We start from the raw sequence: 57,671 nt of genomic DNA on the forward strand, positions 1-57,671 counted from the left end.
CGCGTGCCGCTAAAGAGCGTTGTGATGCTGGTTATGGAGTAAATGAAACAGGTGAGGCAGTATACCTTGACTTTGCTTCGGCTATTGAGCGTTATGGTAAAGAACAATGTAAGATTCACGGTGTTGAAAATCCTACTAAAGAGGAAATTATCAAACGCGGTGAGAAGATAGTAGAGGCTAAGTATGGTAACCTTTTCCAAATGTACGAAAAAATCGTAGCTGAAAACCCATATAAAACGCCAATGATGATTTATCCTGCAACCCACTATACTATGGGGGGTATTTGGGTAGATTACAACTTGATGACTACTATCCCTGGTTGCTATGCTATCGGTGAGGCTAACTTCTCAGACCACGGAGCTAACCGCTTAGGGGCTTCTGCTTTGATGCAAGGTTTGGCTGATGGTTACTTTGTGTTACCTTATACTATTGGTGACTACTTAGCTGCTGATATTCGTACTGGTAAAATACCTACTGATACCCCTGAGTTTGACGAAGCTGAGCGCATCGTAAAAGAGCGTTTGGCTTACTTCATCAACAATAAAGGTACGCACTCTGTTGACTACTTCCACAAAAAACTTGGTAAGGTGATGTGGGATAAAGTAGGTATGGCGCGTAATGCTGAGGGCTTGAAAGAGGCTATTAAAGAAATACGCGAAATACGTGAAGATTTTTGGAAGAACGTGAAAGTACCTGGAGAACTAACCGGTATGAACGTAGAGCTTGAAAAAGCGGGTCGTGTGGCTGACTTCCTTGAACTTGGTGAGTTATTTGCTAAAGACGCTTTAGAGCGTAACGAATCATGTGGTGGTCACTTCCGTGAAGAGTATCAAACTCCTGATGGGGAAGCTCTTCGTGATGACGTAAACTATGCTTACGTAGCTGCTTGGCAGTATACCGGAAACCCTAAAGAGGTAGTGAATACTTACAACCCAAGTGAGGAGATAATGCATAAAGAACCTCTTGTATTTAAAGATATTGAACTAAAACAACGAAGCTACAAGTAGTCGTTAGTTATTAGTCGTTAGTCGTTAGAAAGTGACGGAAGCTGGAGGATTTAGATGAAGTAGAGATATGGAGTATTTAGATAAAATAAAATCATTTGAGGATTTGGTTGTATGGAAGAAATCAATGGTTTTAACTAAAGAAGTCTATTTACTAACGCGCACTTTTCCTGATGATGAGCGATTTTCACTAACAAATCAAATAAGACGGGCTGTTATTTCAATACCTTCGAATATAGCAGAGGGTTTTGGGAGACATTCTGATAAGGACTACTTACATTTCTTATATATTTCGAGAGGTTCGCTGTACGAATTGAAAACACAATTGTATATAGCAAGAGCATTGAGTTATTTGCCTACAAAAAAGAATAAAGTAGATGAATTACTTCTTGAGGTTGGGAAACTACTCAATGGAACTATTCGGAAGATTAAGGATGGCTTAGACTATAATTTATGTGATTAGCTTTGCAATAGTTGTTGCTTGTGCTGACAACGACTAATCACTAAAGACTAAAACTATACAACAATGAATTTAACACTAAAAGTTTGGCGACAAAAAAACTCGCAAGAGAAAGGTCGTATGGTAGATTATAAAGTAACCAACATTTCAGACCATATGTCTTTTTTGGAAATGTTGGATGTACTCAATGAGCAACTCATCGAACAAGGTGAAGAACCTGTGGCTTTTGACCACGATTGCCGCGAAGGTATTTGTGGTATGTGCTCTCTCTTCATCAACGGTGAAGCCCACGGACCTGACCGTGGGGTAACTACTTGTCAGTTGCATATGCGTATGTTTAAAGATGGTGATACTATCACTATCGAACCTTGGCGCGCTACTGCTTTCCCTGTTATTAAAGACTTGATGGTAGATAGAACTGCTTTTGAACGTATTCAACAAGCAGGGGGATATATCTCTGTAAATACTTCGGGTAATACACAAGATGCTAACGCTATTCCAATCCCTAAACGCGATGCTGACCGCTCTATGGACGCTGCAGCTTGTATAGGTTGTGGTGCTTGTGTGGCTACTTGTAAAAACTCTTCGGCTATGCTGTTTGTGGCTGCTAAAGTATCGCAATTTGCTCTTCTTCCTCAAGGTCGTGTAGAGGCTACTGAACGCGTACTAAATATGGTGAACCAAATGGAACACGAAGGTTTTGGTAACTGTACCAACACAGGTGCCTGCGAAGTAGAATGCCCTAAAGGTATTTCACTTGAAAATATCGCACGCCTCAACCGTGAGTACTTAAAAGCAAGCATTAGATAATTTGTCGATTTGACAATTTGCCGATTTGGCAATGTAGTAATAAAAAAACTGCCTCAGAATAGTTGGGGCAGTTTTTTGTTGTATATTTGTGCCCTAAACTTATAAAACCAATGGAAACAACCGATAAAACTCTCTCCGATTTTTTAGACAAAAGATATCAGGTTTATGAAGCTAAAACTACTGGTATTTTTAGTTCCTTAGCTAAGAAATACGCTCAGTTTCTTTTTCCTTATGACGGAAATTATGTACTGTATTTTGCTTCAAAAAATGCAGATCTTCTTTTTTCTGATGTAGTTCCTTTTCAAGGACAGCATCAACACTATCAATTACAACTACTCTATCCTCAAAGGTCTATTACTGACCAACTTAGTAACACTTTAGGATATTATTTCCCTCAATTCAATGGTAAAAAATGGCCAATAGAAGCATTTTATAACTGGATTCACTCTCTTTTTTCTGATAAAATAACAGCAGGATTTGTGGTTTTTGGAGATTATATGCCTGAATATGTAGTGAGTTATGATATAGAGAGTATACTTATACATACTATCAATACAATTTATGTCCCAGAAGATTCAATAGATACAGATGATTTTAATGATTTTGGCGTCGCTCAAGTGGTGGAGGCAATCGATAAGTATTTTGAGTATGAAAAAAATAGAGAAATTTTCGAGGCTTGTAGTCGTCGTAATGTTTGTCCTGCACATATTTTTCACGAAGATCTAAAGGAACAACTACAAAACTTTGACCCCTCTACGCAAGAGCGTATACAAATCATCATTGACAACTTGGAACAACTCAGAGCTACAGGACAACTCTTCTTGGCGTTACCTTTATTAGATAAGTTCCTTAGAGAGCAAGCTATTCGTGATACTAAAGTGTTAAGTCGTTTGGAAATTACAGGTGATTATCGAATTCTATTGTCTCAATTTAATATGGAGATACAACTGAGCCATCTTACCAAAGCCTTTTACGCCTTGTTTTATCGACATCCTTTAGGTATTCCTCTTAGTGAGTTGTCTAAATATCGAGAAGAACTCAGGCAACTTTACTTGGCTATTTCAAACCAAAACGACTATAACAAGATGGTGAAAAGCATAGACGATTTGCTCAACTCTCCTGCCAATATTGCTACCCATATCTCTCGTATCAAAGCCTGTTTTTGTGAACAACTTTATCCTGAAATTGCCTTACATTACTGTATAGTGTCTGACCCTGAAAACAAGGAGATAAGATATATTCCTTGGTGTAGGAAGAACATACTGCCATAGTCTTTTTAGAGTTGCAATATTGCAACTCTCTGTAAGTCTTATTATTTTGCATTATCTTTGTCCAATAAAAATTTTATCAATTATGAAAGAAAATAACTCTGTAGAACAATACAAAAACGCCCTTTTCTATTTAGAACAAGGTGATACGCAAAATATATATAAAGCTATAGAACTCCTTACCCTTGCAGCCGAAAAAGGTAATGCAGAAGCTCAATGCCGTTTAGGAGTACTATATGCTGAAGGAGAATTTGTAGCAGAGGATTTGAAAAAAGCTCTCTATTGGTTAAAAGAAGCTGCAGAACAAGGTTATACAAAGGTAGAAGATAAGTTGTCTACTTATCTCATCGAGCTTATTAGAAGAGATCATCGTAGCAGGATTATTGGAAGAGATTATCGTAAAAGGTTTACTATATCAGATGAAAAACCTTTTTTGGATGAAAACGAAATACTTTCTTGGTTAGAAAAAACTACTTTAACTAATAATCCGAAAATTCAATATAGCATAGGAAAATTATACTTTTTAAAATTTGATTTTGAAGAAGAAGAAGAGTGGTTAACTAAAAGTGCCGAGCAAGATTATGAAGAAGCAATCATAGAATTGATAGGAATCTATAATGATAAATATGAAAAATATAATTGTAATCTCGAAAATCTTTGTTACTGGGTCAGAAAAGCACTTTCATTAGGTATTGATTTAAAAAGAAAACATATCGCTCCTAATAAGACAGCTGTTTTTCTACTTGAAAAAGAAATAGATCCTGATTCTTTTTTCGATAGCAGTATTGATTATACAGCTATAAAAACTATTAGGGATAACAGTCCTTTAACTATAAACTTTATAAAACAATGGCTTTCAGATAATGGGGGTTATTATTACGATGAAGAAGATTTTGCTATTGATACTCTTATGACATTTATTACAGATGCTTATTATGACGAATCAGTTGATTCTACAAGCTTAACCGACACAAAAAAAGTACAGCAAATTTATTATACTTTTTATCAGTCTAATGATGATGAAGAAGAACAAAAATCTACTATTAATAATCTTTCGAAACTCTTTAAAAAATGTATCTATCATAAAACAATTTTTCAGCAATTATCAATCGATTTTGACCATTTAAAGGGTATAGAGGAAGTTCAACAATGGTGTGTTACGACTCAACAACGCTACCCAGACATTTTTAAAGTGATGAAAACACTTCAAACTCAAAAAATGCTTCATACCTCTACCCCTTATTATGAACTTGACTTATCTCCTCTTGAAAGTCTAAAAATATATTTTGACAATGAAGATTTTAAAGATTTTTTTGAGTTCTATAATAAAATTTCTACTTTCTTTTGTGAGCCATCTTTTTTCCAAATTACAAAGGAAATAGAACTACCTAAACCTGTTTTGTTACTGCCAAATGAAGCGTTAAAACAATATCAGTTAGCACTCACCTATCTTAAGAAAGGAGTAAAGCAAAATATAGATAAGGCTATTAAATTGCTTATTAATGCCGCAGAAAATAGGAGTATAAAAGCACAAAGAGAGTTAGGAAAATTATATACAGATGGACAATATATGCCTCAGAATAGAGAAAAAGCTATCTATTGGTTAGAAAAGGCTGCAAAAAGAGGAGATAAAAAAGCATTAGATTTTTTAATTAATATTGATTTTATTGATAAAAAAATCATATCCTATCTTGAAAAAGAAGCCCAATCAGGTAATGTAGAGGCTATGTTATTTTTAGGTGAGAAATTTTACAATGAAAGCATCTATCCCGAAGGACTCTATTGGCTTATACAAGCTGCTAACCTCGAAAATCATAGAGCTATAGTCCTTTTGTTAGTAGATGCTTATAATGCACAAGGTAGAAGATATTCCCTTTATCCTTGCCAAACTGCTAATGAAGGGAGAGAATTCTATTGGCTTAAAAGAGCACTTTTCTTAGGTATAGATTTAAAGGAGTATAGCCGTTTTATTAGCCTTAAAAATAAAATCCTTTTGAAAAGACAAAAAGCTATTGGGGCTGATAAGATTTATGAATTAAAAGATGAGAAAGCAATTTCAGAACTCATAAAAAGATCGTTTTCAGATAGATGTTTCTTACAGCAATGGCTTAGGGAATATAGTTATGATAATACATACCTCTATGATGGAATGTTTATTGAGATCTATGACACCTTAAAGTTTTTTATGTCTTATCACCTTACTATATATCAAGAACTCTTAAAAGAGTTTGAGATTATCAAAAATGATAAAACATCGTTACAAAAGTATTTTGAAAGAATAGAGAAACATTATAAGGATATTTTTGCCATAGGAAATAAAATGCTCTCACTCAATATGCTATTTGTACCTTATCCCTGTTACAAAATACCTCTATCAGGTGACGAAAGCATCAACATTTATTTTGAAGCTGAAGATTTTAAAGACCTTTTTGAATTCTATAACAAAGTATTTTACCATTACAATACTTATGTTTATGAGTTGCAAAATTGCAACTCTGAAGATGGAATTCCTTTTTAGTTTACCTTTGGGGCATCAAAAGAAACGAAGAAAAATAGTTTTAGCAGATAATTCTAAATTTTCAAGTATTATGTTTTTATAAGTTTAAAAAAATAGTAATTTTGCAGAGTTATAATCTCATTTAAAAATATAACAATATGGCTATAGAAATTATTCCTATTAATGGTAGATGTCCCTATTTTGATTATAATGTTTTTGAACAAAGTGTATACAAGACTTTGAAAGATCTAGATAACACTTGTAAAAACATCAAAATATTCCTTTTAAATAACTTTCCTGTGCTAATATCAAATCTTATAAATATAGATTTATTGCTTATTATTGTTGTAGAAAAGACTCAAGGGAATTATTATATAGTGAGGAAAGATAAGAACTATACAAAGTATTTGTATAACCAAATTATTCCTATCAAGTTTATAACAGATTATCAGTACAATCAAATTTATATAAGAGATAAAAAAGGTGAGATCATATACACCGAAAATGCTGAACTTGATTTTTCAACTGAAATTAATGCCTTAAAAAATGGGTTATCAACCTATTTAAAAGAGAAAGTAGAGCTTGAAAAGCTAGAGCACTTATACATAAATCCTTTAATCTTTATAAAAAACCAATCGACAAGGCATGTTACCAATAACTATTTAGTGGCTAACTATTTTACTTTTGAAAATTTGAACTATTATTTTTGGAAAAATGAAGAAGAAAAATATTTTAATTCTTACTCTAAGTGGAAAGAAGAAGGGGTGTTTGGTCTGGTAGTTGATAATGATATTAAAAAAATTATAACTCAAGCAGCAAAAGATAGTAAATATGGCTATTTGACCAAAAAGAAAATAGACCTTCTAACAGATCAAATCTATAACATAAGAACACTTAGAGAAGAAATTGAAGTAAAAAAACTTATTAGTATAGAAGGAAAAGCAGGCACAGGGAAAACTAATCGTTTGATTTCTATAGCACAATATTGCTTAAAGCAAAATAAGAATGTACTTTTTCTTACTTACAACAAACTTTTGGTTTATGATATTTCTTTATTGTTACAAAATAATAAAAGAGAAAATACACAGAAAAATATTGTAGTGACTACATTTCATAGTTTTTTCTTTAATATTTGTAGAAAAATAGGGGTTATAAAATTAATAGGTCAGAAAAGATATGAAGAAATAGTAGAGGTATTGAAGATCAGTATGGCCAAAGTATATGAGGTATTGAAAAACAATTTAAATCATATTGAAAATTTATTGACTATTAATAGAGTATACCAGAAAGAAGGTGATATATTGAAGACCTTTTTTCAAAATCATAAAGAATTAAATGAAACAGAGACTTCGTATGCTATTGAATATACTAATTTTAATCATAGTAATATACAGGAAATTTTAAAGGAAGAAAATATAGAAAACTTTATACAGAAGAAAAAAGAAGCAGTTAAAGATCTATATTTTTCAGAAAACAAAGATTCTATTCTTTTCTTTAAAGATTACGAAGAAGTTCTTCGGGTTTTATTCAAAGTTTTTTTAAATCCTCAAGAGTTTTATGACAAATATAAAGTAGGTAATAGCTATGAGTTATTAAATGATTCTTTAGCAATTGAAAGTAAAAGAAAATTTCTTGTAGAAAATGGAAAAATTCCTTTTAATAGTTATAAATGTTTAATAGACGAAAAAAAATCTTTTTTTTGTAAATATGATGTGATATGTATTGATGAGGCGCAAGATTGTGAAAACATTGAAAAAGAACTATTGTTTTATCTTTTTAAAGGAAAGGCAATAGCAATAGCTAATGGTGGACAAGAACAACTTGTGCGTTATGGAAAACTTTGTAATTGGAAAAGTCCAGAAATAATAACTACTCATACATTAAAAAAGAAATCCTTAAGAACTAAAGCTGCAGTTATTGACTTTTGTAATTTTATAGCTAAAAAAGGAGGTATTAAGGATTTTAATTTAGAACCTCTGGATTCTGAAGATCAGGGGCAAATAATATTTGATTTTAGAACTCCTAATAATGATATAGCCGAACTTTTTCTCACTCTTCAAAAGAAAGGAGAACTAAATCATAATAGTACATATGAGAGCATACTAACTCTAATTATGCCTGAAGGTGAAAAAGATTTTTCCCTTCATCAATATGGGAGTGTAATAAAGATAAATGAAAATAATTATATTGAAGAGAATAATATTTCTGAAAAAAAAGCAGATTGGTATTTGCTTCCTATTCTAGAAGATAAAGGTATACATTGTTATAGTGCCACTCGTGACAAAAGTAACCCAATTTTTTCTTTTGAGGATATGCGTATAATGCATTACGAGTCGTGTAGAGGTTTAGAAGCTTGGTCAGTATGCTGTTTTTCTCTTAATGATTTCTTTTATGGTAAATATGGGGATGAAAAAGCGGAAAGATATTTGTTAAATGAAAAAAGAAATGATTTAACTAATGAGATGCGAAAAATAATGTATGCTACTACTTGGGTATTGATGGCTCTTACAAGAGCTATGGATACACTTTATATACAACTTAACAAACCTAATGATATGTTCTTAAAACAAAAATACTATCCAGGAGATCCTATTTTTGAAAGTTGGGTAGAAGAATATATTAGCATTAATCAGGGAAATAACAATATCAAAGTAATTAGATGATTAAGTAATTGAATAAAAAAAATAATCTTATGAAATCCTTTATATCAAAACTCGTTTCCGCCTTTACTATTCTATTAGTAAGTGCGATGGCTTACTCAAGTAATATGGCTACTATGTATGTGTATGTTTGTAATGGACCTAGTAGCAAAGCATATCATTACACTCCCAACTGCAAAGGCTTGCAAAAATGTAGTAAGCAAGTTATAAAAGTTACCTTAGAAGAGGCAAAAGAAAAAGGAAGAAAGCTATGTGGCTACGAAGATTAGTCGCTAATCTAATAAACCTATGTGTTGCCTACAGATAATAAAAACTGCCTCAGAATAGTTTGGGGCAGTTTTTATTATCTCTTATTTACTTCCTCTAAGTACGGGGTTTAACTCCTCGTCGTTGTACATCTTCATTTGTTTATAGACTTTCATATACTTGCGACCTGCGGCGATATCGTCTAAAAGCTGATTGAGAGCCGTTGAAAGGTCTTTTTTCTGTTCGAGCAGTACATTTAGTTTCTCTTGGCATTTAGCGCGATGTTCTGGGGTGGCATCGGGGCGGTTTACCTCTTCTTGCATATGATAAATTTTGAGCGCCAAGATAGAAAGCCTATCAACTGCCCACGCAGGGCTTTCGGTATTGATAGTAGCCTCAGGTAGCGGTTTTATTTCCTTGTAAAAATCTAAGAAATAGCTATCAATATACTCTACCATATCGGTGCGGTCTTGGTTAGAGGCATCAATCTTGCGCTTAAGGTCGAGAGCCGCTATAGGGTCGATGTGCGGGTCGCGAATGATATCCTCGTAATGCCATTGCACGGTGTCAATCCAATTTTTGCGATAAAGCAAGTGGTTTAGTAAGTCGGTAGACGGATAGGGATTGGTGAAAGGCTGGTACACATCGTCAGCTATGTGATAGTGAGCGATGCTTTCTTCGAATATTTTAAAGGCTTTTTCTGAAAACATAGTGATTATTTTTTGGCAAATATAATCTTTTTCATTGAAAGTTCAATCATTTTGCGTAACTTTGCCTCAAAATAATAAATCACTTATGAAACGACTCTTTTTCACTTTTATCTTATTCGTTATGACAATGACATCGACACAAGCTCAGAAACCTTCTGACAATCAGACTATTTATCAGTTTACAGTGACTGATATTAGCGGTAAGCCTTTTGATTTATCTACTCTAAAAGGCAAAAAAGTAATGATAGTAAATACAGCCTCGAAATGCGGTCTTACCCCTCAGTACAAAGAGCTGGAAGCTCTCTATGAGCGATATAAAGACAAGGATTTTGTGATCATTGGCTTTCCTGCTAACAACTTTTTGGGACAAGAACCTGGTAGCGATGAGCAGATAGCGTCTTTCTGTAGTATTAACTATGGGGTGAGCTTTCCGATGATGAGCAAAATATCAGTAAAAGGCAAAGAGATGCACCCTTTGTATCAGTTCCTCACTCACAAAGAAAAGAATGGGGTGGAAGACTCGAAAGTACAATGGAACTTTCAGAAGTATCTTATAGGCAAAGATGGGCGACTTGAAAAGGTTATCGCTCCGCGTACTTTGCCATCGAGTGAAGAGGTAATACAATGGATTGAAAAGTAAAAAAGGAAAGGTGATGCTGAAGAAAATTGTTGCTGATTATCGTTTTGTAACCATATTATGGTTTGGCTTAGCGTTAGCTACAATAGTGCAAAATGTGTTTATAAGAGGACAGTTTAATAACTATCTTATTTTTGATGGTGTATTTTGGCATACGCTTAAGCAATTGCCTTTGTATGTGCCTTATCCTGAAGAATATTTTGACACTAACCATTATGGTCCTTTCTTTAGCCTTATTATAGCTCCTTTTGCTATATTGCCCAAATCGGTAGGTTGTAGTTTGTGGATAATGGCAAATGCAGCTTTCTTGTATTGGGCTATTAGGCAATTACCACTGCCTAAGTCAGCTATTATCGGGGTACTGCTTATTGCAGCACACGATATGTATACAGCAGCGGCAATGCAGCAATTCAATATAAGCATTATTGCCTTTTTGGTAGGTGCTTTTGTGTTTATACAGCGCGGCAAGAGCCATTGGGCAACCTTATTTATAGTAATAGGGCTACTCACTAAGTTATATGGGGTAGTAGGGTTGGCATTTTTCTTTTTTGCTAAAGATAAATGGCGCTTTATAGCGTCGGGGATAGGTTGGTTAGTGCTACTTTTGTGCTTGCCGATGCTCTATTCATCGCCCGATTATATAGTTTCGCAGTATTATGAGTGGTATGCTTCGTTAGCCGAAAAAAACGTCTCTAACCTAAATACGACTATTTACAACCTGCAAAACCTTTCTCTTTTAGGATTTTTGCAGCGCACCGGTATTTACGATAATAATTTAGTGATATTGGCAGTTGCTTTAGGGCTGTTTGCTCTGCCATATTTGCGCATTCAACAGTATAAAAATACAGATTTTAGACTGCTGTTATTAGCTTCTGTGAGTATTTTCTTGTGTTTGTTTAGCACAGGTACTGAAAATAGTACTTATGTTATTGCTTATGTGGGGATTGGGGTGTGGTTTGTAGTTAGTAGGCTGCCTATTAAGTTAAAAATTGTTTTATTAGTACTAGCTATTTTAGCCTCTTTGTCGCCTACTGATATATTTAAGCCTTTGAAAGAGCCTTATATTATCAGATATTCGCTGCGGGCAGTGCCTCCAGCACTTATATGGTTGGCAATAGTGTATGAGATGTGCTTTTTAGAATTTAAAAATGATGAAAACAATAGAAATTGTAGTACCTTGCTACAACGAAAGTGAAAATATACGTCCGCTATATGAGGCTATTAAGGGAGTTTTTGCTGAAAAGCTACCAGCGTATAGCTATACGCTACTTTTTGTAAATGATGGTAGTAGTGATGATTCGCTCGTAGTACTCAAAAAGCTGTCAGAAGAGGATAAAAGAGTGAAATACTTATCGTTTTCGCGCAACTTTGGTCATCAATTAGCGGTAAAGGCAGGGTTAGACCACTCGTTCGCTGATGCTGTTATCTCAATGGACTGCGACCAGCAGCACCCTCCTGCTCTTATTCCAGAGCTTGTGAAGCGTTGGGAAGAAGGCAACCAAGTGGTGGCAACGCTTCGTACTTATCCTCCTGATACTCCTAAGAAGAAGCGAAAGAGTTCGCATCACTTTTACAAGTTGCTGAATATGCTTTCGGATATCGAAATAAAAGAAGGTTCAGCTGATTTTAGACTTTTAGACCAATCGGTGGTAGAGGTCATTCGCTCTATGAAAGAGAACGAACCTTTCTTACGAGGAATAGTGCCTTGGGTAGGCTTTAAGCAGTGCTATATACCTTACACAGCACAAGCACGGTTTGCTGGAGAAAGCAAATATACAATAAAGAAGATGCTACACTTGGCTACAACGGGGGTGACCTCATTTAGCGTGAAACCCTTGTACTTTGCGGTGTTTTTAGGTTTTGCTTTTTCGGCTTTATCGGTGCTCTACATACCCTATGTGATATATGCTTTTGTGAGTGGTACTGAAATATCAGGTTGGGCATCACTGATAATGACGATTGTCTTTTTTGGGGGGCTACAGCTTATCATTTTAGGGATTATAGGTATTTATATAGGAAAAATATTCAAGCAAACCAAAGCACGTCCTGCTTATATCATTCAAGAAAGGAGTTAAGTTTGTTGATTATCAATTGTTATGATTTATTTAAGTTTCGACATAGAAGAGTTTGATATGCCTAAGGAGTATGGCTACGATATTGCTTTTGAGCGACAAATAGCCATTTCGCGCAAGGGGCTTACTGCTATATTAGACCTACTTAAAAAGCACCAAATGCGGGCTACTTTCTTTTCGACAGTAGTATTTGCACAACAAGTGCCAGACCTTATCAATAGGCTGATAGAAGAGGGACATGAGTTGGCATCGCATACTTACTACCATTCCGACTTTGAAAATGAGCATCTAAAGCGTTCAAAAGAAGCGTTAGAACAGCAGTTTGGGGTTACTGTAGAAGGACTTCGTATGCCTCGAATGCTTGAAGTGAGTGCTGAAGAAGTGAAAAAAGCAGGTTATAGATATAATTCATCGGTTAATCCTACTTTTTTGCCTGGTAGATATAATAAACTATACGTACCAAAGCGTTTTTTTTACGAAAATGGTTTGTGGCAGATACCTACAGCGGTAAGTTGGTTTAGGTTTCCGCTCTTTTGGCTCTCTTTTCACAATCTACCTCTTTGGCTATACAGGTTTTTGTTGAAGAAAAGTGTGAGAAGTATAGGCTATGCAGCTCTCTATTTTCATCCTTGGGAATTTACAGATTTGCACCAAAAAGAGTTTAACTTTCCAGCTTATGTGATGCGCAATTCGGGAGAAAAGATGATTGCACGTTTTGATAGTCTACTCACTTTTGTAAAACAGCAAGGGTGGAAAACAGGATTGTATAAAGAGATGATTACTAACTGATAAGGAAATACTTACTAACCAATGACGATAAAGGAGTTATTTTGCAGAGCTAAGAAGCTCACAGAATGTGGCTTTGCTAATGAAACCGTTAAATACCAAAGAAAACAGCTTAATAAGATATATTTTCACCTCTTATTAGATATTCCTTTTGCTAAAAAATGGTTTAGCTTGATACAATCGGAAGAGTATAAATGGGTGCTTTCGCATCGACCACGTATCTATTTTAAGCCTTTTAGGGTGTATATGTCTACAAGATGGAAAAAGCAACAACGAATGAATGCCCTACTGAGTTGTTATGCTTTTATCAAACGACGACCTCTGCTGAAACGTATGCTAGAAACGGATATTCCTGTTAAATTAGCTGAGTTCACAATGAAATATAATGACGAAAAAGGTCAAATCTACTTGGGATATAATAACCGTTATCGCAAGGAAGGAGAGTTAGTAGTCTCGCTACATTGTGATAGTTATCAAGAGGCTATCTGTGAAGCTTCGTTTCTGATTGATAAAGAAAATGAAGACTGGGTATGCTGTATAGGTTGTGTGCAGGGCAATAAAAATACCGAATCTGAAAATGCAATAAAGGAGTTACAAAAACAAATGTATGCTCTTCGCCCTAAAGCTTTGATGATATTTATCATTCAAGAGCTCAGCAGGCAATTAGGGTGCACTACTTTATATGGCGTAGGTAGTAAAATTCAGGCGCATAACAAAAAACATTTTATTCATATAGAATGGTTGCACAAACTCAGCTTTAGTTACGATACTTTATGGAAAGAAGCTGATGGGACTCCTGATAAAGAAGGATGGTTTAAATTGCCTATTGAAATGCCACGCAAATCAATAGAAGAAATTAAATCAAGCAAACGTTCTCTCTATCGTAATAGGTATGAGATGTTAGACAAAATAGCTGAAGAAATACGAAAAACAATTAACAAGTAATAATATGAAATTAGATATATTAGCTTTTGGGGCGCATCCTGATGATGTGGAATTAGGAGCGGGAGGTACTATTGCTAAGGAAATTAGCTTAGGCAAAACAGTAGGTATTATAGACCTAACGCAAGGTGAACTCGGCACACGTGGAAGTGCTGAAATACGCTATCAGGAAGCTACTAAAGCCAAAGAACTATTAGGAGTAGCGGTACGCGAGAATCTGAAGTTTAGAGATGGTTTCTTTGTGAATGATGAGGCTCATCAGTTAGCAATTATTAAGAAGATACGTCAATATCAGCCTGATATAGTACTCTGCAATGCAATAGATGACCGCCATATCGACCACGGCAAAGGCAGTAAACTTGTGAGTGATGCTTGTTTCCTTAGTGGGTTGCGCCGTATTGAGACTACTCTTGATGACAAAGCCCAAAGTGCTTGGCGACCTAAGGTGGTATACCACTATATACAATGGAAAAATATAATACCTGACTTTGTAGTGGATATTACTGGCTTTATGGAAGCTAAAGTGAATGCTGTGTTAGCGTATAGTTCGCAGTTTTACGATAGCAGTAGCAACGAGCCTACTACGCCTATCTCTGACCGCAACTTCTTAGATAGCGTAACCTATCGTGCCCGAGACCTTGGAAGGCTTATTGGTACGGATTTTGCGGAAGGTTTTACTTGTGAGAGAGTAGCTGCAGTAGATACCCTATTCAACTTGAAATAATGATTTAAAAGATAAAAACACTATGAAATTAATATTGATTACTATCGGTATATTGCTGCTCTGTGTAGGCGGAATGGCTATCAAAATTTGGGGTAAGAAAGGAGGTAAGTTTGCTGGTACTTGTGCCAGTCAGAATCCTCATCTGAACCCTGAAGGTGAGCCTTGCAGCTTTTGCGGACGTATGCCTGATGAACAAGAATGCCGTAATAAATAATTTATTTTTTTAGCCAATGTCTGACCTACTCGCAGAGAGAATAGCCGAAGCCAAAAATGGAAAGCAACGAGCCTTTAGCTGGTTGCTTGATGAGTTTTGGATAGACGTCTATAATTTTCAGCTTAAGCGCGTAGGTAGTGAAGCAGAAGCTGAAGACATCACGGTGCAGACTTTTGCTCGTGCTTTTGATAAAATTAGTTCGTTTGATGAGCAATACTCTTTTCGTACTTGGCTCATCACTATTTCTAAAAATATTCATATCGACTTACTTAGGCGGCAGAGTGAACCCATACTGCACTTAGATACAGAAGAAAAAGAATCTAAACGCATAGCAGATGAGTCACCTACTATAGAAGATAGCTTGATAATGGAACAACAGTTTGACTATCTTCTTAAATGTATCAAGCAGCTGAAAGACCCTTACCGAACGGCTATACAGTTGCGCTATCTGCAAGAGAAGAGTTATAAAGAGATAGCCGAAGAGATGAGCAGTACTATGAGCAATGTGAAAATAACCCTGCTGCGAGCTAAGAAAATATTAGCTGAAATACTAAAAAGAAACCGATGAGAGCAACGCTCTCATCGGTTTCTTTTTTGGGCTAAAGTTGTTGTTTATTCTAAGGCTACATTTTTGCGGTGAATGTCTATTACTTCGGTGATATTGTTCTCGTCTAACAGCTCTAAAAGCGTATCAACTCCTTCTTCTAATTTCAAATCCATTTCTTCTGGATAAATAGGTATTAGCGCGTAGAAATTGATAAGCGTACCGTCTTTAGTCTCCAACCTCAGAAACTCTTCTGGAGCTGAAAGATAAGGCGGCATTAGCAAGATGCAACCAAACTCGGTATTAGCGATAGGCTCAGCGTATTCGCCATTAGGGATAGTGTGCCCCTCGGCCATCCACGTTTTGTACTGGTGAGGAAAACGCGCTATCATCTTTAAGAAATATACAGGCCAATAATTATCATTATCTTTAAAAGCCTCATCGCTTATTTGCCAGTCAGCGGGGAGATAGACCATTAGCTCGGCGTGACTAAAGCTATTGGGGTCGTCTAAACCTTCGGGCAGGTACATAGGGTAGTCGCTCATACCAGTGGTGAAAAGCACGTGATAAGGGTGCTCAGCCGTTGGCTTTATCCAATGCACATCGATATGTACATACTCTGATACAATCTCGTGAAATACGCTATCTACCGTACCGATATACTTCTCGAAATGCTCGCAAATCTCATCCATATACACACAGCTACGGTCTGGAATAACGAAGTCGCTTTGGTCTTTTTCAGAATAGTTATATACGTTAGAGCCGCCTTCTGACACATAGTCGGGGGTAGGAGCAAATATATTGGACATAACGTTTTCTTCATCAAAAACAAAACTATCGACTAACGAATGCAAATCGGGGTCGTAATAGATAAGATTCTCTTCTAAATCGTCATTAATAGACTCGAGCCATTCGCTTATCGACTCGTTGAGTATATCCATAAAAGAATCTTCTATAGAATCTACAGAAAGTTCTAACTCGCCTATTTGCCCTACAATTCCTTTTTTGTCGGGGTCTAAGTCAATAAAGATGTAGCGCACCCCATCGGTGAGGAAAGGCAACCATTTAGGATTGTAGAACTGGTTTTTTATCACCCCATCCCAATACATATCGATAGCTTCTTCTTCGTCAAACTTGAGGTCTTGCCAGTTGGGTACTTTCTCTAAATGCTGTAGCCACTGCTGTTGGGCTTCTTTTATCTCACTCAGAGGGAGAAAGCGCAATTCATCTATAAAAAAGACATCGTTGTTACCTTTCTTTTGTCCGTTGAATGTCTGGTATAATTGGCGTACATCTGGAGGTAGGGTTACCCCCATTTCGCGCTCAAACTCGGCTACTTGTGCATCATCAGCCCCCTTATTGAGTGTGGCAATTAGGGGAGTGGCAGTATCGAGTATGGTGTCTAAAAATTTTCTAACTGTCTTTTCCATAGCTTTACGATAGTATTGTACTTCCGCAAATGTACAACAATTTCAATAAAAAACAAATAAAAAAGCGTAATATTTTTATTATTACGCTTTTTTAATGTTTTATCTTGTGATGGTTTGGGTTCTGTCTGGGCCTACCGACACTACTTTGATAGGTACTTCTAATTCTTTTTCTAAGAAATCTACATAGTCTGTCAGTTCTTTAGGCAGCTGTGCATAGTCTTTAATATCGGTGAGGTTTTGATGCCACCCTTTGAGTTCGGTATAAACAGGGGTAACGTTTTGCTCTTCTATATTATAAGGTAAATGCTTGATTTCTTTTCCTTTATAGAGATATGAAGTACATACTTTTAGGGTATCGAATCCGCTGAGTACATCGGCTTTCATCATTACCAATTGGGTAACGCCGCTCACTTGCACGGCATATTTAAGAGCTACCAAATCGAGCCAACCACAACGGCGACGACGACCGGTAGTAGCCCCAAATTCGCGACCTACTTGAGTCATTGTTTCGCCTGCCTCGTCAAAAAGTTCGGTAGGGAAAGGGCCACTACCTACGCGGGTGGTGTAGGCTTTGAAGATGCCTATCACTTCGCCTATGCTGCGAGGGGCTACCCCTAAGCCAGTACAAGCACCAGCAGCCGTGGTGTTAGACGAGGTAACAAACGGATAAGTACCAAAGTCGATGTCTAACAACGAACCTTGCGCCCCTTCGGCTAATATTTTCTTTCCTTGTTTTAGGGCTTGGTACAGATACTCTTCGCTATCAATTAGTTGGAAGCCTTTGAGCACTTTCACAGCCTCGAAAAACTCAGCTTCTAATTCCTTTAGGTTGTATTGTATATCTACTTTATAGTTAGCAAGCATCTCTTGGTGCTTGTCGGTAAGGTTGCGATAGCGCACCTCGAAATCGTCTAACTCAATATCGCCTACGCGCAAGCCGTTGCGCCCTGTTTTATCCATATAGGTAGGACCTATGCCTTTGAGGGTAGAGCCTATTTTAGCTTTCCCTTTAGAGGCTTCGGAAGCGGCATCGAGGAGGCGGTGAGTAGGCAGGATAAGGTGTGCCTTGCGCGAGATGAGCAAGTTGTCTTTGAGAGGCACGTTGTAAGGAGCGAGCCCATCAATTTCTTTTTTGAAGATGATAGGGTCTATCACCACACCATTGCCTATGATGTTGATAGAAGTAGGGTGGAAGATACCCGATGGGATAGTGTGTAGCACGTGCTTAATGCCATTAAACTCAAGGGTATGCCCTGCGTTAGGACCTCCTTGAAAGCGCGCTATAATATCATAACCTTGTGTGAGTACGTCTACAATTTTTCCTTTACCTTCGTCTCCCCACTGAAGACCTAATAATAAATCTACTGCCATTTTTTACGCTTATTTTTCGTGAGTATTATTCTCTTCTTCTTGGTTTTCTTTTTTTCTGCGTGTTCCGTAGAAGTAAAGAGAGTGGTGAGTGATATCGATGTCGAACACGTCTTCTATAGTTTTCTGAATAGTTTGTATGCGGGGGTCGCAAAACTCTACGATTTCGCCTGTATCGGTAAGAATCACGTGGTCATGCTGCTTATCGAAGTAAGATTTTTCGTAATAGGCTTGGTTTTGCCCGAATTGGTGTTTGCGCACCAACCCGCATTCGAGTAGCAGCTCCATAGTGTTATAGAGGGTGGCGCGGCTAACTCTGTATTTTTTGTTTTTCATATTCACATAGAGGGTCTCTATGTCGAAGTGGTCATTAAACTCGTAAATTTCCTTTAGAATAGCGTAACGCTCAGGGGTTTTTCTGTGGGCGTTGTCTTCCAAATATTTGGTAAGGACTTTCTTTACTATTTCTAAACTTTCTTCTGTAGCGGGTTTATTCATATTGAATTTATTTTGAGAGGCAAAGATAATTATTTTTTTATTAGCGACCAAAAAAATTAGCAAATTTGTCAATTAGTTAATTTGTCAATTTGTCGATTTGCCAATTAGCCCATTAGCAAAGATAAACATTCTTCAAAAGGGGAAATGCGATAGTCAGCATAGGAGATATGGGCAAAAATAGTAAAAAATCAAAATTATTTTGTATCTTTGCAACAAAAAGTTGCTGACTGAAATTGCTAATGATTTTATGACCGAATATATACTCACCCTTATAAGCCAAACGAACCGGAATATATTCCTCACCGGTAAAGCCGGTACCGGCAAAACTACCCTCCTACGCAAGATTATAGCGACCACCTACAAAAATACGGTAGTAGCAGCCCCTACGGGGATTGCCGCTCTTAATGCAGGAGGCGTTACTATTCATTCACTTTTTCAATTGCCTTTTGCATCTTTCCTGCCTACACAGTCAGCTCCGCCTATCGTAAATGAGCATCTTCGTTTTGAAAACCGCGTTTCGCTGCGCAAACACTTCCAAATGCATAAAAATAAACAGCAACTTATTCGGAATATGGAGCTGCTCATCGTAGATGAGGTGAGTATGCTGCGCGCCGATGTGTTAGATGCGATGGACTATATGCTACAGTTCATACGCCGCAATCACGAGCCTTTTGGTGGGGTGCAGGTGCTTTTTATAGGCGACCTGATGCAGTTGCCCCCTGTGGTGAAGCAGGAGGAGTGGGAGGTGCTCAAGCAATATTATAAGGGTATGTACTTCTTTCAATCTGAGGTGATTACCAAGCATCCGCTGCTGTATGTAGAACTCGAAACGATATATAGGCAGACGGATAAGCTATTCGTCTCTATATTGAATCATTTGCGCGAAAACAAACTCACTGAAGAAGACCTACAGCTGTTACAGCCCTATGTGAAGCCTACTTTTGCCAAACAAAGCAAAGACGAATACGTAACCCTCACTACCCATAATGCCAAAGCCGATACGATGAACCAGCACGCTATGCAGCAGCTTCGCACACCAGCTTTTGCTTATGAGGCTGAGGTAATAGGCGACTTCCCTGACTATCTGTATCCTACCGATAAGGTGATACAGCTGAAAGAAGGGGCAAGGGTGATGTTTATTAAGAATGACCCATCAGGCGAGCATCTGTTTTTCAATGGCAAAATGGGTACGGTACTATCGCTGACAGAGGATAGTGTGGAGGTGCTGTTAGACGGGGGGCAGCCCATCAATGTAGAACGTTATGTGTGGGAAAACTTGCGCTTCAGACTCAACGAAACCACTAAAGATATAGAAGAAGAGAAGTTAGGTACTTTTACCCAATATCCGCTGCGTTTGGCGTGGGCTATCACCATACATAAGAGTCAGGGACTTACTTTTGAGAAAGCGGCTCTCGACCTCGGTAGTGTATTTGCTTCAGGGCAAGCCTATGTGGCTTTTTCGCGTTTGCGCTCTCTCGACGGATTGGTCTTGCTCTCATCGGTGGCACAAAACGGTATTGATAATGATGAAGAGGTGATAGACTACGCAGTTAATAAAGCTGATGAAAGCCAAGTACAGCAAGCCTGCGAAGAGGGTAAGAGCGAGTTCTTGCAACAGACGATACTTCAGACTTTTGACTGGCGTATTTTAGCAGATGAGTGGGCGCAACACTGTAGTAGCTATATGGGCGAGATAGGGGCTAAAAGTCAGTATAAAGAGTGGGCGAATAAGACAGCCGCCAAGGTGAGAGAAGTAACAGAGGTAGCTGCGAAGTTTAGCAAGCAGTTAGTGGGCTATTTTGGCAGTGGCGCTCCCCTTGAGTATATTTTTGAGCGCATTGAGAAAGCGGTGCCTTATTTTAGTCCCTTACTATCGGATATATGGGGAGAAGTACTGTATGTGCAAGCTAAGATAGCTAATCAGAAGAAGGTAAAAGAGTTTAGCCAAGAGCTCAATCAGCTAAGTGATACCCTATCGGGGGTGTTGAAGCATCTTTTTAGGCTCTCGCAGATAACCCACCTGATACGTTTGGACAAACCGCTGACTAAGGATAGTATCCATAGTGATAAGCTGCAAGAGCTACGCATAGAGTTACAAGAACGTGCCTTACAGCGACTTGAGAAAGAACAGCTATTTGTTGAAACGACCCCAGAGAAAGCTCCTATCATAAAGCAAGAAAAACCCTCTACTTATGATGTAACTTTGCAATTATGGAAAGAGGGTAAGACTGTAGCCGAGATAGCCGAAGCGCGTATGTTTACCGAGCGCACTATCTACAATCATTTAGAAAAACTCATCGAGCAAGGAAAACTTCCTGAAGATTTGATAACACAGTTGCTTTCTGCCGAAGCCATAGCAGAACTTACAGCTCTGTTTGACAAAACGGAAGATTATAGTTCGCTAAAAAGCATTATAGAGGCAACCGAAGAGCGGTATAGCTGGAATGAGCTTAGCCTTTTCAGGATATACTATCAAAAAAAATTAGCAAATTAGTGAGTGTAATCATTCACTAATTTGCTAATTCTCTAATTTATATAATGTGTTATTTAAACTTATAGGTAACCCCTAATTTGAGCCCTAAGTCGGCAAAAGAATTGTGGTCTAAAAACCATTCTGCATTTACCCCAAAGTTTTTAGTGAAGAACCAGCGAGCACCAGACTGTAGGCGTAAGGCTAGGCCTGAATCGTAATAAGGCTTTAACCAGCGATATTTAGAGGTGTGTGCCCAATGGTAGTACCCTAAGCTCAATCCTCCATAGAGGTCTAAGTTAGAGGGGACGCGTATGTACTGAGCAAAATGGAAGTTACTGGTGAATAGTACGCCTATATTGCTGTATTCTATATCTCCCTTACTCGTACCGCGGTAGAAGAGTTCGCCTCCTAAAGATACTTGCTTGCTGATGCCAAAATCAACTCCTCCGTAAATCATTGCACTAATATCTGAGAAGCCTAAACCTCCGTTTAATTGCACATCTCCTTTTCTGAAGGCTTGTGCTGAGGCAGTGCTTATCGCCAACACACTACCCAAAAGTAATAACATTTTCTTCATAATATTCTCTGTTAAATTGTTATTTTTTCTTCGTTCCAAAGATTTTATACATAAGCCCTTTGAAGGTGTTGAAATCAACGGTGTAGGTAAGACCAACCCCTTGGGCATACCCTATGCGGTCTAACATATACTGTTGCCATTCGTTTTCGCGGTTGAAAATCTTAGCCGTCAGACTACCATCGGGGTTGAGCCTAAAGAGTACCTCTACGTTACCCGCTACGGCTGTACGGCTTACCCCGCCAACAGGTATTCCCACTTTAGCATTTACGCTTGCCCAATCGGTTATTTGGGTAGAGACGGTAAAGCCTAAGCGGTCGCTGTTAATATCTGAAGAACTATCATTGATGCCGGCCTCGTACGATACTCCTAAGTTGAGTTTGTTATCTTCGTCAGATAGCAGTTGGTTGAATAGACCAGCAGCTGTTTCAAACAGATTATAGGCTACTAGGCGGTTATCAGTATTCTTTTCGCTCATAAACGAACCTTGTGCTAAGAGCGAGAAGGCTTGTAGCTGCTTGCGGTCTTGGTCTTCGAGTTTATAGTTAAGCTCTGATACCAAACTCGGACTGCTATCAGGGAAGGTAATATCGAATACAGTTTCGGGGTGCATCAGTTCGCCACCGAGCTTAATAACCACTTGGGTGTTAATTTTTCGGTTGTACTGTGTACTCTCCAACAGAGTGCTGGGGTTAGCGGTTAGGTTATAGGCAGCTTTCAGGTCGCGGAGGGTAGCCATAAGCGGGTCGCCACTCCACGAAATAGAGCCCCCTGGTAGCACCGTGAAACGCTTGTCTATAATATTCTCGTACTTAAAATTGTAGAAACCCGAATAGGTGATAAAGTCACCCCACATATTAAACTTGCCGTTAGTGTTGATTTCGATAAGCAGCGTACCAGCCCCGCGCCCTACAAGGTTGCTACCTGTTTTTTTATCCATTACTATCTCTACCTCGGCAGTAGGCTGTACGTCTAATTCAAAATTGAGCTCTAATCCTTTAATCGACTCTAAATCGCGTTGCACTTTTACCTTTTTATCTCCTTTTTCTACGAAAGTGATAAAGGAATCATCGCCTACGCTCTCGGTATCACTTAGTGGTATTTTGAACGAAGTACCCTCTTCGGTCTTAGCATTTACATTTATAGCTATCTCGTCTAAAGCCCCTTTTATAGTGGCAGACCCATTCATAAAAGCGGTGCCGTAGAAAAGAGCATCGTCAGTATACTGGGTGTTAAGCACCATAAAGCGTTTGCCGAGGGTCTGTAGCTTCAGGTCTAAAAACCAATCGAGTAGGCGGTTGTGCCTGATAGAACCATTTAGGGTAGCTTGGGTGTTATAGGCGGTATCGGTCAGTCGCCAGTTGTCTATATCAAAAGTCTTGTTGTTTACCTTTATCTTAGCACCGTCGTTTATATCAGCATTGAGGTTTAAGTAGCTGATGCCAGCCCCAGCCTCTTGTAGGGTAAGAGTACCGTCCATCAGTGGATCGGTTATGCTACCTTTTATGTTTACTAAGCCGCTCATTTTACCCCGCAGGTCGTAAAAAATACCTTCTACAAAAGGATTGAAAGGCGAGAGCGCAAAGTCTTGAAAGTAGGCTTTTAGGTCTAAGAGCGTACCTTTCTTGCTGTCTAAGTTTATCTTTCCGCGCGTAGCAAAACCTAAGGAGCGCCCGTTGGAGAAGAAAGCATTTACATCGAAAGACGAAAGGTCATTATTACCAAAGATATTCACTTCCAAATCGCCATAGTCATAGCCGTTTAGCTTAAAATACTGTACAAAAAGGTCGGCAGAAGGGTAGTATAGCTTCCCTTTTTGGGTAAGCGATATATTACCGTTGAGGGTACCCGTTAGGTCGAGCCCTTTCATTTCGGGCATAACCTTGTCTAAGGCTACGTTATGGGCTACCAAATGCAGGTTTTTATAGTCGTTAGTAGTCACCAATCCGCTGAGGTTCATATATTGGTTTTGGTGCGCCATCTTGAAGTTGCTTATGCGCAAGCTATCGGCAGTACGGTTCAGCACAAGCTTGTTGTACTCGTTCATTTCGTTTTCACGATTGATGTACCACGCATTGCCTTTAAAGTTCACTAACGACTTTTTAATGCCAATAACAGACTCTTGTTTCTGGTTCAAAGTATGAAAGAAATTCAGCTCATAGTTGTCTTTCCCCGATTCGCCTCCTTTAAACTCGGTGCGAAAGAAAAGCGTATCTTTCACAGTGGTGTTAATCAGATTGAAATCCTGAATAGCATACACGCCAAAGTCAGCTTTTTTCACCTCTAAAAAGGTGTTGTACAGTGGGTTCTTATTGTCTATCTCAAGGCTTAGGCTATCTATCTGATTATCGTAAGCATTAATGCTCGGCGACTTCATCTGCAGCTTGAAATTCGTGTTGTCAGCATCTATAGTCCCATTGATAAAAGTATTACTGCCTATTTTTACTTTAGGCACGAATACCTCTACTATTTTGTTGTAGATATTAAAGTGAAAATCAACGTATTGGTTAGGCTCTATTTTATATGGTTTGTAGTGGGCATACATACTTCCCACAGCGTTCTGCATCATTTTCTTCATTTCAGCTAGGCGGAAGTTTCCTTTCAGATTACCACTAACAATGTCAGGCGAATTAATACTGATTTCTTTCACCCCATTGGTCAGAGTTGAGTGCACCTCGAAATCCTTGAAGTTGAAATCGCCTGCTGAATTGATGTAATGCGTGTTTTTAAAGGCTATTTTGCCTACTATATCGTCTAATTGATTGCCCTCAATGTCAATAATCACCTTACCGCAGAACTGCGAAATGCTATCCATTTCTATAAACTTCAGAGCATGCAAGTCGGCTATGGCTATATCTGCCTGAAAGTCGAATTTAGTAGCGGCGTGCGAAAGGTCGGCTAATCCACTAAACTTCATCGTTAGGTTAGGGTCGCGAGCGTCAATCTTGCCGTTAAACACTTGTTTTTTCAGTTCCCCATTTATGTTGATATGCTTATAGTTATATCCATTATAGCCTAAGGAATGAATATCGCCATTGGCATAAAGCTGCATAGTGTTTATGTCAAACCCCTGACCGCGCACTATTAGGTTAGCAGTCAGTGCCCCCACGCTATGGTCGTCTAAAAGCCTACCCAAATGTAGCTGGTCGGTTACGAGGGTGCCTTTGAAAGTCGTTTGGTCAGTATGCGTTAGGTCGTCTAAAAAGCCGTCGATATGGGCTTCACCTTCTGCTGTTTTTAGCTGTAAGTTGGTGAGTAGCGAGGTGGTTTTATAAGCGAAATCGCCTGTAAGCGAACACATACCCAGCTTTTGAAGTTCCGCAGGGATATTTTCACCTAAAACGGTAGGCATCAAGTACGCCAAATCGTTGTAAATAGTCTCAGCATACACCTCTTTGCCTATCACTATGATATTGCGATTATCGGCAAGCAGGTTCTGAAAGCTCAATTCGCCCCTTATCAGAGTGTTTTGGTAACTTATCTCGCCCTTCGGAAGGGTAAAATCGTTTAGAGTGCCTTTCATTGCTACCTCTTTGAGGGCGATGATGCGATTAGGCGAAAACCCATTGTAGAATGTGTTGAGGTGGGTAGTGTTGATAGTCCCTTTATGCACCTGAGCGTCAAAGACTACCTTGTTCACAAAGTCGCCATAACTGCCTTTGTGGGGGTACATTTTCAGGTCAGCATAGAGGTCAGTGTCGGGGGTGAGCTGTAGCTGTAGCTTGTTGGCTTGCATCACCGTATCGGTATAAGCAAAGTAAGGGGTAGCCATATTGTCTACCTTTAGCTGCCGATTATATACAAAGTTTGAAGAGGGCAACGACAGCGATATATTGCTGCCGCGTATAGCAAAGTCAGTAACAGTGGCATTTAGGTGGTCTATCTTCAGCAGCGAGGGGTCAGCATTGTTCTCATCGCTGATGTAGCAACGGCTATCGACAAGCTCAATCGATTTGGCTTTCATTATAAACTTGCCCGAACTGGGTTCGCCCGAATCAAACTTGCTAACGAAAACATCGAGGTTCGAAAGGGTATCGCCCTTGTGGGTTTTCATATTGAAAAGCAAGTTCTCAGCCTCTATATCGCCAAAGTAGAGGTTACCATCAATCAGCTGCTTAAAGTTTAATATAGAAGTATTGAGGCGCTCGGCATAGATAAGCGAGTCCTGCTTATGGTCGCGTATTAGCACCTCTTTTAGGGCTACCTGTCCGTTTATCTTCAGGTGTATCTTGCTGATATTTAGGTCTATATCGAAGTCTTTATTGAGGTAAGCTACTGCTTTTTGGGCTATGTAGGTTTGCACTATGGGCAGCGATAAAGCCCCTCCTACTAACAGCAATAATAGGAGCAGCCCTAAGAGTCCACGGACTAATATTTTTCTTAATTTTTTCGTAATAATGAGTTTTTTTTTAGACAGCGGCAAAGGTACGAATAATTTGTCAATTAGCAAATTTGTCCGTTAGCAAATTTACTAATTTTTTAATCTCTTCTTCGGTGTTAAAACTGTGCAGACAGATGCGTAGGCGCTCTTCTCCAGCTGGCACGGTAGGGGCTAAGATAGGCAGCACGCCTATACCCTGCGCTTGTAGCTGGGCAGCAAGGGCTTTTACGCGCTCATTACCAGGGACTACCATCGCCTGTATAGCCGAATCCGAAGCGATAAAACCTTGCAGCTGTTGTTGGGCTATTTGCGTTTTGAAGTAACTGATATGGCTGTGAAGCTGACTGATTGCCTCCGTTTGCGATAGCTGTTCGTAGCCCGCGCGTATGGTGGCAACACTGTGCGGACTCATAGCGGTAGTGTAAATAAACGAGCGCGAGAAGTTCACCAAGTACTGCACCACCTCTGCCGACGCTACCACAGCAGCTCCGTGCGCGCCCAACCCCTTGCCAAAAGTAACGATGCGCGCAAAAATATCGTTCTCTAACCCCAAAGCCTGTATAAGTCCGCTGCCGTTTGGGGCAAATACCCCTATGGCGTGCGCCTCGTCTACCGCCACATAAGCTCCGTACCGCTGGGCTAAGGCTACCAAACGCCGCAAATCCGGACTATCGCCGTCCATCGAAAAGACGGTTTCGGTAGCGATAAGCACCGTGCGTTGGTCGGTAGCGAATTTCTTGAGCAACTTTTCGAGGTCTTCTAAATCGTTGTGCTTGAACTTATAGGCGCTGGCTAAGCTCAGCGAGATGCCGTCGCGAATAGAAGCGTGGCTATAGCTGTCGTATAGTATCACATCGCCGCGCCCTACTATGCAAGAGAAGAAACCTACATTGGCATCGTAGCCAGAATTGTACAAAAGGGCAGCTTCAGCGTGGTGAAAATCAGCGATATACCGTTCGGTTTTGGCAAAAATAGGCAGATTGCCCGACAGCAAACGCGAACCCGTAGAACCGTGAGCGAGGTCGCTATTTGCCAGCACCTGTATACGGCGACTGATAGCGGCATCAGTGCTAAAACCTATATAGTCGTTAGAGTAGAAATCAATAGAAAAGTGGCGTTGCTGGAGGCTGCGTAGCGCATTGTGAGCCGCGCGCTCAGCTAATTTTTGTGTAATGTGTTTCATTCGGCAAAGGTAATGATAATTTGCCAATTAGCAAATTGGCTAATTTCCCAGCCTTCCCATTACTTTAGATATAAGATGACCAAAAGATAACCGAACGATGACCGAAGGATAACCGAACTCATTACCCAAAAAAACAGAAGATTTTGCTAATCTACTAATTGGCAAATTCACTAATCGACAAATTAGCATTTTTTTTTGGTTGCTAATGAAAAAAAGATTACCTTTGCGGGCAGATAATTAACCTCTAAAATATTCACAAGCTATGATGAGAAAAATGTTATGGATGCTTTTTAGCATCGTGCTGACTTTCAGCTTTACAGCAGTTAATGCTCAGCAGAAATCAACTAAAACTAAGTACAACAAAACTATTAAAGTAAAAGTGCCTAAACGCGCTAAAGGTCAGACCGATGTGCTCAACCTTGTAACCCCTAAGCTCGACACCGTGCGAGTGGGTATCATAGGCTTGGGTATGCGCGGACATAGTGCGGTAGAGCGCTACATACACGTGCCAGGCGCTAAAATCGCTGCTCTTTGCGACATACGTCCAGAGATGGTAGAAAAAGCCCAAAAAGTGCTCGATAAGGCGGGACTAAAACGCGTGCCTCAGTACACCGGTAGCGAAGACGCTTGGAAGGAACTTTGCGAGCGCAAAGACATCGACCTTGTGTATATCGTAACCGACTGGAAGCACCACACCCCAATGGCGCTCTACGCTATGCAACACGGCAAACACGTAGCTATAGAAGTGCCTGCCGCTCTTGATATGAAAGAGATTTGGGCACTTATTGATATGAGCGAAAAAACACGCTTGCACTGTATGATGCTCGAAAACTGTGTGTATGACTACTTCGAAATTACTACCCTCAATATGGCACAACAAGGGTTGTTGGGCGAGGTAATTCACGGTGAGGGTTCTTACATTCACAACCTCGATGAGTTTTGGTCTTACTACTGGAACAATTGGCGTTTAGACTACAACTTCAAAAACCGTGGCGATGTGTATCCTACTCACGGTATAGGCCCTGTATGCCAAGCGCTTAACATTCACCGCGGCGATAAGATGAACTACTTAGTATCGTTTGATACCGACCCTTTCCGCGGCAGAGAAGTGATGAAACGCGTAACAGGCAAAGACGGTGCTGATTTTCAAAACGGCGACCTTACTATCACAATGATTAAGACCGAAAAAGGTAAAACTATACAAATACAGCACGATGTGGTAACCCCACGCCCTTACTCTCGTATGTACCAACTTACTGGTACTAAAGGGTTTGCTAATAAATATCCTATATCAGGCTATTTGCTACAACCTGAAAATGTAGATAAGGATATAGTGCCTGACCACGAAAACCTATCAGCACACAGCTTTATGCCTGATAGTGCTAAAAAAGCCTTAATGGAAAAATACAAACCACGCATACTTAAAGAGTTAGAAGCTAAAGCTAAAGAAGTAGGCGGACACGGAGGTATGGACTTCATAATGGACTACCGTCTTATCTACTGCTTGCGTAATGGTTTGCCTTTGGATATGGACGTGTATGACCTTGCAGAGTGGTGCTGCTTATCGCCTCTTTCTAAGCTATCGTTAGAGAATGGCAGTGCTCCTGTACAAATCCCAGACTTCACCCGTGGCGCGTGGAACAAGCAAAAAGGCTACAAACACGCCTTTGCAGATTAATTTTGTCAAATCAAAAAACTATGTCAAATGTATTACGCCTTCCGGCAGAAAAACTCTATGCTAATGAGTTAGAAGCCCTTAAGGAAGAAGACAAAAAAGAAGAAAAACCCATAGGGTGGCAGCTATCGCCTAAGGCGGTGCTTAAGTTTGTAACCGGTGGTACTGCCAGCGGAGTAACTATTACGCCCAAATATATAGGGCATAACCGCTTGGTAGAGATTGCTATCGCTACCCTGCTAACCGACCGTTCGCTATTGCTTATTGGCGAACCTGGTACGGCTAAATCGTGGTTGTCAGAAAACCTAACAGCCGCTATCAGTGGCGACTCTGGCAAGGTGATTCAGGGTACTGCGGGTACAAGCGAAGAGCATATACGCTATTCGTGGAACTACGCTATGCTATTGGCTAATGGTCCCTCTAATGAGGCGCTGCTCAAATCGCCTATCTATAGGGCAATGGAGACAGGTTCGGTAGCGCGTTTTGAAGAGATTTCGCGTTGTGCCTCTGAGGTGCAAGATGCGCTTATCTCTATTCTTTCTGAAAAGACTATTGCTATACCAGAGCTTAGCCAAGAACTACCTGCCCAGCGCGGTTTTTCGATTATTGCCACTGCCAATACTCGCGACCGTGGTGTAAATGATATGTCGTCTGCCCTCAAAAGGCGTTTTAACATCATAGTATTGCCTGCCCCTGCGACTCTCGAAACCGAAGTTTCGATAGTAACCAAGCGGGTAGCCGAAATCTCTAATAACTATAAGCTAAAGGCACAACAACCGTCTGCCGAGGCAATAGAGAAGATTGTAACTATCTTCCGCGAATTGCGCAAAGGGGCTACCCTCGATGAGAAGCAGAAACTAAAATCGCCTAGTGGAGTAATCTCTACTGCCGAAGCTATTTCGCTTATTACCAACAGTATGGCGTTGGCAGGTAGCTTTGGTACGGGAGTGGTTACCGATGAAGATTTGGCATCGGGCTTGCAAGGAGCTATCGTAAAAGATGAAGATAAAGACAAACTCGTGTGGAAGGAATACCTCGAAAATGTAATGAAGAAAAGAGGAGCCGCTTGGCGCGAGCTTTATAACCAATGCTCACAACATAATAATTAGCAAATTAGTTAATTTGCCAATTTGTCAATTATAAAAAAAAACGTCTGTCTAAAAAGGCAGACGTTTTTTATTTTTATAATCTATTCTAACGACTAGCGACTAGCGACTAACTACTCTAAAAATACTAATCTTCTCGTCGCCAGAGGCGATAAGGGTTTGCTCATTGATGAATAAAAGAGCGTGATAGACCTCAGCGCTGAGGCGTTGCCAATGATAGCCTCGGTCAGTAGAGTAATAAAGTCCGTTAGGCGAGCAAGCTACTAAGGCATAACCCTTGCTATTAGGCACGTACTTCACACAGCTAACATAGCCAAAAGAGTTGTCAGTAGTCAGCGGTTGCCACGTTTTGCCACCGTCATCAGTAATAGCCGCAGTGCCATTGCGGTCAGACGGCTGCTCGTAGTTGCCCCCCATCACTATACCGTGTTTAGAGTCGTAGAAAGCCACACTAAAAGCCCCTTTAGTAGGAGCTCCCTGCGCTAAAGGCAGGGCAACCTCTGTCCAGCTATGCGCTTGGTCTTCAGAAGAAAAAATACGACTCACACTGCCCCCTGTTACTACCCATAGCTTTTTGTCGATATAGGCAATAGCCGAATTGCTGGCAGCAAAAACAGCCTCGCCCTCTGCGAGTTTAGGAGTTTGCGACCAAGTGCGTTTTGCCCACGTTTTACCACCGTTGTGGGTGACGAGCACCTGCATACGGCTGTCTATAGGGTCGCCTACCGCTATGCCAAACTGGTTGTTGAGGAAGTGCATACTATCGTAGAAAGCCAAAGGGTGGTCATCGCGATACACCTCCGTCATACCGCTGGGTTCAGCCCTATAGAGCAGGGCAGGAGTACCTATAGAAAGCATAAAAAAGCGGTCTGAGGTAGCGGCTACCGAACGAAAGTCAGAGATAACCCCTTTGTTTTTGAGGTCAGAGAGAGCGATAGTATGGTTTTGAGTATTGATAAAGCCAAAAGAAGCGTCGGAACCCGCAAAAGCTATGTTTTTATCGGAGAGCAACTGCATAGCGCGCACACTAATTTTGGGCAGCGGGAAAGTTTTCAGAGGCACTAAAGCAAGAGTTTTGTCCTCATAAGGGTTAGCCGACTGACAAGCCACCAACCAAAGAGCTATAAAGCTAAGGATATACTTCATATTAATTGCTGATTTACAAGGCAAAAGTAATGAAATAAAATTGAATAGGGAATATTGTAACAAAAATTACTGTTCTTGAGTGTTAAAATTGATAATAAATTAGGGTTTTATTAAGAAATATTTTATATTTGCCGCCTGAAAAGAGAAAAATATAAATTAATAAAAAGTATTTTTTTACATTATATTCTTGATATAGTTATTGAAAACAAAAGGATAATTTTATATAAGAGACTTAGCAAAAAATATGTATAATGGAAAATAGAGTTTATTATGGTGAGTACTCACTTAGCCATTGGATTAAATTAATTTTGAAGGAAAATATCAAATTGCCAAAATACCAAAGAGGATTTGTTTGGGAAGAGAATAAAGTGAAAGAACTAATTGAGGCTCTAAAAAAGAAACAATTTGTTCCTCCTGTTACTATTGGAGCTTTTAGAAAAGATAACGAAAAAGAAAACTACATTTTAGATGGGCAACAAAGATTAACAAGTATACTTTTAGCTTATTTTGATATTTTTCCTAATAAAAAATACTTTAATGAGGATGATAATATAATTGACTTTATGGATGACAACGATGATAATGATAGTATTGAGGATGAAAATCAAAATGAAATGAAGGCATGGAAATTCAATCATATTGTCGAGTTAAGAAAAACTTTTAAAACAGATGCTGAAATAAGGAATAAGTTAAAAGAATTGAAAAATCAATATGAAGTATTAGATGTAGATAAATCTGATTTTTCATTCGATAATATTTTTCTTGGTTTCTCTTATATTGTTCCAGCTTCAAATATAAGTATGGATGGTCAACAAAAATACTATTCTTCAGTATTTAGAAGCATAAATCAACAAGGGAAATCTCTAAATCCTATAGAAAGAAGAAGATCTTTATACTTTTTGAAGGAAGGTTATGATAGTTTTTTTGAACCAGAGGCTACAAAAGAACTTAAAAGCAAACAAATTACAAAAAAGGATATAGATTTTGTAAAATATCTTTCATTATTATCCCAATATGCAAAAGATTTTAAAATAGATAAATTAGCTTGTGGTTATTCCGATAGTAGGGGTAAATCTTTAGAAAATTATTATGAAGCATATATTTATTCTGTTGTTCAAGGAGAAGAAAGTCAATCAACTTTATTTAAAAGCTTCAGTTCAATTTTCCCAAACAGAGAATATCAAAACCGCTTTGATGAATTAAAAAAAATAATAATAGAATTCTTTGATACTAAAAAAATGATATCTATAATAGACATAGATGTTTATTTGTTTGGGTTAGTTTATAAAATTATTTTTGAAAATAAAAGTATTGATATAAGTAGAAAAGCAGAGTTATTAAATGAATTAGATGGTCAAATTAAAATATTTAAAAGAAATAAAAAGCATGCCAAAAAACCTTCAGATCTAAAGCATTTAAGAATTCGAATAAATAAGTCTTTAGCAATCTATAATAAATATGAGGCACAGCAACCACAATAGTTTTATTCTTACTTCTATAACTAAAATATTAGAAGAAGCTATCTCTGCTACAGTAGGTATAGGAGACGGCATAGAAACTTATGCTCTTTATGATTATGTTATGCAATCTGTATTCTTAAAAATGACAGGAGCGCAAGAGCAAAAGATGAAATGTATTTGTTGGGAATTAGCAACTAATGATTATGTATATAGATATGATAGATATACAAAAAATCCAATAGCAGGATGTTCACAATATAAAGAAAAAGAGCAAATTTATAAAGATATAATAAATCAGATACCTAATTTTGAATTAGAAGATTTTGATAATTATATTGATGATTCTAAGAAGATAGAAATTTTATTTTCTGTTTATAACCAAGTAAAGCAATTGTTTAAAGAGAGTTCTTTAAAAAAGTGGAATGAAAAAGAGTATATATTTTTTGAAAGTAATTTTGATAAAATATTTAAAACAAAAAACGGTAAAGCAAGAATTTTAGAGAAAAAAGAAAATGCAGAAAGAAAAGAAAATATGAAAAAACAATCTTCACTTTTTTATAAGATTTTTCCTCAAAAAAATAATAGTATGTGGAAAAATAAAAAGGAAGGAGTTATAAAAAAGACGAAAATACAGAGTATAAATCTATTTGATAATGAGCTAATTTTAAGATATGAACAGCTTTATCATCACAGAAACCGTTGTGCTCATAATACATTATCTTATCAACAGAATCTCCCTACATTAGATACTTTGAGAGGAGAAGAATATGTTTATGAAAACTATTTTATTTATTTTTCAATATTGATATTAATAGATGAAATAATGATGAAATTGTACCAAAAATATTTAGAAGTTATAGATTAAAGTTAGATTTTCACATAAGGTATATTAACTATTAATTGTTATATAGCAGTAATTGCACAAGAGATACTTTGTAACTTCACCCCGTAAAAATTTACTACTTTATAATTCAAATTTATTTTGTACCTTTGTCGCTCTAAATAATAAATAATTCAATATATATAATGACAACCTCTTATAAAGTAAAAGGAATGGGCTGTATGGGTTGTGTTACTACCATTAGCGATAGGCTTTCGGCAGTAGCAGGCGTTACAACGGTACAAGTAGATTTGGCTTCGGCTACAGCAAGAATAGAAAGCACTGCTGAGGTGCCTTTGCAAACCTTGCAAAAAGCCTTAGAAGGCACTCATTACAGCCTTGCAGCAGAAGGCGAAGAAGGCGAAGAAGGCGAGAGCGATGACAAAGCGCACCAGCATAAGCCGACGACTCCCCCCTCTATAAAACCGACAGACCCTCACGCTAAGGTGGTGTATTACTGCCCTATGCGTTGCGAGGGCAATAAAACTTACGACCACCCTGGCGCTTGTCCCGTTTGCGGTATGGATTTGGTGAGCTTAGAAGCTCCTAAAGACGATAACCTACAGCGCAAGCTCTGGGGGGCTATTGCCTTTACGCTGCCTATCTTTGTGATAGCGATGAGCGGTATGTGGCACAATAATCCGCTTTACAAACTAATGCCCCTCAGTGCGTGGAACTGGGTGCAGTTTGTCCTTTCGCTGCCGGTAGTGTTCTACTTCTGCGGCTTTCTGTTCGTGCGGGCGTGGCGCAGCCTCAAAACACTGCACTTCAATATGTTTACCCTTATCGGTATAGGGGCAGGCGTAGCGTGGGGCTTTAGTGTGGTAGGACTCTTTTTCCCTAACCTCTTCCCCGATGCCTTTAAAGCGCACGGCAGCGTGCATCTCTACTTCGAGGCGGCTACCGTCATCTTAACCTTGGTATTATTAGGGCAAGTACTCGAAGCCAATGCGCACACACGCACCCAAGCCGCTATCAGATTGTTGTTAGATTTAGCCCCTCGCAAAGCTACTAAGATAGTAGAAGGCAACGAGATAGAAGTCCCTATTGAAGAGGTACATATAGGCGACCTACTGAGAGTGAAACCAGGCGAAAAGCTCCCCGTAGATGGTGTGCTGACCGAGGGTTATGCTACTGTAGACGAGAGTATGATTACCGGTGAAGCCATACCGGTAGAAAAGCAACAGGGCAACCGCGTATCGGCAGGTACCCTCAACGGCACACAGTCTTTTGTGATGCGTGCTGAGAAGGTCGGAGCCGACACGCTACTTGCACAGATAGTAGCCCGCGTGCAAGAAGCGAGCCAGAGCCGTGCCCCTATACAGAAGTTAGCCGATAAGATAGCCGCTTATTTTGTGCCTATAGTTATCGCCATTGCAGTACTTACCTTTGTAGTGTGGGCAGTTTTCGGTGGCGAGAATGCTTATGTATATGCACTGCTCAATGCCATTGCCGTGCTTATTATCGCTTGCCCTTGTGCCTTAGGCTTAGCCACCCCTATGTCGGTAATGGTAGGGATAGGCAAAGGTGCGCAAAACGGTATCCTCATCAAAGATGCCGAAGCGTTAGAGCAAATGAACAAGGTAGATACTTTAGTCATCGATAAGACCGGCACCCTAACTGAGGGCAAGCCTACGGTAGCTAAAGTAATGAGTTTTGGCAGTCTTTTTGAAAAGGAATGGTTACCCTTGCTCTACGGACTCAACCAGCAAAGCGAACACCCTTTAGCCAAAGCTACCAATGCTTACGCCCAATCACAAGGAGTTACCCCCTTACCCTTCACCGATTTTGAAGCATTAACAGGGAAAGGCGTACGAGCTAACCACGCTGGAGTGTCGTACTACTTTGGCAACGAACGACTGATAGAAGAGATAGGTGCCCCTATAAGCGAAGAGATTCGCCATAATCTGCGCGCACGGCAGTCAGAAGGATATACCCTTTCGCTGTTGGCTACCGACCGCGAAGTGATAGGCGCAGTGGCGATAACCGATAAGCTAAAGGATACCACCGCTCAAGCATTGCGCGCATTGCAGCAAGTAGGTGTACATATAATAATGCTTACGGGCGATAATGAGCTTACCGCTGCTGCTATAGCCCGCCAAATAGGGCTCACTGACTACCGTGCGGGTATGTTGCCACAAGATAAACAAGAAGAAGTAAAACGCCTACAAGCACAAGGCAAGGTAGTAGCGATGGCAGGCGATGGCATCAACGATGCTCCCGCTTTAGCCCAAGCCGATGTAGGTATAGCTATGGGTACAGGCACTGATATAGCTATCGAAAGTGCCCCTATTACCTTAGTAAAAGGCGACCTCAGTGGCATTGTAAAGGCTAAAAAGCTGAGCAAAGCAGTAGTGAAGAACATACGCGAAAACCTCTTTTTCGCCCTTGTTTATAACGTTATAGGTATACCTGTAGCTGCTGGCGTGCTCTATCCCGTTTTTGGCATTCTATTATCGCCTATGTTAGGGGCTTTAGCAATGAGCTTCAGTTCAGTAAGCGTTATTGGCAACGCCCTACGCCTAAAAAGATTTGGCTATTAACTAATAACTAACCACTAACGACTAAATATAATGGACATAACACAAGAGAACCGTCAGTGGTTAGATGATTTAGCCCTCGACCACCCCGTAGTAATAGCAGGCCCTTGCAGTGCCGAAACGGAAGAGCAAGTACTCAACATAGCACATAGTCTTAAGGATACTGATGTATCATTCTTCCGTGCAGGTATCTGGAAGCCCCGTACCCGCCCCGGTATGTTTGAGGGTGTGGGAGCTTTAGGTCTGAAATGGTTGCAACGTGTAAAAGAAGAGACAGGGCTTAAGATAGCGACTGAAGTAGCCAATAAAGATCACGTAAAGCTCGCCTTAGAGCACGACATCGACCTATTGTGGATAGGGGCGCGCTCTACCGTTAGTCCGTTTATTATTCAAGAGATAGCCGATGAGCTGAGAGGTACTGATAAAATAGTATTGGTGAAAAACCCAGTAAACCCCGACCTCGCTCTTTGGATAGGAGCTATTGAGCGGCTACAACGTGCCGGAATTGAGAAGTTAGGGGTGATACATCGTGGCTTTTCTACTTATGAAAAGACCAAATACCGCAATATACCCGAATGGCAATTAGTGATAGAGTTGCAGAATAAATTCCCGCTGCTGCCTATCATCTGCGACCCTTCGCATATCACCGGTAAGCGCGAACTTATCTTCGATGTATCGCAAACAGCCCTCGACCTCAATTTCGATGGACTGATGATTGAAACCCACTGCACCCCCGATGCTGCGTGGAGCGATGCTGCTCAGCAAATCACTCCAGAGCGTTTAGTGCAGATAATGAACGACTTGCGCATTAGGCAAGTATCGACTAACCAAGAAGATTTTGTTAGCAAACTAAGCACCCTGCGCTCTCATATCGACATCATAGACGACCAGCTATTAGATCTACTTAAGAAACGTATGAATATTGCCGATGAAATTGGCACTCTAAAGAAAGCCAACAATGTGGCTATCCTACAGAATCAACGCTGGCACGAAATACTCGGCAAGGTAATCTTAGAAGGAGAACAATACGGACTTAGCGAAGAGTTCATCATACAGGTATTTAAGGCGATTCACCAAGAATCTATCAACAGACAAACCGCAGTAGTTAGCAGTTAAGTTAGTCGCTAGTAGATTAGTCGTTAGTCGTTAGAACAGTGTTGCTTTCTAACGACTAACGACTAATAACTGAAAAATAAAAATAGAAATAATGAATTATCAGAATGTAACCGATTTGCCTAATAACAATACCGTTTTTTTGGTATGGGCATTTAAGAAAAATACAGACAAAGCACAACTAAAAGATACTTTTTCAAAAGTATGTGGCTTGGTAGAGAACCTCAACAACTCGGTAGCCGACCGCTTCCCCGAAGCACGTGCGAGTGTAACCATAGGCATTAGCCATAGGGCGTGGCTTACCTTAGGGTTACCCCAACCGCTCCCCAAAGAGCTTAAGGATTTTCAGCCTATCAAAGGTAGCAAACACACAGCCGTAGCTACTGAAGGCGATTTGCACTTTCACATTCGTGCGCACAACCCTAGCTTAGCTTATGATATGGCGGCTACTATCAGCGATGTGCTGCAACCTATAGCCGATTGTATAGTGAATGTACAAGGTTTTAGGTATTGGGACGGGCGCGCTATCATCGGTTTTGTAGACGGCACCGAAAACCCACGAGGCGAAGAACGCGAACAGTTTGCTGTAGTGGGCGATGAAGATCCTAACTACCAAGGCGGAAGCTACTTATTTGTACAAAAGTATGTGCACGATATGAACGCTTGGCGTTCGTTACCCGTTAGCGAACAAGAAAAAGTAATAGGTCGCAGCAAAGAAATGGATATAGAAATGGATGAGGATACCAAACCTACAAATGCTCATTCGGCACTTGCCAATGTAGGCGATGACCTAAAAGTAGTGAGAGATAATATGCCTTTCCACGACCCAGAGAGTCATCAAATGGGCACTTACTTCATCTGCTACGCCAATACATTCAGCACGGTAGAAAAGATGCTTACGAATATGTTTGTAGGCAACCCCGTAGGTAATTACGACCGCTTATTAGATTTCAGCACTGCCGAAACAGGGACCCTTTTCTTTGTGCCTTCTTTAGATATGCTTGATGAATTCGCAGGATAAAAAATGAGCTATACCATTTACAACGCTTCAGCAGGGTCAGGTAAGACCTATAGCCTAGTCAAGGCTTATTTGGAAATCGTACTTAACACCCCGAATATAGATCAGTTCAGACAGCTGCTCGCTATTACCTTTACCAATAAAGCGGTATTCGAGATGAAGAACCGTATTATTGAGTTATTGGGTAAGTTTAGCGAGGATACGATGCTGCATACCCCCCACAGTATGTTTACCGAACTGTGCAAAAGTCTGCATCTCACCCCCAAAGCGCTGCAAGACCGTTCGGCAAAGACGTTAGAATATATATTGCACAACTACGCTGCCTTCAACATTAGCACTATTGACGGCTTCAATCACCAGCTGATACGTCACTTCTCTCAGGATTTGCATTTGAATCCTTTCTTTGAAGTGCAGTTGGACAGTCAGACCCTCTTAGAACGCGCCGTAGACAACCTAATGAGCCAAGCAGGTACGGGCGATAAGGAGCTCACTGAGTGGCTTATAGCTTTTTCTAACGAAAAGATAGACGAAGATAAGAACTGGGACACCTCTAAAGAGCTACTTGAAATAGCCAAGATGCTCACTAACGAAAACCATTATAGCCAGATGCAATCGCTAAAAGATAAAGAACTAAGCGATTTTGCTACCCTAAAGAAGTCCCTAAGTGAGTATAAAGAGCAAGCGGCACAGCTTATACAAACCACTGCACAATCTTTTATGCAACTCTTAGACCAGCACGGCTTAGATAAGGGAGCTTTCAAAGGAGGGTACCTATACAATTTCTTTGACAACCTCACTAAGAAAAGTCCTAAAGAGCCCTCGTGGGTCAGTGGTTGGCAAAAAGACCTATTAGATGGAGAACCTATGTATAGCAAAACAGCTGCTAAAAACCTCGATACTGCTCTTATCGATAGCCTACAACCTCAGATTGCTACTTATTTTGAAGATATACGGAATGCTTTTGGTACGCTTAACTTTATGCAAAACGCCCTAAAGTATCTTCCTCCTTTGGCTTTGCTAAATCGTATCCAAAAAGAAATAGCCCTTATCAAAGAGGAAGAGAATATTTTGCCTATATGGGAGTTCAACGGCGTAATTTCTTCAGAACTGAGTACTCAGCCAGCTCCTTTTATTTATGAGCGTATAGGCGAGAAGTTCCGTCATTACTTCATCGATGAGTTTCAAGATACCTCAGTACTACAATGGCAGAACTTTATACCACTTATCCTCAATGCAGTGCAAAGCCAAGTAAATCACCAGACCGGTTCAGTGCTATTAGTAGGCGATGCCAAACAGTCTATCTACCGCTGGCGAGGAGGCAAGGCAGAGCAGTTTATGAGTCTGTATAACGGTAAAAAAAATCCTTTTAAAGTTCCGCTCAATACTGTTAATTTGGCTGAAAACTACCGCAGTTTAAAGCAAATTATAGACTTCAACAATGCTTTTTTCCCTTTTGTAGCAAACATTTTTGAGGAAGGAGGGTATAGAGATCTTTACGAAGCAGCTGCCCAAAACTATCCAAAACCTACTTTAGCAGAGGGTTATGTAAATATCTCTTTTATCAATACTGCTCAAGAAGAGGAGGAAGAAGAGAGAGAAGAAGAAGCAAAAGACGATACTCTCACCCCGCGAGAGAAGAGTTATTGTGAAGCTATACTACAGAAAATAATGCACGCCAATGACGCAGGAGCTGAAGACAAAGACATCACTATATTAGTGCGCACTAACAAAGAGGGCGCTGCGGTAGCGTCATTCTTATCAAGCAAAGGGCGCAAGATCATTTCGCCCGACTCTTTACTACTGCAAAACGTACCCTCAGTGCAGTTCCTTATAGCTCTGCTGCAGTTGCTTTATCACCCCGAAAGCGAAGACCTAAAGGCCAAGATGCTCTTTGCCTTTATTCGTGCTAACGGCAAGGGTGCGGAGCAGCCTCATACTTTCCTAAACAAGTACGCATACCAGCCTGTAAGTACTTTCTTTACCGACTTTGGTTTTTCTATAGAAACGTTTAACCAATATTCACTATACGAAGGGGTAACATTAGCGGTGAACTGCTTCGAGGTGGCACGCACCTCAGATGCCTACCTCACACACTTTATCGACCTTATTTTCGACTTCAAGAACGCCCGCAAAGGAGGCTTAGCCGACTTCTTAGACTTCTGGGAAGACCAAAAAGAAAAGCTTAGTATTAGTTCACCCGAAGGTCTTAACGCTATCACCGTGATGACCGTACATAAGAGCAAAGGGCTCTCTGCCCCTGTGATTATCTACGCCTTTGCTGATAGCAAGTTAGACGACAGCCGTGGCGAAATGATATGGTATCCAGTATCAGCCGAGCACTTCGCTGGTTTTGACTATCTATTAGTAAAAAGTAGTAAGAATATTGAAAACTATGGAGCGGCATCCACTATTCTCAACGAGCAGCACCAGCAGCACCTCCTCGACCAGATAAACGTGCTATACGTGGCAATGACCCGTCCTGAGTCGTCTCTCTACGTTATCACTTCGCTCCCTGAGAAAGAGATAACCACTTACGGCACGCTCCTCCGCGATTTTTTAAAACATAAAGGAGATTGGAATGAGGAGATTACTGAGTATGAATATGGCAGTCCTATACTAGCTAAAAAGAAAGAAGAAACAAATGCCGATAGCTATGTGCTATTTCAGAAAGGTTGGACAGCCCCTCATTATAAGATAGCTACAGGAGCCTCACTGCTATGGGACACCCACCAACAGCAAGCCCTCGAAAGAGGAAACCTCATACACACCCTCTTTTCGCAACTGACCTATGCTACCGACTTAGGGGCGGTACTAAGCGAGGCGCTACAAGAAGGCACCCTAACAGAGGAGCAATACCAACTGCTGAAGCCTCAAATAGAAACCCTACTAAGCGAGCCGCAGATAGCAGCTTTCTTTACTGATGAGTACCATTACTTCATCGAACGCGAGTTTGTAGACGGCAAGGGCAAATACTTCCGTCCTGATAGGATAGCCTATCACCCTACCACTCGCGAAGCCTACCTTATCGATTACAAAACAGGGCAGCCTAACCCTCAATACCACCAACAGCTATTGTACTATGCCCAAAACCTGCAAGCCATCGGTTGGCAAGTAAAAGGCAAATACTTAGTATATTTAGACGAGGGAGAGGTAGTTAAGTGTTAAGCTAACCCCCAATATACCGAAGAACTTTGCACAGTAAAAGCACTAAACTTTTTACTGTGCAAAGTTTTTATGGTTTTTAGCCAATGATTACTTGCTCGTATAGATACTTCAGAAAGCTGAACTTCCTAAGAATTGAATAATTCATAACGAATTGAGAAAATCATTGCAGATTCTTTAAGTATATCTTAAGTGGACACTAAGAGGCCACTAAGTGGTTACTAAGTGTAGCTAAGCAAAAGAAAACCCATTGCGAAAAACGCAACAAAAATGGCAAAACATTGAGAATCTTTTAATGGTTGAAGTTCTCTGTAGGAAAATGCCAATTCTCCCTTTAATAATAAGGCAGCCTTTGCCTAAAAAATTGCCCGTTTTTGTTTTGTGAATTCAAAATAAAACGCTACATTTGTGCCATATTTTGATGAGAAAAGAGTATGAAAAGAAACAATATAAAAACTATTTGTGCTACAGGGGCTTTAATCCTTATTCCCTTCCGAAGTGTACAATACGCTTCGTTTTAAAACCGAAAAAGGCACTCTAAACCTTAATGATATAACCGTTTATAAATTAAAATAGAATAAAATGAAAAATATAGTAGTAGGATTGGGCGAAATCCTTTGGGATGTGTTCCCCGAAAGAAAAGTATTAGGCGGTGCTCCTGCTAATTTTGCATACCACGCCTCTCAGTTTGGCTTCAATGGTTATGCCGTAAGTGCTATTGGCGAAGACCTCCTTGGTAAGGAAATACTGAAGACCCTCGAAGAGAAAGAACTCAATTACATTATCGAGAAAACTGACTTCCCTACCGGTACTGTAAAGGTACAGTTAGACGGTCGTGGGGTGCCTTCTTATGAAATCACCGAAAACGTAGCGTGGGATAATATACCTTTCTCTTCGCGCATCGAGAATTTGGCTAAGAATACCACTACGGTGTGTTTTGGTTCATTAGCACAACGCAATGTAGTGTCGAGGGCTACCATTCACAAGTTTTTAGACTTAATGCCTGCTGATAGTCTGAAGGTGTTTGACATCAATCTACGTCTCAAATACTTTAGCAAAGAGATTATAGTCGATTCGCTCGACAAGGCTTCCGCTCTCAAAATCAATGATGAAGAGATAGTGAAGATAGCCGAAATCTTCGAACTAAAGGGTACTGATGAAGAGATTTGCCGCCATCTGTTAGAGAAATACCAGCTTAAATTCCTTATCCTCACGCAAGGCACCCGAGGCAGTTATGTATTTACGCCTTATGAAAAATCGTTCTTAGGCACGCCAAAGGTTACCATTGCCGATACGGTAGGTGCAGGCGACTCGTTCACGGCTGCCTTTGTAGCCTCTTACCTCAATGGTCGTAGTATTGCCCAATCGCATCAATTAGCGGTTGAGGTGTCGGCTTATGTATGTCAGCAACACGGTGCAATGCCTCGCCTTGCCGATGCTCATTTAGAATTATTCAGGTAATTAATTATCAATTGTCGGTTGTTAGTTAGCAATTATTTTGTATCTTTGCCACATTAATTAACCGTTAATGTTATAATGATGAAGTTAAAACATATTTCTTTGGTAGCGGTAGCTGCCTTTTTGTCGGCTTGTCATCAGTCTAAAACAGTGACTGAAAAAGAGGCTGAAGCCCCTCAAAAACCCTTGATTAGCTATGTAGATCCATTTATTGGTACAGGCGGACACGGGCATACTTACCCTGGGGCGACTACCCCTTTTGGTATGATACAAGTCAGTCCCGTGAATGGTCTTAGCCACTGGGATTGGTGTTCAGGCTATCATTATTCTGATAGTCTAATGGTAGGTTTTGGTCATTTGAGCCTCAGTGGTACAGGTATTGGCGACTTAAACGATATTTTGCTGATGCCTACTCATAAAACGTATGACCTTAGCGAGCTAAAGTACGGCAGAAAAGAGCAATACCCTGTGAATGCGAAAGAGTTTCGCGATATGGTACCTTACAAATCTAAGTACAGCCATAAGAACGAAAAAGCAGAACCTGGTTATTACCAGGTGTATTTAGAAGACCCTAAAGTGAATGTAGAACTCACTGCGGCACAACGTTATGCTGTACATCGTTATACTTTTGAAAAAGGAGCAGAACAGTCTGTAATTTTGAATTTAGGATTTGCTATCAACTGGGATAGTCCTACTAAGACCTCATTTAGTAAATCAAATAAGAAGTTAGATGCTTATAACAATGGTAATATTATCACAGGTTATCGTTATAGTACGGGTTGGGCTGAAAACCAAAAGGTGTACTTTGCTATTCAGTTCTCTAAACCAATAAAGGATATTACTTACCAAAAACATAAAGAAGACATTACTTCAGGGCAAATATTCTTTGATAATGCTGATGAGAACTTAGAGGTAAAAGTAGCCGTTTCGTCAGTAAGTGAAGAAAATGCTTTAGATAACTTGGAGTTATACAACGCTCCTAATTTTGATAAAACCAAATCATTAGCGCAACAACAATGGGAGAAGACTCTCAGCAGTATAGTAGTAGAAACCCCTGTTGATTCGCTTAAAACCATCTTCTATACTGCCCTCTATCACGCACAAGTAGCGCCTGTAACTTTTTCTGACAAGAATGGATGGTTTAGATTGCAAAACGACGAGATTGTAAAAACCGAAGGCACAGCTTATTCTACCTTATCGCTTTGGGATACTTTCCGTGCCGAGCACCCACTGCTTACGCTTTTGCAGCCTAAAGTTACAGCTGATATTATCAACTCGATGCTGGCGTACTATCAGGTGCATAAAGTATTACCTGTTTGGACGCTTTATGGCAACGAAACCAATACAATGACAGGTTACCATTCTGTTGCGGTAATTGCAGAAGCCTATCTAAAAGGCGTACGTGGCTTTGATGCTGAAAAGGTATACGAGGCAATGAAAACCACTATGATGCAAGATGACCGTGGACTAAAAGCCTACAAGAAATACGGTTATATTCCTTACAATGCAGGAGTAGACGAGTCTGTTACTATAACTCTTGAATATGCTTATGACGATTGGTGTGTAGCACAAATGGCGAAGGCATTGGGCAAGACAGAAGACGCTGATTTCTTCTTGAAGCGTTCAGAAGCCTACACGCACCTATTCGATAAAGAAACAGGCTTTATGCGTGGTAAAAGCACCGATGGCAAATGGCGCACTCCTTTTGACCCCAAACGTTCTGACCACCGCGAAAACACCGATTATACTGAAGGTAATGCTTGGCAACACAGTTGGTTTGTACCTCATAACGTAAAAGGACTTATTAATCTATTTGGTGGTAATGAGCCTTTTGTAGCGCACTTAGAGAAACTCTTTACCGAAAGTTCAGAAATTACAGGGGATAACACCTCTCCTGATATCTCAGGACTCATAGGGCAATATGCGCACGGTAATGAACCGAGCCATCATATAGCTTATATGTTCAACGAGGCAGGGCAACCTAAGAAAACGCAGTATTGGGTAGATCGCATCTTGCAAACACAGTACAACACTACCCCTAACGGACTTAGTGGTAATGAAGACTGCGGACAGATGTCAGCTTGGTATATCTGGAGCGCAATGGGCTTATACCCTATGAATCCTGCTTCTACTGAATACCAATTTGGTCGACCTCTATTCGATAAAGTAACGATGTACTTGCCTAATGGTAAGACCTTTACCATAGTGGCTAAGAACGTATCTAAAGATAATAAATATATCAAGTCAGTTACTTTTAACGGAAAGGCTTATAAACAATGGTATATTTCGCATCAAGAACTCTTGAGTGGCGGTGAATTAGTTTTTGAAATGACAAATAAATAATGAAGAGAAACCTCTTAATTACAGGAGGAGCTGGTTTTATCGGCTCACACGTGGTGAGGTTATTTGTAACTAAATACCCTGATTATCACGTTTTCAACTTAGATAAACTTACTTACGCAGGCAACTTGGATAACGTTGCTGATGTAGCCAATGCCCCTAATTACACTTTCATAGAGGCTGATATTTGCGACTATGAGCGTATGAAAGAGCTTTTTAAGAACTATCATATTGATGGAGTGATACACCTTGCTGCTGAAAGTCACGTGGATAGGAGTATAGAAGACCCTTTCATTTTTGCTAAAACCAATGTGATGGGTACGCTTAGTTTATTGCAAGCAGCTCGCGAGGCGTGGAAAGGCAATATGCAGGGCAAACGCTTCTATCACGTCTCTACTGACGAGGTGTATGGAGCTTTAGAAATGGATAACACACTCTTTACCGAAGAAACTCCATACGACCCTCAGTCGCCGTATTCAGCTTCTAAAGCCTCATCAGACCACTTTGTGAGGGCTTACCACAACACTTATAAGCTACCTGTGGTGATTTCTAATTGCTCTAACAATTATGGTTCTCATCAATATCCTGAGAAGCTTATTCCCGTATGTATTTATAATATAGTAGATAATAAGCCCCTACCTATTTATGGTAAGGGCGAGAATATTCGCGATTGGTTGTTTGTAGAAGACCACGCTCGTGCTATTGATGTTATTTTTCATCAAGGGAAAGATGGTGATACTTACAATATTGGTGGTTTTAACGAATGGCGTAATATCGACTTAGTAAGAGTGATTATTAAAGAAGTTGATAAGCAATTAGGAAGACCCGAAGGCACTTCAGAGAAGCTTATTACCTTTGTAACTGACCGTGCTGGTCACGATTTGCGTTATGCTATTGATGCTACTAAACTGAAGAATGAGTTAGGTTGGGAACCCTCATTGCAGTTTGAAGAAGGTATACAAAAAACTGTAAAATGGTATCTTGAAAGAATTAAATAACAATTTCATAATCAATAAAAAAACAGAGACTGTTCAAATTGAACAGTCTCTGTTTTTTTATTGACTTATTTGCAAATTATCTTTTGCAGACTACTTGGTTAGTGTATTTTAAATTAACAATACTGTATTCGTTTAAGAGATTCATCTTTTCTAACTGCTTGTAGAAGGCTTTGAGATTAGCTTTCTTCATTTGTTCGTCTTCAAAACGTCCGAAAAGAACAGTGAAATGAGGAATACGCATCAAGAATTGGTATTCACCATTGTTTTTGACCATTACCTCAGTGATGTTTTCGTTAAGCCACATATCATTCTGTATAAACATCATTAGGCGATAGGTGTCTTCCCAATATTTATTGCATTCGCCTTTAAGTAGAGGTACACGGGCTGAATAAGAGCTCGATAGAGGCATTTTCTTGCCTTGTGTATCCATATAATATACCGTGCCATTGTCATATACGCGGGCGATAGGTTGGCGTTGTTTTACTTTGGCATTAAGCACCCCATCAAGTGTGTAGAAAACCTCTGATTTTTCTATCATATCATTGTTGTCTAAGAGATTTTCTATCTCCCTCAACTTTAGCAAACCTATAGGCTGCGGTGCTTGTGGGTCTTTGAAAATAGTGCGGCGTATCGTCTCATCGGTTACATACATATCTTCGTCTTGATGGTCTATGATTACTTCTTTTATAGGACGCATTTTGTTTTTCCCCGAAGCAAATAGCTGAATGCCAAGGGGTAATAAGATGATAACTACTATTTTGATTATTTTCTTAGGGTGCATAGCGTTGTTTTTTGTCGCTGCAAAAGTAGTGATAATTTGTCAATTTGACAATTTGTTAATTAGGTAAAGAGCAAGTGTTGTTTTTCGTTACCTACTCGGCTACGCCAGAAACACCGACTTTTGTTTGCTCATCGTTCGCTTATCCTTCGCTTATCCTTCGCTCATTGTTCGCTTATTGTTCGCTCATTGTTCGATTTAGCAATAGCTAAAAACTAACTATTAATTTTTGCTAATTTGCTAATTGTTTTGTACATTTGCCGCCTATCTAAAATGTTGTATTATGAAGTATATATTTCTATTATTGAGTGTGTTAGGAGTGGCTCCGCTGGCAATAGGTCAGGATATAGAAGCGGTACTAACAGAAAAAATTAAATTACTAGACAAAAGTTATAAAAATACAGAGTTGCAGCCTTTAGCAAATGACTTTGAGCGCATTGCTTTGGCTGACACTACGCATTGGCTTGCTAACTATTATACGGCTTATGTAAACATTCGTATAGCCGACCAATCGTCTGGTAGTACTATTGACTCTTATTGCGACCAAGCTGAGAAATATCTGAAGATAGCTGAAAAAGCTAAAGGGGCTAATGCGTCTGAAATCTATGCGCTTTATGCTTATCTGTATAGCGCTAAGGTAAAGGTAAATCCGATGTTTAGAGGGGCTAAGTACGGCAAGATGAGTAGAGAGTATTCTGAAAAATCAATAAAGGAAAATCCTAATAATCCGCGTCCGTACCTGATTAGAGCTATCGGGATTTTTTTTACTCCTAAAGCCTTTGGCGGAGGGCCTGCTAAAGCAAAACCTTTCTTAGATAAGGCTTTTGAGAAATTTGATTCTTTCACCCCTGAAACAGCTAACAGTCCGCATTGGGGAAAAGGAATGGCAGAGTATTTGAAAAAATCAGGTAATTAGACGATTTGTCAATTTGGCGATTTGTCGATTTGTCGATTTGACGATTTGACGATTTGACGATTTGACGATTTGACGATTTGACGATTTGACGATTTGACGATTTGACGATTTGACGATTTGACGATTTGACGATTTGACGATTTGACGATTTGACGATTTGCCGATTTGGTGATTTGCCGATTTGGTGATTTGCCGATTTGACGATTTGACGATTTGGTGATTTGCCGATTTGGCAATTTGTTTCATAATTCAAAATTCACAATTCAAAATTAAAAAAAGTGCATAAAGCAGGATTTGTAAATATTATAGGGAACCCTAATGTGGGTAAATCGACTCTTATGAATGCTTTCGTAGGAGAGAAACTTTCGATTATAACGTCTAAAGCACAGACTACACGCCATCGTATCTTTGGCATAGTGAGTGGTGATGATTTTCAGATTGTCTTTTCGGATACGCCTGGTATTATTAAGCCTGCGTACGCACTGCAGGAGTCGATGATGGCGTTTGTGAAAGATGCTTTTGACGATGCTGATATCCTTATCTATATGGTGGAAATCGGTGAGAAAGGACTTAAGGAAGAAGCGTTTTTTGAGCGTATCAATAAGCTAAATATACCCATACTGCTGCTTATCAATAAAATTGATACGTCTGATCAGCAAGTGTTGGAAGAACAGGTGGCGTATTGGAAAGAACAAGTGCCAAGAGCGGAGGTATATCCTATTTCGGCACTTCGCAACTTTCAGACTAAAGAGGTTTTTGATAGGATAGTTGCTTTGCTACCAGAATCACCTGCCTTTTTTCCTAAAGACCAATTGACGGATAAGCCTGAACGCTTCTTTGTAAATGAAATTATCAGGGAGAAAATATTATTGCACTATAAGAAAGAAGTGCCTTATTCGGTAGAGGTAACCACTGAGAGTTTTGCTGATAGCGAGACCATACTACACATACGTGCAGTGATAATGGTAGAGCGCGAAAGTCAGAAAGGTATTATCATCGGTCATAAAGGAGAGGCACTGAAGAGGGTAGGGGTAGCCGCTCGCGCCGATTTAGAAAAGTTCTTTGGCAAACAAGTGCACTTAGAACTTTTCGTAAAGGTGAATAAAGATTGGCGCAGCAATGAGCGACAGCTCAGTAGGTTCGGCTATGCTAGTCGTTAGTTGTTATGGGCTTTTTGGCTCTTTTGTAGAAAGGGATGAGGTAAGTTAGGGTATAGTTAAAACTTGCCCCGAAGCGACTGTTTTCGTATACACGACCAAAGGCGGGAATGTAGTAATTAGGGAAGCCTTTGCTGTCGGTTTGGAGTGCTAATACCCCTACGCGTACGGAAGCTCCTGCATAAAGATTGTGCAATAGTTCGGCTTTGATGCCCAAAACTATCTCAAACCAATGGGCGGTGCGTCCGCTATATTTTTTTAGCCATTCAGCACTACTGCCAGCAGTGTTTTCGGTGAAATACTGGTTGTCTTTGTGGATAATATAAGAGTTGAGGTCTTGCGAGAAGAGAGAAAATCCGTAGCGCGCCCCTACATATATTTGGTTTTCCATACCATACCAGTTGCCATAACTATTATAGTCGAAGCCAGCGCGTAGGAACTGCCCTTCGGTAGTATAAGCGAAGAAGTCTTCATTTGTTTTTTTGCGTTCTAGCCCTATTTCAGCAGCAGCATAGTAGGCGAAACTGAGACGGTAGTCGCCTACCAATTCGAGTCCGTAATAATCGCTGTTGAAAAAAGGTTTGATGAGCTTGCTTAGGTCAGCCCCCACACGCAACCCATACCGCTGTTGGTAAGCGGGTGCTTTAGGTTTTTCGGGCAAGGCAATGGCAGTAGTACGAGAGGTCGTAGCGCCCGTAGTGGTAGTGCGACTTGCTGTTTGGGCTTGCAATCCTGCAAAGCAAAACCAATTAATGATACAGATGTATATGAGCTTTCTTTTCATTGTCGATAGTGTTATTCTTGATAGTTACGCCTTTTAGCCAAGAGGTGTTGGCATCTTGGATAGTGGCAGAGAGGGTGTTATAAGTAGTTTTGATGCCACAAGCTTTGCTTACAAATGTTTCTTCTGTATTATAAGTAAGGGTAAGAGTGGCAGTGCTGGTAGTAGTGCCAGACACTACTATCTGAAAAAGGTAGGTAGTAGGGTTTTGCAGCCGTAGAGGTAGCGCAATAGAATCAAGGGTTGCGCTGCTTACCAAAGGGGTACTATTGCCTTCCCCGTAGATGGTTAGGTTAGCTATACTCATAGGGGTACGGGTGTTGTTAGCATTGTAGAAGCGCACTACTAAACGAGGGGTATTCACGGTATGGTCGCAGATATCATCAGACTCGCAACTTACTGCTAAAAAGGTAGCTGATAGTACTGAAAATAGACGCGCTAAGAAGGTTATTTTGTTTGTCATTGGTAACCAATAATTTAGTTCTGGGGGCAAAGATAATAAATTAATGATAAATGGTAAATGATAAAAGGCAAAAGACAAATAATAAATGAGAAATGTAGATTTTTTCTGTTATGATTTCGAGAGGCTTTGAATAGAAAGTGTTTCGTTTGTAAGTGTAATAAAATCAGTAGGTTATATAGGTTACGAAATAGTTCTTTTACTATAATTAGGAAATATTTTATTAATTATTTTCCTAATAAATCGTTAATTTTTTAAGAAGAAAAGTGTTTTTTTGAAAAAAAGTTTTAACTTTGCGCAATGAATAAAAGGTTATATATAGTACTAATTGTACTGACAAGTCTCTCGCTTATAGGGATTATAGGAGTACAAGGGTATTGGATAAAGTCGGCGATAGAAGATAAGGAAGATGCATTTACCTATTCTATTCAGCAAATACTTAACAGTGTAGCAAAACAGATAGAGCAAGATGAGGTAGATAAATATGTAGCCAAAATTATAAGTCTGCGTGAGAATACCTCACGTTCAAATCCTAAGGAGAATCACCTGCGGGAATTTATCTATGTAAAAGAGAATAAGGAAAATAAAGAGACTTTTATATATAAGCACGGTATTTTAGAAGAGGACTATACGTTGCCAGCTAACCAGCGAACAGCTGCTGCCTTAGGGATTAATCACCTTTCAGATACATTGGCTATTAAAAGTTATATACAGAAAGAGACGCTTCAGCGGGTAAATAAAGGCAATACTACCCGCTATCCTTCAGAGCAGACGGTTACTGCTTATGAAAAATTTAGTGAATTGCCTGAGATAGAGCGACTAATGATAGAGGAATCGTTTAAGAGCATCATCAGGCAGCAATCTATTAATGAACGCGTAACCGAAGGGCAGATAGAAAAACTATTATTAAGGCAACTAAAAAAAAATGGACTTAATCTGTCTTTTGAGTTTGGTATTTATAATAAAGGAGTGCTCTCAAAAGTGCATACTAAGTACTTTGAACCCAATGAACCTAAGGAGTTTAGGACTTTGCTTTTCGGAGGCAATACTTCAGATGACTCCTTATACGAGTTGGCAGTGATATTTCCTCAGCGAGAGAAAGTACTACTTTCGTCTATTATAGGTATAGCCACTCTCTCGACGGTGTTTGTACTGATTATCATAGCGGTGTTTGTCATTACGCTCAACCAGTTGCTTACTCAGCGGCGTATTTCGGAGATAAAGACGGACTTTATTAATAATATGACGCACGAATTTAAAACGCCTATTGCTACTATGAGTTTGGTGTTAGACAGTGTAAAGAGTCCGATGGTACTCTCTGATCCTGATAAGGTATTGCATTATGTGCATATACTCAAGCAGGAAAACAAACGAATGCTTGCTCAGGTAGAGAATATATTGCAGATTTCGCGTTTGGAAAAAAGTACGATGCAGTTAGAACGAGAGCCTTTAGATGTACACGAGGTTATTACTACTGCGATGTTGCACGTGCAAACGATATTAGATGAGCGTGGAGGAATGATATATACGCATTTTTTGGCAAGCAATAGCGATGTATCGGCTAATGAGTCGCACCTTACCAATGTATTTGTAAATATAATTGAAAACGCGATAAAGTATTCACCCAATGCACCTGTTATAGATATTTACACTGAAAATATCAAGAATAAGTTGCTCATACGCATTAAAGACCAAGGGCAGGGTATGACTAAGCAGGCGATGAAGCATATATTTGATAAGTTCTACCGTGCACATACAGGTGACTTGCATAATGTGAAAGGTCACGGTTTAGGGTTAGCCTACGTGAAGAGTATAGTGGAATATCACGGAGGTACTATAATGGTGGAAAGTGAAAAGGATAAGGGTAGCACCTTTTTTATAAAGCTACCCGTGATATAATTAGCCAAATTGTCAAATTATTAACGGCACTAACATAAAAAGAATATGAACGGAAACTATTACAGCGCTAAAGTTCCTTCTGAGAACAAACGCATCCTCTTAGTGGAGGACGACTCTAATTTTGGGACAGTACTAAAAGACTACTTGGTAATGAGTGGTTTTGATGTAGTTTTAGCCAAAAATGGAATGGAGGGTTTTGAGAAGTTTAAAAAAGAAACCTTCGATATGTGTATTTTGGACGTAATGATGCCTTATAAAGACGGATTTACGTTAGCAAAAGAAATACGTGAGAAAAATGAGAAAATACCAATTATTTTCCTCACAGCTCGCACTATGCGCGAAGATGTGATAAAAGGGTATCGCTCAGGAGGTGATGACTATCTGAATAAACCTTTTGACTCTGAAATCTTATTGATGAAAATTCGCTCGATGCTACAACGCAAAACCATTGAGACGATGATTGACGATAATAAGTTTGAGTTTGAGATAGGTAACTTCTTCCTTAACACCAAATTGCGTATTCTTAAGTATAAAGATGAAGAACCTTTGAAGCTGTCGCCTAAAGAAAACGAACTATTGCGATTGCTCGCCCTACATACAGACGACTTTATGTCGCGCGAATTAGCCCTTTCTAAAATCTGGAAAGATGATAACTATTTCACTTCAAGAAGTATGGATGTGTATATAGCAAAACTTAGAAAACTGCTTAAGAAAGACGACAAAGTAGAGATTCTCAACATACACGGTGAAGGGTTTAGATTAGTAGCTAATAAAGAAGCTGAAGGCTTTGTGTAAAGTTTTTTAGGGGAATATTTTGGAGTTTTAGAAAAAAGTATTAATTTTGCAGCCTCAAAAGTAGAGAGGTGTAAATCTGTGTGCTTTTGAAAAAGGTTAAAAAATGAGAAAATTAAAAGAATACGATATTTCTTTTGCAGGCTTGAAGCAAGGCAGTCATCAGTTTGACTATCATATTGATAAGCATTTTCTAGAACTCTTTGCCTTTGATGAGGTAAATGATATTGACCAAATAGTAACCGTTCTTTTAGAGAAAAAGAGCAACCTTATGGAACTGCACTTTAGCAGTAAAGGTACAGTAAATGTAAATTGCGACCTCTCTAACGAGCCTTTTGACTTGGCGGTATCAGGAACACTTTTTTTAGTGGTAAAGTTTGGTGAAGAATATAATGATGAAGATGAAGAGCTGCTTATACTACCACAAGGAGAGCATCAGCTGAATGTTGCACAATATATATATGAGTTGATAGTGCTTTCTATTCCTGCTAAGCGTGTGCACCCCGATGTACTGAGTGGTAAAATGCACTCAGAGGTATTAGACCGATTAGAAGCGCTTGCTCCGAAAGAATATCATCCTACTGAAACAGTAGACCCCCGCTGGGAAAGTTTAAAGAATTTAATAACTGATAAATAAAAAGATTAAGTAATGGCACATCCTAAACGAAGACAATCAAAAACCAGAAGAGATAAAAGAAGAACTCACGATGTAGCAGTAGTTCCTCAAATAGCGAAAGACCCAGTAACAGGGGAAAATCACCTATACCACCGTGCGCACTGGTACGAAGGAAAATTGTACTATCGCGGACAAGTATTGATTGATAATACACAAAATGCAGAATAAAAAAATGCCTCCCTTTTAAGGAGGCATTTTTTATTAATCATTATCATTGGTTAATAAGTTTTTAGACAGTAGGAGATTGTACCACTGTATTACTTTTTTGATATCGCTAGTGTATACACGATCGCGGTCGTACTCAGGTAGTACTTCTGCAAAATAGGCTTCTAAAGTAGCGCCATCAGCTTTAGCAGATACGCGAGCCTCTTTACCATCTTCCAAAGTTTTTATTTTTTCAAATACTTCACTAAGTGGTATTTCTTTTTCGGTAGTATAGATAGCTATTTCAGAAAGTAGGCTTACATTATTGCGGATGCCTACAGATATGCGTTTGTCATCTACTAATGAAGTAGCTAAAAAGCCTGTACGTGTTTGTGTTTCTAAGCGGTATAAACCAGGTTTGCCTGAAATGGCAAGAATTTTTGTTAAATTCATTCCTTATTATTGTTTAGTTATTAATTTTTATAGAATTTCATACGATAATCTACTTTCACTTTGCCTTTGCTGATATTGGTGAGTTTGCCCTTTATCAGTTGTTTTTTGAAAGATGAAAGTTTATCAGTAAAGAGGATGCCTTCGATGTGGTCATATTCGTGTTGTACTACGCGGGCGGCTAAGCCTGTGAGGGTAAGCTGCTGAGGGGTGAAATGCTCATCGACAAACTCAATAGTGATTTGCTTCTGGCGGCTGACATCTTCGCGCACCCCAGGTATACTAAGGCAGCCTTCGTTGAACAGCCATTTATCACCCGTTTCTTCGGTGATTTTAGCGTTGATAAAAGTTTTTTTGAAGTTTGATAAGAAAGTACGTTCGTCTTCAGTGAGGTCGTCATCATCAGCAAAAGGAGCGGTATCTACTACAAAGAGGCGGATGGGTAGCCCAATTTGTGGAGCCGCCAGTCCCACGCCATAAGCGTAGTTCATAGTGTCGTACATATTGGCAATCAGCGTATTGAGGTTAGGGTAGTCGGGTGATATGTCAGTAGCTACCTTTCTTAATACGGGGTCGCCATAGGCAATAATAGGTAAAACCATTGTATTTTAATTTTTTGTGGGGGCAAAGATACGAATAATTAGACAATTAGCAAATAAGTATTAGCTAATCAGTGAATTAACTAGTTTTCACAGAGTGTTAAAATGGTGTTAATTGTAGTAAAAGATGTTTTTTTATTGGATAAATGGTGTACCTTTGCGTTTGAAACCATAGGTGTAACTATTAACCAACTATTGATTACCAAAGATTAAAAAAATAAATATTTATCTAACTTCCAAATATTATAGTATATATGAAAAAGATATTACTATTACAATGTTTCTTTTTAGTTGTATTTTCAGCTTTAGCACAGAATTACAAAACTTTTTTGCCGTTTTATAAAGAAACAGTGAAAGGGGATATGCTTATGGTGGGTAACTCAGTGTTAAATGCAGGGGTCAATCCTAATCAACCTTATATAGGAAGTCATGGTCATAATGCGCTGATTGACCTTAATTACACTAATGTAGTACCAGCAACAGGTGTATTTAACTCAAGTTCTGCTAATGTGGCTAATCCTAATGTAAATGCGTCTTGCCTAAAGGTGAAAGGAGCTTACCTGTATTGGGCAGCTGCTTATACACGTGAGCGAGAGTTAAATCAGAATCCTAAATTTGAGAGGAGTAAATTTAAGAATATTAAGTTTAAGACCCCGAATGCTTCTTCGTATACTGATTTGGTAGGTGATTTAGTGTATGATGGCTATGATGTATTGAGTTCTCGTCCGAATCAGAATGATTCTCAGCGCGCTTATGTATACAAAAAAGATGTGACAAGTATACTAACAGCAGAAGCTGCTACTCGTGGGGGACGCTTTGATGGTACTTATACAGTGGCTAATTTGATGGCACCTAAAGGTAATGAATCTACTGGAGTGGGGTATGCTGCGGGTTGGACATTAGTAATAGTATATGAAGATCTTTCTAAGCCTTCTCGCTATATTACTCTTTTTGATGGTTTTTCTGCAGTAAATAATATTAATAGTCTTGCTATTCCTATTTCAGGTTTTAAAACAGTACCTACGGGGCCTGTAAGGGCTAAGTTTGGTTTTGCAGCTTTAGAAGGAGAGATAGGTATTTCGGGTGATAAACTTTCTATAAATACAGACAAAGGAACTTACGGTATCAGTGCGCCAGGTAGAAATTTAAATAACTTCTTTAATAGTACAATTACTGATGAAAATGGTGTAAATACCAGTCGCAACCCAGCATCTACCAATTTATTTGGTTTTGATGTGGGGCTTTTTAATTTACCACCATCTATTTTTAATAATAATGCTACTTCGGCTACGCTTCTTCCTTATACAAATCAGGATGCTTACTACCCTTTCTTATTTGCATTTAACGTAGAAGTGGTAGAACCTCACGTAGTAATGGAGAAACGGGTGTATAAAGGCAGCCAAGATATAACAGGTAATAGAGGGGGCGTTACTGTGAACTTAGGTGAACAATTAATTTATAAAGTTAAATTTAAAAACATAGGTAATGACGATGCTAAAGATTTAGTGATTGTTGATAAACTTCCTAAAGGCTTAGACTTTGTAAAAACCTCTATTCAGCCATCTAACTTTCCATCGGGGACACACATTGATTATACATATAGTGCTGAAGGGGGTACACTGACAGTAACAGTGGATAATAGCTTAGTGAAAGCTAATAGTGCTACACACGAATTTTCTTTTGGAGTAGAAGTAGTAAACGATTGCAAATTATGGCGTGCCCCTTGTGCTAACCAGATAAAGAATGAGGTGGCAGCTACTTATAATGGGGTAGAAAACCCTAAAACAACTCCTATTTCATCTAAAAGTTTTAAGTCAGAATTTACGAGCTGTTTTGGGGGTGATGAGGGTACCTCGGATTTTGTAGTAAATGTAGATTTTTTGAAGTGTGTATATAAAGAGCAAGTAACTCTCTGTAAACTTACGACTACTCTTAAAGCTGAGGACGGATTTACATCTTATCAATGGACAACAGTCAGTGGTACAGAAACGGTAAATGCAACTACTCAAAACTTAGTAGTTTCAGCACCGGGTGTTTACAGAGTAGCCAAATCGAAGACAGGATGCGCTACTATGTATGAAGAGTTTACTGTAATTCCTAATATATACAAAGCTAATCATCCAGTAGAGAGTATGATTGCCTCTAAACAGATAAGTGGTGAAACATATGTTTGTCCTTCGACAGGTGAAAAATACCCTCAGGTGTATTTGTGTGGTAAGAACTCTACTCTCAATATGAGAATCTCAATTAGTAATGCAACAAATTTTCTTTGGGAGAAAAAAGTAAATTGTGCTAATACTATTCCAGATAATTGTCCTCCAGATCTCACTAGCTATGGTTGTAGTTGGACAACTATAGGTAATACCAATGGTATTGTTACTAACCAATCGTTTACAGAAGCAGGTGATTATCGTTTGACGGTGACTTATGATGCAGAGTGTGTGTCATCTTACTATTTCCGTGTCACTAAAAACGAATTAGACCCCAAAGTAGAGCCTTTGGATATAGTATGTACTACTCCAGGTAAAATAACAGTAAAGGATGTTCCTGCTACGGGCTATCAATTTGCTCTTATGAAAGGTACTACTACGGTAACTAACTATCAGACATCTAATATATTTACAGTTCCTACTGCTGGTAGC

Annotated in this window: 47 protein-coding genes (2 of these 47 cut by a window edge); 34 read left to right on the plus strand and 13 right to left on the minus strand. The window is 39.5% G+C overall.

Going from position 1 to position 57,671, the window contains the following annotated elements; genetic code table 11:
• From C8P65_RS02515 to C8P65_RS02545, 7 genes are all read left to right on the plus strand, one after another.
• Positions 1-1,007, plus strand: partial view of a fumarate reductase/succinate dehydrogenase flavoprotein subunit gene (locus C8P65_RS02515; protein WP_107781017.1) — the 3' portion only. It extends 1,024 nt beyond the left edge of the window; the window shows 1,007 of its 2,031 coding nt (coding positions 1,025-2,031); its start codon lies off the left edge, out of view; it ends in the stop codon at positions 1,005-1,007.
• Between the two features lie 67 nt (positions 1,008-1,074).
• Complete coding sequence (locus tag C8P65_RS02520; protein ID WP_232748767.1) at positions 1,075-1,467, plus strand: four helix bundle protein; 393 nt, start codon at positions 1,075-1,077, stop codon at positions 1,465-1,467.
• 63 nt (positions 1,468-1,530) lie between these two features.
• Positions 1,531-2,274 carry a succinate dehydrogenase/fumarate reductase iron-sulfur subunit gene (locus tag C8P65_RS02525; RefSeq protein ID WP_095913244.1) on the plus strand — a complete coding sequence of 248 codons (744 nt, stop codon included), beginning with the start codon at positions 1,531-1,533 and terminating at the stop codon, positions 2,272-2,274.
• Between the two features lie 110 nt (positions 2,275-2,384).
• Positions 2,385-3,545 carry a hypothetical protein gene (locus C8P65_RS02530; protein ID WP_107781019.1) on the plus strand — a complete coding sequence of 387 codons (1,161 nt, stop codon included), beginning with the start codon at positions 2,385-2,387 and terminating at the stop codon, positions 3,543-3,545.
• Between the two features lie 82 nt (positions 3,546-3,627).
• Positions 3,628-6,060, plus strand: coding sequence for a tetratricopeptide repeat protein (locus tag C8P65_RS02535; protein ID WP_107781021.1), 2,433 nt, complete (start codon positions 3,628-3,630; stop codon positions 6,058-6,060).
• Between the two features lie 137 nt (positions 6,061-6,197).
• Entirely contained in the window at positions 6,198-8,702 is a 2,505-nt protein-coding gene (locus C8P65_RS02540; RefSeq protein WP_107781023.1) for a UvrD-helicase domain-containing protein, read from the plus strand.
• 29 nt (positions 8,703-8,731) lie between these two features.
• Positions 8,732-8,968 carry a hypothetical protein gene (locus C8P65_RS02545; protein ID WP_107781024.1) on the plus strand — a complete coding sequence of 79 codons (237 nt, stop codon included), beginning with the start codon at positions 8,732-8,734 and terminating at the stop codon, positions 8,966-8,968.
• A gap of 81 nt (positions 8,969-9,049) precedes the next feature.
• On the opposite strand, the gene C8P65_RS02550 is transcribed toward C8P65_RS02545, so the two are convergent.
• On the minus strand, positions 9,050-9,655 hold the full coding sequence (locus C8P65_RS02550; RefSeq protein ID WP_107781026.1) for a DUF4254 domain-containing protein: 606 nt from the start codon (positions 9,653-9,655) through the stop codon (positions 9,050-9,052).
• A 127-nt stretch (positions 9,656-9,782) separates the two neighbouring features.
• On the opposite strand from C8P65_RS02550, the gene C8P65_RS02555 reads away from it, so the two are divergent.
• Genes C8P65_RS02555 through C8P65_RS02590 form a run of 8 tightly spaced genes read left to right on the plus strand, consistent with a single transcriptional unit; the run spans position 9,783 to position 15,598 of the window.
• Positions 9,783-10,295, plus strand: coding sequence for a glutathione peroxidase (locus tag C8P65_RS02555; RefSeq protein WP_170069072.1), 513 nt, complete (start codon positions 9,783-9,785; stop codon positions 10,293-10,295).
• Between the two features lie 13 nt (positions 10,296-10,308).
• Positions 10,309-11,487 carry a glycosyltransferase family 87 protein gene (locus tag C8P65_RS02560; RefSeq protein WP_107781166.1) on the plus strand — a complete coding sequence of 393 codons (1,179 nt, stop codon included), beginning with the start codon at positions 10,309-10,311 and terminating at the stop codon, positions 11,485-11,487.
• On the plus strand, positions 11,444-12,367 hold the full coding sequence (locus C8P65_RS02565; protein ID WP_107781030.1) for a glycosyltransferase family 2 protein: 924 nt from the start codon (positions 11,444-11,446) through the stop codon (positions 12,365-12,367). The genes C8P65_RS02560 and C8P65_RS02565 overlap by 44 nt, the downstream gene beginning before the upstream one ends.
• Positions 12,368-12,388: 21 nt before the next feature.
• Positions 12,389-13,153, plus strand: a complete 765-nt coding sequence (locus C8P65_RS02570; RefSeq protein WP_107781032.1) for a polysaccharide deacetylase family protein — start codon at positions 12,389-12,391, stop codon at positions 13,151-13,153.
• A gap of 21 nt (positions 13,154-13,174) precedes the next feature.
• Complete coding sequence (locus C8P65_RS02575; protein WP_107781033.1) at positions 13,175-14,095, plus strand: VirK/YbjX family protein; 921 nt, start codon at positions 13,175-13,177, stop codon at positions 14,093-14,095.
• Between the two features lie 4 nt (positions 14,096-14,099).
• The gene (gene bshB1, locus C8P65_RS02580; protein ID WP_107781035.1) at positions 14,100-14,816 is read left to right on the plus strand and encodes a bacillithiol biosynthesis deacetylase BshB1; all 717 of its coding nucleotides are present in this window, start codon (positions 14,100-14,102) and stop codon (positions 14,814-14,816) included.
• A 22-nt stretch (positions 14,817-14,838) separates the two neighbouring features.
• Entirely contained in the window at positions 14,839-15,030 is a 192-nt protein-coding gene (locus C8P65_RS02585) for a membrane or secreted protein (protein ID WP_095913238.1), read from the plus strand.
• Positions 15,031-15,046: 16 nt separating this feature from the next.
• Positions 15,047-15,598: an RNA polymerase sigma factor gene (locus C8P65_RS02590; RefSeq protein ID WP_009388708.1), complete on the plus strand. Its 552-nt coding sequence runs from the start codon at positions 15,047-15,049 to the stop codon at positions 15,596-15,598.
• Positions 15,599-15,642: 44 nt separating this feature from the next.
• Here the strand turns inward: C8P65_RS02590 and C8P65_RS02595 are convergent, their stop codons facing one another.
• From C8P65_RS02595 to C8P65_RS02605, 3 genes are all read right to left on the minus strand, one after another.
• Positions 15,643-17,004, minus strand: coding sequence for a suppressor of fused domain protein (locus C8P65_RS02595; RefSeq protein WP_107781037.1), 1,362 nt, complete (start codon positions 17,002-17,004; stop codon positions 15,643-15,645).
• A 99-nt stretch (positions 17,005-17,103) separates the two neighbouring features.
• Positions 17,104-18,375, minus strand: coding sequence for an adenylosuccinate synthase (locus C8P65_RS02600; RefSeq protein ID WP_107781039.1), 1,272 nt, complete (start codon positions 18,373-18,375; stop codon positions 17,104-17,106).
• A 9-nt stretch (positions 18,376-18,384) separates the two neighbouring features.
• A complete protein-coding gene (locus C8P65_RS02605; RefSeq protein ID WP_107781041.1) occupies positions 18,385-18,870 on the minus strand; it encodes a Fur family transcriptional regulator in 486 nt (161 codons plus the stop codon).
• A 247-nt stretch (positions 18,871-19,117) separates the two neighbouring features.
• Here C8P65_RS02605 and C8P65_RS02610 point away from each other — a divergent pair, with 247 nt between their 5' ends.
• The gene (locus C8P65_RS02610) at positions 19,118-21,364 is read left to right on the plus strand and encodes a helix-turn-helix domain-containing protein (protein WP_107781168.1); all 2,247 of its coding nucleotides are present in this window, start codon (positions 19,118-19,120) and stop codon (positions 21,362-21,364) included.
• A 49-nt stretch (positions 21,365-21,413) separates the two neighbouring features.
• Here C8P65_RS02610 and C8P65_RS02615 read toward each other — a convergent pair whose 3' ends face one another.
• From C8P65_RS02615 to C8P65_RS02625, 3 genes are all read right to left on the minus strand, one after another.
• Complete coding sequence (locus C8P65_RS02615; protein ID WP_107781043.1) at positions 21,414-21,920, minus strand: porin family protein; 507 nt, start codon at positions 21,918-21,920, stop codon at positions 21,414-21,416.
• 19 nt (positions 21,921-21,939) lie between these two features.
• Positions 21,940-26,256 carry a translocation/assembly module TamB domain-containing protein gene (locus C8P65_RS02620; protein WP_107781170.1) on the minus strand — a complete coding sequence of 1,439 codons (4,317 nt, stop codon included), beginning with the start codon at positions 26,254-26,256 and terminating at the stop codon, positions 21,940-21,942.
• 100 nt (positions 26,257-26,356) lie between these two features.
• On the minus strand, positions 26,357-27,481 hold the full coding sequence (locus C8P65_RS02625) for an aminotransferase class I/II-fold pyridoxal phosphate-dependent enzyme (RefSeq protein ID WP_107781045.1): 1,125 nt from the start codon (positions 27,479-27,481) through the stop codon (positions 26,357-26,359).
• A gap of 262 nt (positions 27,482-27,743) precedes the next feature.
• Between C8P65_RS02625 and C8P65_RS02630 the strand changes: the two genes are divergently transcribed.
• A complete protein-coding gene (locus C8P65_RS02630) occupies positions 27,744-29,159 on the plus strand; it encodes a Gfo/Idh/MocA family protein (protein WP_107781047.1) in 1,416 nt (471 codons plus the stop codon).
• Positions 29,160-29,179: 20 nt separating this feature from the next.
• Complete coding sequence (locus tag C8P65_RS02635) at positions 29,180-30,265, plus strand: ATP-binding protein (RefSeq protein WP_034539530.1); 1,086 nt, start codon at positions 29,180-29,182, stop codon at positions 30,263-30,265.
• 99 nt (positions 30,266-30,364) lie between these two features.
• On the opposite strand, the gene C8P65_RS02640 is transcribed toward C8P65_RS02635, so the two are convergent.
• A complete protein-coding gene (locus C8P65_RS02640; RefSeq protein WP_107781049.1) occupies positions 30,365-31,408 on the minus strand; it encodes a WD40/YVTN/BNR-like repeat-containing protein in 1,044 nt (347 codons plus the stop codon).
• 251 nt (positions 31,409-31,659) lie between these two features.
• On the opposite strand from C8P65_RS02640, the gene C8P65_RS02645 reads away from it, so the two are divergent.
• The 9 genes from C8P65_RS02645 to rfbB all read left to right on the plus strand — a co-directional run bounded on the left by C8P65_RS02645 (position 31,660) and on the right by rfbB (position 46,377).
• Positions 31,660-32,889, plus strand: coding sequence for a DUF262 domain-containing protein (locus C8P65_RS02645; protein ID WP_107781051.1), 1,230 nt, complete (start codon positions 31,660-31,662; stop codon positions 32,887-32,889).
• Complete coding sequence (locus tag C8P65_RS02650) at positions 32,867-33,733, plus strand: hypothetical protein (RefSeq protein WP_211305871.1); 867 nt, start codon at positions 32,867-32,869, stop codon at positions 33,731-33,733. Before C8P65_RS02645 ends, C8P65_RS02650 begins: the two co-directional genes overlap by 23 nt.
• A 161-nt stretch (positions 33,734-33,894) precedes the next feature.
• Positions 33,895-36,291: a heavy metal translocating P-type ATPase gene (locus C8P65_RS02655; protein ID WP_107781055.1), complete on the plus strand. Its 2,397-nt coding sequence runs from the start codon at positions 33,895-33,897 to the stop codon at positions 36,289-36,291.
• A gap of 30 nt (positions 36,292-36,321) precedes the next feature.
• Positions 36,322-37,404, plus strand: a complete 1,083-nt coding sequence (locus C8P65_RS02660; RefSeq protein WP_107781057.1) for a bifunctional 3-deoxy-7-phosphoheptulonate synthase/chorismate mutase type II — start codon at positions 36,322-36,324, stop codon at positions 37,402-37,404.
• Positions 37,405-37,495: 91 nt separating this feature from the next.
• Positions 37,496-38,422: a Dyp-type peroxidase gene (locus C8P65_RS02665; protein WP_107781059.1), complete on the plus strand. Its 927-nt coding sequence runs from the start codon at positions 37,496-37,498 to the stop codon at positions 38,420-38,422.
• Positions 38,423-38,425: 3 nt separating this feature from the next.
• Positions 38,426-41,584 carry a UvrD-helicase domain-containing protein gene (locus tag C8P65_RS02670; RefSeq protein ID WP_107781061.1) on the plus strand — a complete coding sequence of 1,053 codons (3,159 nt, stop codon included), beginning with the start codon at positions 38,426-38,428 and terminating at the stop codon, positions 41,582-41,584.
• A 579-nt stretch (positions 41,585-42,163) separates the two neighbouring features.
• Entirely contained in the window at positions 42,164-43,042 is an 879-nt protein-coding gene (locus C8P65_RS02675; protein ID WP_107781063.1) for a carbohydrate kinase family protein, read from the plus strand.
• Positions 43,043-43,120: 78 nt separating this feature from the next.
• Positions 43,121-45,382, plus strand: a complete 2,262-nt coding sequence (locus C8P65_RS02680) for a GH92 family glycosyl hydrolase (protein WP_107781172.1) — start codon at positions 43,121-43,123, stop codon at positions 45,380-45,382.
• Positions 45,382-46,377: a dTDP-glucose 4,6-dehydratase gene (rfbB, locus tag C8P65_RS02685; RefSeq protein ID WP_107781065.1), complete on the plus strand. Its 996-nt coding sequence runs from the start codon at positions 45,382-45,384 to the stop codon at positions 46,375-46,377. The genes C8P65_RS02680 and rfbB overlap by 1 nt, the downstream gene beginning before the upstream one ends.
• Before the next feature lie 76 nt (positions 46,378-46,453).
• Here rfbB and C8P65_RS02690 read toward each other — a convergent pair whose 3' ends face one another.
• Positions 46,454-47,158, minus strand: coding sequence for a cell division protein FtsQ/DivIB (locus tag C8P65_RS02690; RefSeq protein WP_009388668.1), 705 nt, complete (start codon positions 47,156-47,158; stop codon positions 46,454-46,456).
• A 277-nt stretch (positions 47,159-47,435) separates the two neighbouring features.
• Here C8P65_RS02690 and C8P65_RS02695 point away from each other — a divergent pair, with 277 nt between their 5' ends.
• Both C8P65_RS02695 and era read left to right on the plus strand, forming a co-directional pair.
• Positions 47,436-48,071, plus strand: a complete 636-nt coding sequence (locus C8P65_RS02695; protein ID WP_425430556.1) for a hypothetical protein — start codon at positions 47,436-47,438, stop codon at positions 48,069-48,071.
• A gap of 278 nt (positions 48,072-48,349) precedes the next feature.
• Positions 48,350-49,231, plus strand: a complete 882-nt coding sequence (era, locus tag C8P65_RS02700) for a GTPase Era (RefSeq protein ID WP_107781069.1) — start codon at positions 48,350-48,352, stop codon at positions 49,229-49,231.
• Here the strand turns inward: era and C8P65_RS02705 are convergent.
• Together C8P65_RS02705 and C8P65_RS02710 are read right to left on the minus strand one after the other, a co-directional pair.
• Entirely contained in the window at positions 49,221-50,012 is a 792-nt protein-coding gene (locus C8P65_RS02705; RefSeq protein ID WP_107781071.1) for a DUF6048 family protein, read from the minus strand. The two genes, era and C8P65_RS02705, sit on opposite strands and share 11 nt — an antisense overlap.
• Entirely contained in the window at positions 49,978-50,472 is a 495-nt protein-coding gene (locus C8P65_RS02710) for a DUF6452 family protein (protein ID WP_107781073.1), read from the minus strand. Before C8P65_RS02710 ends, C8P65_RS02705 begins: the two co-directional genes overlap by 35 nt.
• Positions 50,473-50,769: 297 nt before the next feature.
• Between C8P65_RS02710 and C8P65_RS02715 the strand changes: the two genes are divergently transcribed.
• The 4 genes from C8P65_RS02715 to rpmF all read left to right on the plus strand — a co-directional run bounded on the left by C8P65_RS02715 (position 50,770) and on the right by rpmF (position 54,004).
• Positions 50,770-52,368 carry a sensor histidine kinase gene (locus tag C8P65_RS02715; RefSeq protein ID WP_107781075.1) on the plus strand — a complete coding sequence of 533 codons (1,599 nt, stop codon included), beginning with the start codon at positions 50,770-50,772 and terminating at the stop codon, positions 52,366-52,368.
• A gap of 45 nt (positions 52,369-52,413) precedes the next feature.
• Positions 52,414-53,163: a response regulator transcription factor gene (locus tag C8P65_RS02720; protein ID WP_107781077.1), complete on the plus strand. Its 750-nt coding sequence runs from the start codon at positions 52,414-52,416 to the stop codon at positions 53,161-53,163.
• Between the two features lie 103 nt (positions 53,164-53,266).
• Positions 53,267-53,797, plus strand: a complete 531-nt coding sequence (locus C8P65_RS02725) for a YceD family protein (protein WP_107781079.1) — start codon at positions 53,267-53,269, stop codon at positions 53,795-53,797.
• 12 nt (positions 53,798-53,809) lie between these two features.
• A complete protein-coding gene (rpmF, locus tag C8P65_RS02730; RefSeq protein WP_009388659.1) occupies positions 53,810-54,004 on the plus strand; it encodes a 50S ribosomal protein L32 in 195 nt (64 codons plus the stop codon).
• 33 nt (positions 54,005-54,037) lie between these two features.
• Here rpmF and C8P65_RS02735 read toward each other — a convergent pair whose 3' ends face one another.
• On the minus strand, positions 54,038-54,433 hold the full coding sequence (locus C8P65_RS02735; RefSeq protein WP_107781081.1) for a DUF5606 family protein: 396 nt from the start codon (positions 54,431-54,433) through the stop codon (positions 54,038-54,040).
• 20 nt (positions 54,434-54,453) lie between these two features.
• A complete protein-coding gene (gene def / locus C8P65_RS02740; RefSeq protein ID WP_107781083.1) occupies positions 54,454-55,032 on the minus strand; it encodes a peptide deformylase in 579 nt (192 codons plus the stop codon).
• Between the two features lie 251 nt (positions 55,033-55,283).
• Between def and C8P65_RS02745 the strand changes: the two genes are divergently transcribed.
• A protein-coding gene (locus tag C8P65_RS02745; protein ID WP_107781085.1) for a T9SS type B sorting domain-containing protein crosses the window boundary here: on the plus strand, positions 55,284-57,671 show its beginning. Its footprint extends 12,933 nt past the window's final position; the window shows 2,388 of its 15,321 coding nt (coding positions 1-2,388); it begins with the start codon at positions 55,284-55,286; its stop codon lies off the right edge, out of view.

This window comes from Capnocytophaga leadbetteri, assembly GCF_003054025.1.
Taxonomy (GTDB): Bacteria; Bacteroidota; Bacteroidia; order Flavobacteriales; family Flavobacteriaceae; genus Capnocytophaga; species Capnocytophaga leadbetteri.

Coding starts and splice junctions, on each gene's coding strand:
- def (WP_107781083.1), bottom strand. CDS start 55,032: ATGGTTTTACCTATTATTGCCTATGGCGACCCCGTATTAAGAAAGGTA.
- C8P65_RS02535 (WP_107781021.1), top strand. CDS start 3,628: ATGAAAGAAAATAACTCTGTAGAACAATACAAAAACGCCCTTTTCTAT.
- C8P65_RS02565 (WP_107781030.1), top strand. CDS start 11,444: ATGAAAACAATAGAAATTGTAGTACCTTGCTACAACGAAAGTGAAAAT.
- rfbB (WP_107781065.1), top strand. CDS start 45,382: ATGAAGAGAAACCTCTTAATTACAGGAGGAGCTGGTTTTATCGGCTCA.
- C8P65_RS02595 (WP_107781037.1), bottom strand. CDS start 17,004: ATGGAAAAGACAGTTAGAAAATTTTTAGACACCATACTCGATACTGCC.
- C8P65_RS02655 (WP_107781055.1), top strand. CDS start 33,895: ATGACAACCTCTTATAAAGTAAAAGGAATGGGCTGTATGGGTTGTGTT.
- C8P65_RS02570 (WP_107781032.1), top strand. CDS start 12,389: ATGATTTATTTAAGTTTCGACATAGAAGAGTTTGATATGCCTAAGGAG.
- C8P65_RS02625 (WP_107781045.1), bottom strand. CDS start 27,481: ATGAAACACATTACACAAAAATTAGCTGAGCGCGCGGCTCACAATGCG.
- C8P65_RS02575 (WP_107781033.1), top strand. CDS start 13,175: ATGACGATAAAGGAGTTATTTTGCAGAGCTAAGAAGCTCACAGAATGT.
- C8P65_RS02550 (WP_107781026.1), bottom strand. CDS start 9,655: ATGTTTTCAGAAAAAGCCTTTAAAATATTCGAAGAAAGCATCGCTCAC.
- C8P65_RS02640 (WP_107781049.1), bottom strand. CDS start 31,408: ATGAAGTATATCCTTAGCTTTATAGCTCTTTGGTTGGTGGCTTGTCAG.
- C8P65_RS02650 (WP_211305871.1), top strand. CDS start 32,867: ATGAGGCACAGCAACCACAATAGTTTTATTCTTACTTCTATAACTAAA.
- C8P65_RS02690 (WP_009388668.1), bottom strand. CDS start 47,158: ATGCACCCTAAGAAAATAATCAAAATAGTAGTTATCATCTTATTACCC.
- C8P65_RS02600 (WP_107781039.1), bottom strand. CDS start 18,375: ATGGCAGTAGATTTATTATTAGGTCTTCAGTGGGGAGACGAAGGTAAA.
- C8P65_RS02605 (WP_107781041.1), bottom strand. CDS start 18,870: ATGAATAAACCCGCTACAGAAGAAAGTTTAGAAATAGTAAAGAAAGTC.
- C8P65_RS02670 (WP_107781061.1), top strand. CDS start 38,426: ATGAGCTATACCATTTACAACGCTTCAGCAGGGTCAGGTAAGACCTAT.
- C8P65_RS02590 (WP_009388708.1), top strand. CDS start 15,047: ATGTCTGACCTACTCGCAGAGAGAATAGCCGAAGCCAAAAATGGAAAG.
- C8P65_RS02545 (WP_107781024.1), top strand. CDS start 8,732: ATGAAATCCTTTATATCAAAACTCGTTTCCGCCTTTACTATTCTATTA.
- C8P65_RS02725 (WP_107781079.1), top strand. CDS start 53,267: ATGAGAAAATTAAAAGAATACGATATTTCTTTTGCAGGCTTGAAGCAA.
- C8P65_RS02555 (WP_170069072.1), top strand. CDS start 9,783: ATGACATCGACACAAGCTCAGAAACCTTCTGACAATCAGACTATTTAT.
- C8P65_RS02720 (WP_107781077.1), top strand. CDS start 52,414: ATGAACGGAAACTATTACAGCGCTAAAGTTCCTTCTGAGAACAAACGC.
- C8P65_RS02660 (WP_107781057.1), top strand. CDS start 36,322: ATGGACATAACACAAGAGAACCGTCAGTGGTTAGATGATTTAGCCCTC.
- C8P65_RS02610 (WP_107781168.1), top strand. CDS start 19,118: ATGACCGAATATATACTCACCCTTATAAGCCAAACGAACCGGAATATA.
- C8P65_RS02540 (WP_107781023.1), top strand. CDS start 6,198: ATGGCTATAGAAATTATTCCTATTAATGGTAGATGTCCCTATTTTGAT.
- C8P65_RS02520 (WP_232748767.1), top strand. CDS start 1,075: ATGGAGTATTTAGATAAAATAAAATCATTTGAGGATTTGGTTGTATGG.
- C8P65_RS02675 (WP_107781063.1), top strand. CDS start 42,164: ATGAAAAATATAGTAGTAGGATTGGGCGAAATCCTTTGGGATGTGTTC.
- C8P65_RS02735 (WP_107781081.1), bottom strand. CDS start 54,433: ATGAATTTAACAAAAATTCTTGCCATTTCAGGCAAACCTGGTTTATAC.
- C8P65_RS02710 (WP_107781073.1), bottom strand. CDS start 50,472: ATGACAAACAAAATAACCTTCTTAGCGCGTCTATTTTCAGTACTATCA.
- rpmF (WP_009388659.1), top strand. CDS start 53,810: ATGGCACATCCTAAACGAAGACAATCAAAAACCAGAAGAGATAAAAGA.
- C8P65_RS02615 (WP_107781043.1), bottom strand. CDS start 21,920: ATGAAGAAAATGTTATTACTTTTGGGTAGTGTGTTGGCGATAAGCACT.
- C8P65_RS02715 (WP_107781075.1), top strand. CDS start 50,770: ATGAATAAAAGGTTATATATAGTACTAATTGTACTGACAAGTCTCTCG.
- C8P65_RS02585 (WP_095913238.1), top strand. CDS start 14,839: ATGAAATTAATATTGATTACTATCGGTATATTGCTGCTCTGTGTAGGC.
- C8P65_RS02635 (WP_034539530.1), top strand. CDS start 29,180: ATGTCAAATGTATTACGCCTTCCGGCAGAAAAACTCTATGCTAATGAG.
- C8P65_RS02645 (WP_107781051.1), top strand. CDS start 31,660: ATGGAAAATAGAGTTTATTATGGTGAGTACTCACTTAGCCATTGGATT.
- bshB1 (WP_107781035.1), top strand. CDS start 14,100: ATGAAATTAGATATATTAGCTTTTGGGGCGCATCCTGATGATGTGGAA.
- C8P65_RS02665 (WP_107781059.1), top strand. CDS start 37,496: ATGAATTATCAGAATGTAACCGATTTGCCTAATAACAATACCGTTTTT.
- C8P65_RS02560 (WP_107781166.1), top strand. CDS start 10,309: ATGCTGAAGAAAATTGTTGCTGATTATCGTTTTGTAACCATATTATGG.
- C8P65_RS02680 (WP_107781172.1), top strand. CDS start 43,121: ATGAAGTTAAAACATATTTCTTTGGTAGCGGTAGCTGCCTTTTTGTCG.
- C8P65_RS02630 (WP_107781047.1), top strand. CDS start 27,744: ATGATGAGAAAAATGTTATGGATGCTTTTTAGCATCGTGCTGACTTTC.
- C8P65_RS02705 (WP_107781071.1), bottom strand. CDS start 50,012: ATGAAAAGAAAGCTCATATACATCTGTATCATTAATTGGTTTTGCTTT.
- C8P65_RS02525 (WP_095913244.1), top strand. CDS start 1,531: ATGAATTTAACACTAAAAGTTTGGCGACAAAAAAACTCGCAAGAGAAA.
- C8P65_RS02530 (WP_107781019.1), top strand. CDS start 2,385: ATGGAAACAACCGATAAAACTCTCTCCGATTTTTTAGACAAAAGATAT.